General features: G+C 69.7%; 51 protein-coding genes (1 of these 51 only partly in view). 19 read left to right on the plus strand and 32 right to left on the minus strand.

All coding sequences use genetic code 11. From position 1 onward, the window contains the following. The first annotated feature begins 135 nt into the window (after positions 1-135). Together AVR91_RS26315 and AVR91_RS26320 are read left to right on the plus strand one after the other, a co-directional pair. Entirely contained in the window at positions 136-1,557 is a 1,422-nt protein-coding gene (locus tag AVR91_RS26315) for an acyl-CoA synthetase (protein WP_063275141.1), read from the plus strand. After that, the gene (locus tag AVR91_RS26320) at positions 1,554-2,885 is read left to right on the plus strand and encodes a carboxyl transferase domain-containing protein (protein ID WP_063275140.1); all 1,332 of its coding nucleotides are present in this window, start codon (positions 1,554-1,556) and stop codon (positions 2,883-2,885) included. Before AVR91_RS26315 ends, AVR91_RS26320 begins: the two co-directional genes overlap by 4 nt. Before the next feature lie 73 nt (positions 2,886-2,958). On the opposite strand, the gene tsaE is transcribed toward AVR91_RS26320, so the two are convergent. The 8 genes from tsaE to glmS form a co-directional block, all read right to left on the minus strand. Next, complete coding sequence (tsaE, locus tag AVR91_RS26325) at positions 2,959-3,423, minus strand: tRNA (adenosine(37)-N6)-threonylcarbamoyltransferase complex ATPase subunit type 1 TsaE (RefSeq protein WP_016331136.1); 465 nt, start codon at positions 3,421-3,423, stop codon at positions 2,959-2,961. Beyond that, positions 3,423-4,520 carry an alpha/beta fold hydrolase gene (locus tag AVR91_RS26330; protein WP_063275139.1) on the minus strand — a complete coding sequence of 366 codons (1,098 nt, stop codon included), beginning with the start codon at positions 4,518-4,520 and terminating at the stop codon, positions 3,423-3,425. Before AVR91_RS26330 ends, tsaE begins: the two co-directional genes overlap by 1 nt. Then, positions 4,517-5,656 carry an alanine racemase gene (alr, locus tag AVR91_RS26335; protein ID WP_063275138.1) on the minus strand — a complete coding sequence of 380 codons (1,140 nt, stop codon included), beginning with the start codon at positions 5,654-5,656 and terminating at the stop codon, positions 4,517-4,519. Before alr ends, AVR91_RS26330 begins: the two co-directional genes overlap by 4 nt. A 28-nt stretch (positions 5,657-5,684) precedes the next feature. Continuing rightward, the gene (locus AVR91_RS26340) at positions 5,685-6,776 is read right to left on the minus strand and encodes an ABC transporter ATP-binding protein (RefSeq protein ID WP_016331133.1); all 1,092 of its coding nucleotides are present in this window, start codon (positions 6,774-6,776) and stop codon (positions 5,685-5,687) included. Positions 6,777-6,780: 4 nt separating this feature from the next. Beyond that, positions 6,781-8,208, minus strand: a complete 1,428-nt coding sequence (gene xylB, locus AVR91_RS26345) for a xylulokinase (RefSeq protein WP_063275137.1) — start codon at positions 8,206-8,208, stop codon at positions 6,781-6,783. Beyond that, positions 8,198-9,013 carry a DeoR/GlpR family DNA-binding transcription regulator gene (locus AVR91_RS26350; RefSeq protein WP_063275136.1) on the minus strand — a complete coding sequence of 272 codons (816 nt, stop codon included), beginning with the start codon at positions 9,011-9,013 and terminating at the stop codon, positions 8,198-8,200. Before AVR91_RS26350 ends, xylB begins: the two co-directional genes overlap by 11 nt. 266 nt (positions 9,014-9,279) lie before the next feature. Further along, entirely contained in the window at positions 9,280-10,719 is a 1,440-nt protein-coding gene (locus AVR91_RS26355; RefSeq protein WP_063275135.1) for a bifunctional ADP-dependent NAD(P)H-hydrate dehydratase/NAD(P)H-hydrate epimerase, read from the minus strand. Between the two features lie 14 nt (positions 10,720-10,733). Beyond that, entirely contained in the window at positions 10,734-12,596 is a 1,863-nt protein-coding gene (glmS, locus tag AVR91_RS26360) for a glutamine--fructose-6-phosphate transaminase (isomerizing) (RefSeq protein ID WP_063275164.1), read from the minus strand. Positions 12,597-12,725: 129 nt separating this feature from the next. Here glmS and AVR91_RS26365 point away from each other — a divergent pair, with 129 nt between their 5' ends. Beyond that, positions 12,726-13,550 (plus strand): dienelactone hydrolase family protein, encoded by an 825-nt coding sequence (locus AVR91_RS26365; protein ID WP_063275134.1) that lies wholly within the window; start codon positions 12,726-12,728, stop codon positions 13,548-13,550. Positions 13,551-13,600: 50 nt separating this feature from the next. On the opposite strand, the gene AVR91_RS26370 is transcribed toward AVR91_RS26365, so the two are convergent. The 5 genes from AVR91_RS26370 to AVR91_RS26390 form a co-directional block, all read right to left on the minus strand. Beyond that, positions 13,601-14,137, minus strand: a complete 537-nt coding sequence (locus AVR91_RS26370) for a hypothetical protein (protein ID WP_063275133.1) — start codon at positions 14,135-14,137, stop codon at positions 13,601-13,603. A gap of 29 nt (positions 14,138-14,166) precedes the next feature. After that, positions 14,167-16,560: a collagen-like domain-containing protein gene (locus AVR91_RS26375; protein ID WP_063275132.1), complete on the minus strand. Its 2,394-nt coding sequence runs from the start codon at positions 16,558-16,560 to the stop codon at positions 14,167-14,169. After that, complete coding sequence (locus AVR91_RS26380; RefSeq protein ID WP_016331125.1) at positions 16,560-16,874, minus strand: hypothetical protein; 315 nt, start codon at positions 16,872-16,874, stop codon at positions 16,560-16,562. Before AVR91_RS26380 ends, AVR91_RS26375 begins: the two co-directional genes overlap by 1 nt. A 138-nt stretch (positions 16,875-17,012) precedes the next feature. Beyond that, positions 17,013-17,318 carry an acyl carrier protein gene (locus tag AVR91_RS26385; RefSeq protein ID WP_037332633.1) on the minus strand — a complete coding sequence of 102 codons (306 nt, stop codon included), beginning with the start codon at positions 17,316-17,318 and terminating at the stop codon, positions 17,013-17,015. Next, a complete protein-coding gene (locus tag AVR91_RS26390) occupies positions 17,308-19,035 on the minus strand; it encodes a fatty acyl-AMP ligase (RefSeq protein WP_063275163.1) in 1,728 nt (575 codons plus the stop codon). Before AVR91_RS26390 ends, AVR91_RS26385 begins: the two co-directional genes overlap by 11 nt. Before the next feature lie 15 nt (positions 19,036-19,050). On the opposite strand from AVR91_RS26390, the gene AVR91_RS26395 reads away from it, so the two are divergent. Continuing rightward, a complete protein-coding gene (locus AVR91_RS26395) occupies positions 19,051-19,983 on the plus strand; it encodes a cytochrome P450 family protein (RefSeq protein ID WP_063275131.1) in 933 nt (310 codons plus the stop codon). Positions 19,984-19,987: 4 nt separating this feature from the next. Here the strand turns inward: AVR91_RS26395 and AVR91_RS26400 are convergent, their stop codons facing one another. The 4 genes from AVR91_RS26400 to glmM form a co-directional block, all read right to left on the minus strand. Next, positions 19,988-20,467 carry a hypothetical protein gene (locus AVR91_RS26400; RefSeq protein ID WP_063275130.1) on the minus strand — a complete coding sequence of 160 codons (480 nt, stop codon included), beginning with the start codon at positions 20,465-20,467 and terminating at the stop codon, positions 19,988-19,990. 29 nt (positions 20,468-20,496) lie between these two features. Beyond that, entirely contained in the window at positions 20,497-22,995 is a 2,499-nt protein-coding gene (locus AVR91_RS26405; protein WP_063275129.1) for a WXG100 family type VII secretion target, read from the minus strand. Continuing rightward, on the minus strand, positions 22,992-23,303 hold the full coding sequence (locus AVR91_RS26410) for a hypothetical protein (protein ID WP_063275128.1): 312 nt from the start codon (positions 23,301-23,303) through the stop codon (positions 22,992-22,994). Before AVR91_RS26410 ends, AVR91_RS26405 begins: the two co-directional genes overlap by 4 nt. A gap of 137 nt (positions 23,304-23,440) precedes the next feature. After that, on the minus strand, positions 23,441-24,775 hold the full coding sequence (glmM, locus tag AVR91_RS26415; protein WP_063275127.1) for a phosphoglucosamine mutase: 1,335 nt from the start codon (positions 24,773-24,775) through the stop codon (positions 23,441-23,443). Between the two features lie 128 nt (positions 24,776-24,903). Between glmM and AVR91_RS26420 the strand changes: the two genes are divergently transcribed. After that, positions 24,904-25,680: a hypothetical protein gene (locus tag AVR91_RS26420; RefSeq protein WP_063271342.1), complete on the plus strand. Its 777-nt coding sequence runs from the start codon at positions 24,904-24,906 to the stop codon at positions 25,678-25,680. Here the strand turns inward: AVR91_RS26420 and AVR91_RS26425 are convergent. Next, positions 25,677-26,381 carry an SRPBCC family protein gene (locus tag AVR91_RS26425; protein ID WP_063271343.1) on the minus strand — a complete coding sequence of 235 codons (705 nt, stop codon included), beginning with the start codon at positions 26,379-26,381 and terminating at the stop codon, positions 25,677-25,679. The genes AVR91_RS26420 and AVR91_RS26425 overlap by 4 nt on opposite strands. Positions 26,382-26,560: 179 nt before the next feature. Between AVR91_RS26425 and AVR91_RS26430 the strand changes: the two genes are divergently transcribed. Genes AVR91_RS26430 through AVR91_RS26440 form a run of 3 tightly spaced genes read left to right on the plus strand, consistent with a single transcriptional unit; the run spans position 26,561 to position 28,912 of the window. Further along, positions 26,561-27,046, plus strand: a complete 486-nt coding sequence (locus AVR91_RS26430; protein ID WP_063271344.1) for a pyridoxamine 5'-phosphate oxidase family protein — start codon at positions 26,561-26,563, stop codon at positions 27,044-27,046. An 11-nt stretch (positions 27,047-27,057) separates the two neighbouring features. Beyond that, the gene (locus tag AVR91_RS26435; RefSeq protein ID WP_063271345.1) at positions 27,058-27,507 is read left to right on the plus strand and encodes a VOC family protein; all 450 of its coding nucleotides are present in this window, start codon (positions 27,058-27,060) and stop codon (positions 27,505-27,507) included. Between the two features lie 58 nt (positions 27,508-27,565). Further along, positions 27,566-28,912 (plus strand): hypothetical protein, encoded by a 1,347-nt coding sequence (locus tag AVR91_RS26440; RefSeq protein WP_063271346.1) that lies wholly within the window; start codon positions 27,566-27,568, stop codon positions 28,910-28,912. Here AVR91_RS26440 and AVR91_RS26445 read toward each other — a convergent pair. Together AVR91_RS26445 and AVR91_RS26450 are read right to left on the minus strand one after the other, a co-directional pair. After that, positions 28,882-29,505, minus strand: a complete 624-nt coding sequence (locus tag AVR91_RS26445; protein ID WP_063271347.1) for an HD domain-containing protein — start codon at positions 29,503-29,505, stop codon at positions 28,882-28,884. The two genes, AVR91_RS26440 and AVR91_RS26445, sit on opposite strands and share 31 nt — an antisense overlap. Positions 29,506-29,532: 27 nt before the next feature. Continuing rightward, positions 29,533-30,345, minus strand: coding sequence for a hypothetical protein (locus AVR91_RS26450; RefSeq protein ID WP_063271348.1), 813 nt, complete (start codon positions 30,343-30,345; stop codon positions 29,533-29,535). Between the two features lie 228 nt (positions 30,346-30,573). On the opposite strand from AVR91_RS26450, the gene AVR91_RS26455 reads away from it, so the two are divergent. The 8 genes from AVR91_RS26455 (at position 30,574) to AVR91_RS26485 (ending at position 39,349) form a co-directional block, all read left to right on the plus strand. Continuing rightward, a complete protein-coding gene (locus tag AVR91_RS26455) occupies positions 30,574-31,248 on the plus strand; it encodes a hypothetical protein (RefSeq protein WP_394329678.1) in 675 nt (224 codons plus the stop codon). After that, positions 31,245-32,855, plus strand: coding sequence for a DNA polymerase Y family protein (locus AVR91_RS26460; protein ID WP_228708028.1), 1,611 nt, complete (start codon positions 31,245-31,247; stop codon positions 32,853-32,855). The genes AVR91_RS26455 and AVR91_RS26460 overlap by 4 nt, the downstream gene beginning before the upstream one ends. A gap of 2 nt (positions 32,856-32,857) precedes the next feature. Then, complete coding sequence (locus AVR91_RS43420) at positions 32,858-33,010, plus strand: hypothetical protein (protein ID WP_162836879.1); 153 nt, start codon at positions 32,858-32,860, stop codon at positions 33,008-33,010. A 3-nt stretch (positions 33,011-33,013) separates the two neighbouring features. Continuing rightward, on the plus strand, positions 33,014-36,367 hold the full coding sequence (locus AVR91_RS26465) for an error-prone DNA polymerase (RefSeq protein ID WP_063271350.1): 3,354 nt from the start codon (positions 33,014-33,016) through the stop codon (positions 36,365-36,367). 106 nt (positions 36,368-36,473) lie between these two features. After that, a complete protein-coding gene (locus AVR91_RS26470) occupies positions 36,474-36,983 on the plus strand; it encodes a hemerythrin domain-containing protein (RefSeq protein WP_063271351.1) in 510 nt (169 codons plus the stop codon). A gap of 66 nt (positions 36,984-37,049) precedes the next feature. Beyond that, positions 37,050-37,532, plus strand: a complete 483-nt coding sequence (locus AVR91_RS26475; RefSeq protein ID WP_063271352.1) for a VOC family protein — start codon at positions 37,050-37,052, stop codon at positions 37,530-37,532. 139 nt (positions 37,533-37,671) lie between these two features. Further along, positions 37,672-38,739, plus strand: a complete 1,068-nt coding sequence (locus AVR91_RS26480; protein WP_228709351.1) for a reverse transcriptase family protein — start codon at positions 37,672-37,674, stop codon at positions 38,737-38,739. A 22-nt stretch (positions 38,740-38,761) separates the two neighbouring features. Then, positions 38,762-39,349: a pentapeptide repeat-containing protein gene (locus tag AVR91_RS26485; RefSeq protein WP_043847899.1), complete on the plus strand. Its 588-nt coding sequence runs from the start codon at positions 38,762-38,764 to the stop codon at positions 39,347-39,349. A gap of 76 nt (positions 39,350-39,425) precedes the next feature. On the opposite strand, the gene AVR91_RS26490 is transcribed toward AVR91_RS26485, so the two are convergent. Next, positions 39,426-42,059 (minus strand): glycohydrolase toxin TNT-related protein, encoded by a 2,634-nt coding sequence (locus tag AVR91_RS26490; protein WP_455577840.1) that lies wholly within the window; start codon positions 42,057-42,059, stop codon positions 39,426-39,428. A gap of 117 nt (positions 42,060-42,176) precedes the next feature. On the opposite strand from AVR91_RS26490, the gene AVR91_RS26495 reads away from it, so the two are divergent. Then, positions 42,177-42,476: a DUF3017 domain-containing protein gene (locus tag AVR91_RS26495; protein WP_007032100.1), complete on the plus strand. Its 300-nt coding sequence runs from the start codon at positions 42,177-42,179 to the stop codon at positions 42,474-42,476. A gap of 73 nt (positions 42,477-42,549) precedes the next feature. On the opposite strand, the gene AVR91_RS43200 is transcribed toward AVR91_RS26495, so the two are convergent. The 5 genes from AVR91_RS43200 to AVR91_RS26520 all read right to left on the minus strand — a co-directional run bounded on the left by AVR91_RS43200 (position 42,550) and on the right by AVR91_RS26520 (position 46,561). After that, the gene (locus AVR91_RS43200; protein ID WP_157376261.1) at positions 42,550-43,134 is read right to left on the minus strand and encodes a hypothetical protein; all 585 of its coding nucleotides are present in this window, start codon (positions 43,132-43,134) and stop codon (positions 42,550-42,552) included. Positions 43,135-43,303: 169 nt separating this feature from the next. Continuing rightward, a complete protein-coding gene (locus AVR91_RS26505; protein WP_063272396.1) occupies positions 43,304-43,816 on the minus strand; it encodes a hypothetical protein in 513 nt (170 codons plus the stop codon). A 5-nt stretch (positions 43,817-43,821) separates the two neighbouring features. Then, on the minus strand, positions 43,822-44,460 hold the full coding sequence (locus AVR91_RS26510) for a class F sortase (protein ID WP_063272372.1): 639 nt from the start codon (positions 44,458-44,460) through the stop codon (positions 43,822-43,824). Between the two features lie 152 nt (positions 44,461-44,612). Continuing rightward, the gene (locus AVR91_RS26515; RefSeq protein WP_394329970.1) at positions 44,613-45,077 is read right to left on the minus strand and encodes a hypothetical protein; all 465 of its coding nucleotides are present in this window, start codon (positions 45,075-45,077) and stop codon (positions 44,613-44,615) included. Positions 45,078-45,157: 80 nt separating this feature from the next. Further along, positions 45,158-46,561, minus strand: coding sequence for an NAD(P)H-quinone dehydrogenase (locus AVR91_RS26520; protein WP_063272373.1), 1,404 nt, complete (start codon positions 46,559-46,561; stop codon positions 45,158-45,160). 127 nt (positions 46,562-46,688) lie between these two features. Here AVR91_RS26520 and AVR91_RS26525 point away from each other — a divergent pair, with 127 nt between their 5' ends. Then, entirely contained in the window at positions 46,689-47,141 is a 453-nt protein-coding gene (locus AVR91_RS26525; protein ID WP_179948472.1) for a gamma-glutamylcyclotransferase, read from the plus strand. A gap of 61 nt (positions 47,142-47,202) precedes the next feature. On the opposite strand, the gene AVR91_RS26530 is transcribed toward AVR91_RS26525, so the two are convergent. The 6 genes from AVR91_RS26530 to AVR91_RS26555 all read right to left on the minus strand — a co-directional run bounded on the left by AVR91_RS26530 (position 47,203) and on the right by AVR91_RS26555 (position 55,218). Continuing rightward, positions 47,203-48,096: an endonuclease domain-containing protein gene (locus AVR91_RS26530; RefSeq protein ID WP_063272374.1), complete on the minus strand. Its 894-nt coding sequence runs from the start codon at positions 48,094-48,096 to the stop codon at positions 47,203-47,205. A 177-nt stretch (positions 48,097-48,273) separates the two neighbouring features. Then, positions 48,274-49,572, minus strand: coding sequence for an amidohydrolase (locus AVR91_RS26535; RefSeq protein ID WP_083715434.1), 1,299 nt, complete (start codon positions 49,570-49,572; stop codon positions 48,274-48,276). Between the two features lie 238 nt (positions 49,573-49,810). Continuing rightward, positions 49,811-50,110, minus strand: coding sequence for a hypothetical protein (locus AVR91_RS26540; RefSeq protein WP_063272375.1), 300 nt, complete (start codon positions 50,108-50,110; stop codon positions 49,811-49,813). Positions 50,111-50,167: 57 nt separating this feature from the next. Continuing rightward, positions 50,168-51,166: a methylmalonyl Co-A mutase-associated GTPase MeaB gene (gene meaB, locus AVR91_RS26545; RefSeq protein ID WP_063272376.1), complete on the minus strand. Its 999-nt coding sequence runs from the start codon at positions 51,164-51,166 to the stop codon at positions 50,168-50,170. A gap of 3 nt (positions 51,167-51,169) precedes the next feature. Then, positions 51,170-53,338 carry a methylmalonyl-CoA mutase gene (gene scpA, locus AVR91_RS26550; protein WP_063272377.1) on the minus strand — a complete coding sequence of 723 codons (2,169 nt, stop codon included), beginning with the start codon at positions 53,336-53,338 and terminating at the stop codon, positions 51,170-51,172. Further along, positions 53,338-55,218: a methylmalonyl-CoA mutase family protein gene (locus AVR91_RS26555; RefSeq protein ID WP_063272378.1), complete on the minus strand. Its 1,881-nt coding sequence runs from the start codon at positions 55,216-55,218 to the stop codon at positions 53,338-53,340. The genes scpA and AVR91_RS26555 overlap by 1 nt, the downstream gene beginning before the upstream one ends. Positions 55,219-55,587: 369 nt before the next feature. Between AVR91_RS26555 and AVR91_RS26560 the strand changes: the two genes are divergently transcribed. Beyond that, positions 55,588-57,226: the 5' portion of a serine/threonine-protein kinase gene (locus AVR91_RS26560; protein ID WP_083737743.1), read on the plus strand. Its footprint extends 128 nt past the window's final position; only the first 1,639 of its 1,767 coding nucleotides appear in the window; the start codon lies at positions 55,588-55,590; the stop codon falls past the right edge of the window.

The following is a 57,226-nucleotide window of genomic DNA, read 5'->3' on the forward strand; positions in this document are numbered from 1 at the left end:
GGGGCTAAACGCAGGTCGGCGGAGGGGTGTGAAGCAGGTCGCAGGGCACGGGCGGCTGGCGCGGGTACGGTTCCGAAAGCGGGGTTCCTTGGCTCCAAGCGCCCCGGCCGGCGGAGTCGAGCAGGAGGTCACACGGTGCCCGATCGGTTGTTCCCCACGCTGGCGAGCGGCTCCGGCAAGGAGGCGCTCCGCTTCGGCGACACCTCCCTCACCTACGCCGACGTCGCGGCCATCGCCGGCACCCTCGCCCGCGACCTGCCGAGTGGCCGCGTCGCCGTCTGGGCGACGCCCTCGGTCCATACCAGCGTCGCCGTGATCGCCGCCCTGCTCGCGGGCGTACCCGCCATCCCGCTCAACCCGAAGATCGGCGAGCGCGAGCTCGCGCACATCCTCGCCGACAGCGAGCCCGTCCTCGTCCTCTCCGAACCGGGCGCCGACCTGCCCGCCGGTCTCGACGGCCTGCCGCGACGCGACATCGTTCTCGAAGGCGCACCGGTCGACCTACTCTCGGAGCCAGGCGCCGAAGCCCCCGCGCTGATCGTCTACACCTCCGGCACCACCGGCCCGCCCAAGGGTGTCGTCCTCCCCCGGCGCGCGATCGCGACCACCCTCGACGCGCTCGAAGACGCCTGGGAATGGACCGCCGACGACGTCCTCGTCCACGGTCTCCCGCTGTTCCACGTGCACGGCCTGATCCTCGGCATCCTCGGGCCGCTCCGGCGCGGCGGCTCGGTCCGGCATCTCGGTCGCTTCTCCACCGAAGGCGTCGCACGCGAACTCGCCACCGGCGCGACGATGATGTTCGGCGTCCCGACGATGTACCACCGCATCGCGGGCGAAGTCGGCGAAGACCCGTCGCTCGCCGAGGCGCTGAGCAGCGCCCGACTGCTCGTCTCCGGATCGGCCGCGTTGCCCGTCCACGACCATCAGCGCATCACCGCGGCGACCGGCAGGCGCGTCATCGAGCGCTACGGGATGACCGAGACCCTCATGAACACCAGCATCCGCGCCGACGGCGAGCACGTTCCCGGGACCGTCGGTGTCCCGCTGCGCGGCGTCGAGGTACGCCTCGTCGACGAATCGGGCGTGCCTGTCGAGGAGGTCGAGACCGTCGGCGAGATCCAGGTCCGCGGGCCGAACCTGTTCACCGAGTACCTCAACCGCCCCGACGCCACCGAAGCCGCCTTCGACGACGGCTGGTTCCGGACCGGCGACATGGCGACCCGCGACGCGGCCGGCTACGTGAAGATCGTCGGCCGGAAGGCGACGGATCTGATCAAGAGCGGCGGCTACAAGATCGGCGCGGGCGAGATCGAGAACGCGCTCATGGAGCATCCCGGTGTCGCGGAGGTCGCGGTGACCGGCGAGCCCGACGACGACCTCGGCGAGCGCATCGTGGCCTGGGTGGTGCCCGAGGGAGAACGCCCGACGGAGTCGGAACTCGCCGACCATGTCTCACGCCTGTTGTCGCCGCACAAACGACCGCGGGTGGTCCGCTATCTGGAAGCGTTACCGCGCAACGACATGGGCAAGGTCATGAAGCGGGCGCTCGGGTGAGCAGGCCCTCGGCGCGGGCTGTCATCAAGGAGATCACCACCGGTTTCGAGGACCTGGACGTTCCGCGTTCCGAGGAGCCGGACGACGGGCCGATCGGCTGGCCGGGCTATCGCTCGGCGCGCGAAACCGCCGAGGAGCGGACCGGCGAGAGCGAGTCCGTGCTCTGCGGGACCGCCAAGATCGGTGACGTCGAGGCGGTGGTGATCGCTTTCGAGTTCGGCTTCCTGGGCGGTTCGATCGGCAGGCGGACCGGTGATCGCGTCGAGGCGGCGTTCGCGCGGGCCGTGGAGTCCCGGTTGCCGGTGGTGTCGCTGATCGCGACCGGCGGCAGCCGCATGCAGCACGGGATGCTGGCGCTCTCGCAGTTGCAGCGCATCGCGCGGGCGGCGGCCGGGGCCCGGTCGGTGCCGCAGATCTCGGTGTTGCGCGATCCGACCACGGGTGGCGGATGGGCGACGCTCGGTGCGAGCGCCGACGTCGTCCTCGCTCTTCCTGGGGCGCAGGTCGGCTTCGCCGGTTCTCGCGTGCGGCCCGCCGGCGCGTCCGCGGAGGCGTACACGGCCGAGGCGAAGCTCGCCTGGGGCCAGGTGGATCAGATCGTGACGCCGGCCGAACTTCCTTCGACGCTGGAACGGTGGCTGCGCTTACTGACTTCGCCGACGACAGAAGCCGCCGAACCGCCTGGAGCGCTTGGGTCCACGGACCTACCTGAAAACGGTTGGGATGCGGTCCAAGCGGCGCGCTCCGCTGAGCGACCGAGGGCTGCGGAGTATCTCGACGCGTACTTCGACTGGCGTGAGGAGGTCTCGGGCGACAGGTGCGGCGGAGTCGACTCCGGAGTCTCGTGCGGCTTCGGGTGGCGAAGCGGCCGGGCGATCGCGTACGCGGCGCAGGGCGGAACGGCGACGCTGCCCGCGGGGTTCCGGACCGCGGCGCGTCTGGTGTGGCTCGCGTCGAGGCTCGGGATCCCGGTACTCACCCTCGTCGACACTCCCGGAGCGGCGAACGACGAGGCAGCCGAGCGGGCCGGTGCGGGCGCGGCGATCGCGGAGTTGTTCGAGGCGGTCGCGAGCGCGGCCGTGCCGATCACCACGCTGGTGATCGGGGAAGGCGGTTCCGGGGGCGCGCTCGCGTTCGCGGCGCCGGGGTCGACCTGGGTGGCGCCCGACGCGTACTTCTCGGTGACGTCGCCCGAGGCGGCCGCGGCGATCCTCAAGCTGCCCGCCGACGAAATCCCCGCTCTCGCCGACCGGCTGCGGCTACGCCCCCAGGACCTGGTGGACCTGGGAATCGCGCGTTCCGTCGTGCGCCCCGCGGATCGCGTTTAGCCCGCGAAACGCAGGTCGCCCCGCGCAGATCGCGATTAGGGGGCTAAACGCACGTCGGGCGGCCAGATCGCGATTAGCCCGCTAAACGCAGGTCGGGCGTGCGGGTGGCCCAGGTGCCATGCGGCTCCAGGGTGACCAGGCGGACATCGTCTTCCCGGCGCTCCAGGCGTACGACGAGGTAGTCGTCCGACAGGCGCTCGGCCGCTCCCTCGCCCCACTCGACGACCAGGGCCGACCGCTCCAGTTCGGTGTCGAGGTCCAGGTCGTCCAGCTGCGAGAGATCCCCGCCGAGCCGGTACGCGTCGACGTGCACCAGCGCGACCCCGGCCGCACCCGCCGGATGCACGCGAGCCAGCACGAACGTCGGCGAGCTGACCCGCCCACCGACACCGAGACCGTCCGCGATCCCGCGGGTCAGCGTCGTCTTGCCCGCCCCGAGCGGCCCGGCGAGCAGCACCAGATCGCCCGCGCGCAGCGAACGCCCGAGCTCACGCCCGAAATCCATGGTCGCCTCGGGAGTCGGGAAAGCGAAATTCATCAGCGTTGCCACCACCAGGTCCGCCGTTCGGAAGTCTCACCATCGGTGCCCGTGCATCGTTGCACCAAGTCGATCAGGTGGCTGTTCACCAGTTCGGGTTGTTCCAGCTGCACCATGTGCCCCGCGCCCCGGACGCGCACCAGCTCCGCGTCGGGCAGCTCCGCCGCGATCCGCTCGGCGTGCGCGATCGGCGTGAACCGGTCGGAATCCCCGCCGACGACCAGCACGTGCGCGTGCTTCAGCCCGGCGAGCGCGGCGTACCGGTTGTGACTGCCGAGCGTGTCGACGAAGTTCACGAGCCCGCGCACCGGCGTCACTTCGAGCATTTCCAGCATGAAGTCGACCAGCCGCGGCGACACGTCCCGGCTGCCGAAAGCCAGCCTGCGCACGGCTTGCCGAGTCAGTTGCCCGCCCGCCGCGCGCACGAACTCGACCAACCCAGGCTGCCAACCGGCCAGCCCGCCGACGCCTCGCGTGAGCGGGTTGTACTTCGACAGCAGCGACCGCGGCAGCCCCCGGGCCCCGACCTCGCCCGCGGCGGTCGCGATGAACGCGACGCCGCAGACCCGGTCGTCGAACAGTTCGGGATGCTCCGCGGCGAGCTCCATGATCACCATGCCGCCCATCGAGTGCCCCATGAGCACGATGGGCCCCTTCGGCACGACCGAGCGCAGGACCATGTCGAGGTCGCGCGCCAGCTGCTCGATGGTGCTGGTCTCGGCGGTCGCGGCGCCGGATTGCCCGTGCCCGCGATGGTCGTAGTAGATCTGACGCACCCGCGGCAGCTTCAGCGACGCGAGGTCTCGCCGCTGAAAGTGCCAACAGCGCTTCGACAACGCGAAACCGTGCACGCCGACGACGGTCAGCTCCGGTTCTCCCCCATCGGCCGGATCGATCTCCTCGACCGCGAGCGGCGTGCCGTCCTCCGCCGCCACTGTCGACGTCCGATCCGGTGCGAGGTCCCCCAACGGCTCGTCCACGAACGGATCCTCACTCTGCCGCCGCTGCTGTGCGGCGACGGCGATCGCGGCGGCGGTGCCGGTGGCCACCGCCCCGACGCCGCCGACGATGGCCAGCAGTCTTCGTGAAGGTGTCACGAGCCTGCCTCCAGATACGTCCGGTGGACCCGCGGGCGGTACATCGAAGTCACGATCTCGTAGTCGATCGTGCCCAGCTTGTCGGCCCATTCCCGCGCGGTCGGCTCGCCGGATGTGCCTTGGCCGAAGAGGATCACTTCGCTGCCGACGGCCGGTTCTTCGTCTCCGCAGTCGACGATCAGCTGGTCCATGCAGACGCGGCCGACGACCGGCCGACGCTTCCCGGCGAGCCATACGTCCATGCGGCCGGACAGCGACCGCGGCACGCCGTCCGCGTAACCGACCGGGACCAGGGCGAGGGTGGTGTCGCGCTCGGCCGTCCAGCTGTGGCCGTACGAGACGGATTCGCCGGCCGGGATCCGCTTCGTGAGCACGACCGACGATTTGAAGGTCATCGCCGGGCGGAGATCGTCTTCGGTGGGCACCGGGTTCAGCCCGTAGATCGCGATCCCGGGGCGCACGAGGTCGAAATGCAGGTCGGGCCTGGTCAGCACGGCGGCGGAGTTCGCGATATGCCGCATCGGGTTCAGGCCGGCCGCGCGGGCGATGTCGTAGGCCTCGTCGAACCGCTTCGCCTGCGCGTTAATGGAGGGGTGGCCCGGCTCGTCGGCGCAGGCGAGGTGCGACCAGATGGCGACGACCTCGATGAGCGGTTTCGCGGCCGCCGCGGCCTTGACCAAGGCCGGCCATTCCGCAGGTGGGCAGCCGTTTCGGGACAACCCGGTGTCGATCTTGAGGTGAACCCGGCAGATCGCGTTTAGCCCGCTAAAGTCGCGTGCCCGGCGCGCGCCGTCGGCCACGCGGGCGAGCTCGTCAAGGGAGCTCACGGCGACGTCGATGTCTTCGGCGACAGCGGGCGCGAAGTCGGCTTCGGGGGTGTCGAGCCAGCTGAAGAGCCGGACCCCGATCCCTGCCCGGCGCAGCGCGAGCGCCTCGCCGAGGGAGCAGGTGCCCAGCCAGGTGGCGCCGCCCTCGACGGCGGCCCGGGCGACCTCGAGGGCGCCATGCCCGTAGCCGTCGGCCTTGACCACGGCCATCGTCTGGGCCGAGGGGGCGCGGGAAGCGAGCAGGGCGACGTTGTGCCGGATGGCGGACAGGTCGATGACGACCTCGGCACGCGGGAAACTGGCGGTCATAACGACCACCAGTTTCCCACGAACCGGCTCAGGACAGGCGCGCCCCGTCGGTGGCGGAGAACACGTGCAGCTCGTCGGGACGGATCCGCAGGTGCAGGGTGTCGCCCATGGTCGGCGGTGTGCGCGGGTCCACACGGGTGACGACGTTCGACTTCGAGCCCTCGGCGTCGGTCTCGGCCAGCTTGCCGTAGACGTATGCGTCCGAGCCGAGCTCTTCGACGAGGTCGACCTTGATCGGCAGAGTGCCGTCTTCGCTGGTGGTCACCTCGAGCGACTCGGGACGGAACCCGAGGGTGACCGTGTCGCCTTCGGCCTTGGCGAGGATCTCACGGGTCAGCGGCACTCGGGCGCCACCCAGCTCGGCACCGTCCTCGGTGAGCTTCGCGGTGACGAGGTTCATCGCGGGCGAGCCGATGAAACCGGCGACGAAAGCGTTTGCGGGCTTGTCGTACAGGGCGCGCGGGGTGTCGCACTGCTGCAGGAGACCGTCCGAGAGGACGGCGACCCGGTCGCCCATCGTCATGGCCTCGACCTGGTCGTGCGTGACGTACACGGTGGTGACGCCGAGGCGGCGCTGCAATGCGGCGATCTGCGTACGGGTGGAGACACGCAGCTTCGCGTCGAGGTTCGACAGCGGCTCGTCCATGAGGAAGACCTGCGGCTCACGCACGATGGCGCGGCCCATCGCGACACGCTGGCGCTGACCACCGGAGAGCGCCTTCGGCTTGCGGTCGAGGTACTGCTCGATGTCGAGCAGTTTGGCCGCGTCGAGCACCTTCTGCTTGATCTCCGACGCCGGGCGGCCCGCGATCTTCAGCGCGAAGCCCATGTTCTGGCCCACGGTCATATGCGGGTACAGCGCGTAGTTCTGGAACACCATCGCGATGTCGCGGGCGCGCGGCGGCAGCTGCGTGACGTCGCGGTCGCCGATCCACACGGCGCCTTCGTCGATGTCCTCAAGGCCGGCGAGCATCCGCAGGCTGGTGGACTTGCCGCAGCCGGACGGCCCGACCAGCACGAGGAACTCGCCGTCGGCGATCTCGAGGTCGAGTGCGTCCACGGCGGGCCGCTCGGAGCCCGCGTAGCGCCGGGTCGCCTTGTCGTAGGTGATCGTGGCCATCGGTTCAGTCCTCTTTCGGTTTCGCGGAAATGCCGTGCCCGAGTTCGCGGGCTTCGAGATGCCGTTGCTGGATCCGATGCCCTTCGGCGCGGTCCGCTTCGGTCGGCTCGAGTGGGGTGTAGCCGTGCTGTTCCTGCCAGCGGGGAGGTTCCGTGCTGGAAGCGAGGGCCCAGGCCGCCTGCCGCGCGGCACCGACCGCGACGTACTCGGCGACTTCGGGGATGACGACGGGCACGCCGAAGACGATCGGCGCGACCGCGCGGACGGCGGCCGACTGCGCGCCACCGCCGATCAGCAGGACGCGGCGGACGTCGAGCCCCTGCTCCCGCAGAGCGTCGAGCCCGGCGGCCAGACCGCACAGCATGCCTTCGACGGCGGCGCGCGCGAGGTTTTCGGGCGTCATGTTCGCGCGGGTCAAGCCGGAGAGCGTGCCCTTGGCGTCCGGGAGGTTCGGCGTCCGCTCACCGTCGAGATAAGGAAGGAAGGTGAGGCCGCCGGAACCGGGGGTGGCGGCGAGCGCCAGCTTGTCGAACTCCGCGAGTTCGACGCCGAGCATCGCGGACGTGGCCGTGAGCACGCGGGCCGCGTTGAGGGTGCAGGCCAGCGGGAGGAACCGGCCGGTGGCGTCGGCGAATCCCGCGACGATGCCGGACGGGTCGGCGCTCGACGTCTCGGAGACGCCGAAGACGGTGCCGCTGGTACCGAGTGAGACGACGACGTCGCCGGGGACGAGTTCGAGACCGAGCGCGGCGGCCATGTTGTCGCCGGTTCCCGCCGAGACCAGGATCCCGTCCGGGGTGTGACCCGCCGCTTCGGCCGGGCCGAGGACCTTGGGCAGCTCGGGAGTACGGCCGCCGAAGGCGTGCGCGAGGAGGTCTTGGCGGTATTCGCCGGTGGCGGGCGAGAAGTATCCGGTTCCGGAAGCGTCGCCGCGGTCGGTGACCGGCTCGGCGCCGTCGCTCAGCAGCCGCCAGGTCAGCCAGTCGTGCGGGAGCAGGACACGAGCGACGCGATCGGCCAGCTCGGGTTCGTTCTCCGCCATCCAGCGCAGCTTCGTGACGGTGAAGCTGGCGACCGGCAGGGAGCCGACGGACTTCGCCCAGTTCTCGGCACCGATTTCGGCGCCGAGGTCTTCGGCCGCCTTCGCGGACCGGGTGTCGTTCCACAGCAACGCGGGCCGGACGACCTCGCCGGCCTCGTCGAGGGTGACCATGCCGTGCTGCTGACCACCGATGCCGATGGCGCCGACGCCGTCGAGAAGGCCGTCCGTGGCCTCGCGGAACGCGTCCCACCACGCGGCGGGGGCGACCTCGGTGCCGTCGGGGTGCGAAGCGCGGCCGGTGCGGACGATCTCGCCGGTGTTCGCGTCGCAGACGACGACCTTCGTCGACTGGGTCGACGAGTCGATTCCGGCGACCAGGTCAGAACTCATATTCCGGCCCCTCCGGTGCGCATTCGACCTGCTCGATGGCGGTGCCCGCGGTCAGCGCCGCCTCGATCTCCTCGGTCGGCGTCTCTTCGTCGGTGATCAGGAGGTCGTAGTCGCCGATGTCGCCGTACGCGTAGGTAGCGGTGCGGCCGAACTTGGAGTTGTCGACGACCAGGACGTTGCGGTCGGCGGTGCGCAGCGCGGCCTTCTTGAGCTCGGCGTAGTCCTGGACCGGGTGGAACAGGCGGCCGACCGCGACCGCGGCGACCGAGACGAACGCGATGTCGGCGTGCGTGCGGTCGAGGAACGCGACGACGTCCGGGCCGGCGCACGAGTCGAACTCGTGGTGGTAACGCCCGCCTGCCAGGACGACCTCGACGCTCTTGGCGAGCCCGAGGATGCGGGCGGCTTCGAGCGAGTTGGTGAGGACGGTGAGGTCCTCGATCTCACCGAGGCGGCGGACGAGCGGGAAGAGCGTCGTCGAATCGTCGACGAAGACCGTTTGGCCGGAGTGGACGTGCGCCGCGGCGGCCTCGCCGAGCGCGTCCTTGGTGGCCTGGTTGAACGTGTCGCGGAAACGGGCGGCCGACTCCATGGTCGTCGCGGGGTAGGCCTCGACCTTGCCGCGGAGTTTGCGGAGGAGACGGCGGTCGGCGAGGTCGTCGAGGTCGCGGTGCATCGTCATCAGGCTGACGCCGAAGCGGGTGGTGAGGTCGTCGATGCGGACCTCGCCGGTGGCGATGACGTGGTCGAGGATCTCCTGGCGCCGGTGCTCGACGGCGGCGTCCGAAGGCCTGGTCTTAGACATGGGCGACACCGTTCACGACCCGGACCATCGCGGTCTCGGCGGGGTGGGTGTCGGCGCTCACACCTGCTTCTTACCAGATTATTCGCCCGGAGTTAACACGTAACTCGATAACTCCCGCATTTTTTCCCACTCGCGCCGTCTGCCCCGCCGACGTGCGTTTTGCGGGCTAACCGCGCTCTGAGGGCGCCCGCCTGCAGAATGCGGGCATCTGAGGGCGCCCGACCGCAGAGCGCAGTTAGGGGGCTAAACGCAGGTTGGGGCCCTGGTCAGGAGGTCAGGGAACGGACGGACCGGAGGGCATCGGGGATCGCGCCGAGGATGCCGGAGGCCGAGGTGGGGGCGCCGTCGGCGGCGAGCGAGCCGGCGAGCGAGTGGACGTGCGCGGCCGCCCCGGCCGCCAGCCACGGATCGAGCCCGGACGCGAGCAACGCGCCGAGCAGACCGGACAGCACGTCCCCCGAACCCGCCGTCGCGAGCCACGACCCCCGCGGCGTGTTCACCAGCGCGCGCCCGTCCGGCGCCGCGACCACCGTGCAGTGTCCCTTCAGGAGCACGACGGCTTCGTACTTCCGCGCCGCCGCCCGCGCCGCCGCGACCCGGTCCGCCCCCGGCGGCGAACCCATCAGCCGCTCGAACTCCCCCGCGTGCGGAGTCAGCACGAGCGGCGTGTCCGGATCGCGCGCGTCCAGCACGTCGGGCGAACGCGCGATGATCGTCGTCGCGTCGGCGTCCGCGCACACCGGCACGCCGCGGCCGAGCACGAACCTCAGCACGTCCCGGCCCTCGTGCCCGGTACCGATCCCCGGCCCGACGACCCACGCCTGCACCCGGCCCGCGTCGGTCACCGAACCCGTCGCGATCACCTCGGGCCAGTGCCCGCGCACGACATCCGCGGCATGACCGGCGTACCGCACCAGCCCGGACGTCGCCCGCACCGCCGCACCGGCCGCGAGCACGGCCGCGCCCGGATACGTCGCCGACCCGGCGGCCACCCCGACCACGCCCTGGCTGTACTTGTCGTCGTCCGGCCCCGGCACCGGCCACGCCGCGGCGACATCCGCCGTATCGAGCCGCCGCAGATCGGGCTCGCTGAGCCGCAGCCCGATGTCCACCAGGGAGACCTCGCCACAGGACGCGGGCGCGAGGGCGTGCACCGGCTTGAGCGCGCCGAATGTGACCGTCCGATCGGCCACGACCGCCGGACCGTCGACGGCGCCGGTGTCCGGATCCACCCCACTCGGCAGATCGACGGCCAGCACCGGCGCGCTGACGTGCTCCAGCAGCGCGGCGGCGTCCGGCCGCAACGGTCCGCGCGCCGAGATACCGACGATCCCGTCGACGACGAGGTCGGCTCGCTGAATCCACTGTGGACCGTCCTCGATGGACACGACCTTGCCGCCGGATCGCTTCAACGCCGCCAAACCCGGGCCGTGCGCGCGTTCGGGCTTCAGCAGGATCGCGGAAACGGTCACGTTGCGGCGGCGCAGGAACGCGCCGGCCCACAACGCGTCACCGCCGTTGTTCCCCGACCCGACGAGCAGCGTCACCCGCCGCCCGGACACCGAGCCCGTGTGTTCGGCCAGCATCTCGGCGGCGTGCACCGAAAGACCGAAAGCCGCGCGCCGCATGAGCTCGCCGTCGGGAGTGACGGCGAGCAACCGGTCTTCCGCCGCGCGAATCCGTTCCGTGGTCCAGATTCCCTGCACGACGCCTCCGGTCTCTACTCGACGGTGACCGACTTCGCCAGGTTACGCGGCTTGTCGACGTCGTACCCGCGCGTGCGGGCGATCTCGGCGGCCAGCACCTGCAGCGGCACCGTGGAGACCAGCGGCTGCAGCAGGGTCGGGACGGCCGGGATCTCGATCAGCTCGTCGGCGAACGGGCGGACGGTCTCGTCGCCCTCCTCCGCGATCACGATCGTGCGGGCACCGCGCGCCTGGATCTCGCTGATGTTCGACACCAGCTTCGAGTGCAGCACCGCGCGCCCCTTCGGCGACGGCATCACCACGACGACGGGCAGGCCTTCTTCGATCAGCGCGATCGGGCCGTGCTTGAGCTCGCCCGCGGCGAAGCCCTCGGCGTGCATGTACGCCAGTTCCTTGAGCTTCAGCGCGCCTTCGAGGGCGACCGGGAAACCGACGTGACGGCCGAGGAACAGCACGGCCTTCGAGTCGGCGATCCGGCGGCCGAGGTCGCGGACCTGGTCCACAGTGGACAGGACCTTCTGCACCGCGGCGGGCATCGCTTCGAGTTCGGCGAACTCGCGGGCGACCTCGTCCGGGTACTTGGTGCCGCGCGCCTGCGCCAGCGCCAGGCCGACCAGGTAGTTGGCCGCGATCTGCGCGAGGAACGCTTTGGTCGACGCGACACCGATCTCCGGGCCGGCGTGCGTGTAGAGGACGGCGTCGGACTCGCGCGGGATCTGCGCGCCGTTGGTGTTGCAGACCGCCAGGACGCGGGCCTTCTGCTCGCGCGCGTGGCGGACGGCTTCGAGGGTGTCCGCGGTCTCGCCCGACTGGGAGACGGCGACGACCAGCGTCGCGCGGTCCAGCACCGGGTCGCGGTAACGGAACTCACTGGCGAGCTCGACCTCGACCGGGAGGCGGCACCAGTGCTCGATCGCGTACTTGGCGACGAGACCCGAGTGGTACGCGGAACCGCAGGCGACGACGAAGACCTTGTCGACGTCACGCAGGTCCTGGTCGGAGATGCGCTGCTCGTCGAGGATGATCCGGCCGCCGTCGAAGTGGCCGCGCAGCGTGTTCGCCAGCGCCTCCGGCTGCTCCTCGATCTCCTTGAGCATGAAGTACTCGTGGCCGCCCTTTTCCGCGGCCGAGAGGTCCCAGTCGACGGTGAACGGCTTGGCCTGGGCGGCGTCGCCGTGGAAGTCGGTGACCTCGTAGCCGTCGCGGGTGATCACGACGAGCTGGTCCTGGCCGAGCTCGACGGCCTCGCGGGTGTGCTCGATGAACGCGGCGACGTCTGAGGCGACGAAGTGCTCCCCCTCGCCGACACCGACGACCAGCGGTGAAGAACGGCGGGCGGCGACGACCGTGTCCGGCTGGTCGGCGATGGTCACGACAAGGGTGAACGCGCCCTCGAGACGACGGCAGACGGCGGCGACGCTGGCCGCGAAGTCGCCCTTCGTGTCGCCCTCGGTGTACGCGCGGGCGATGAGGTGCGCGGCGGTCTCGGAGTCGGTGTCGCTCGCCATCTCGACGCCTTCGGCCTCGAGCTCGGCGCGCAGGGCGGCGAAGTTCTCGATGATGCCGTTGTGCACGACGGCGACGCGCTGGGAGGCGTCGCGGTGCGGGTGCGAGTTGCGGTCGACCGGGGCACCGTGGGTGGCCCAGCGGGTGTGGCCCATCCCGGCGGTGCCGGTGAAGGTGTCCCTGCCGACGGTGTCGAGCTGGGTCTCCAGGTTGGCCAGGCGGCCCGCCTTGCGTTCGACGTTCAGCGCGCCGGCGCCGTCGAGGACCGCGACGCCTGCCGAGTCATAGCCGCGGTACTCCATCCTGCGCAGGCCGCCGATGACGACGTCCAGGGCCGGGCGGTGTCCGACGTATCCCACGATTCCACACACGGCCACCAGCCTAACGACGGGAATCCGGCCCCCTCGCCCGGGCGCCCACGCGTCGCGTTTAGCGGGCTAAACGCGACGCGCAGGGCGGCGCGCGGGCCGGGCGGGGGTGCGGGCAGTAAGGTCACGACCATGGCCAGCAAGCCCAAGCAGCTGCTCGCGGAGCTGTCCCACCCAGGTCCGCACGACGTTCTGCGCGGCAACCTCGCCCTGGTCGGACTGCCCGGTGTCGTGTTCACGCCCCGGTCCGGGCTCGGTCTGCCCGCGATCGCCTTCGGGCACGGCTGGCTCCAGCCGACCGGGAGCTACCGGCACCTGCTGCGGCACCTCGCGAGCTGGGGCATCGTCGCGGCGGCTCCGGCCACTCAGCGCGGGCCGCTGCCTTCGCACCGGCTGCTGGCCGGCGACCTGCTCACCACGCTCGAGCTGATCACGACGGTCCGCCTCGGACCGGACGGCATCAGCGTCGACCCGGCGAAGCTCGGCCTGGCCGGGCACTCGACCGGCGGTGGTTCGGCGGTGCTGGCCGCCGCGCAGGCGGCCGAGAACGACGAGCGGCCCGAGATCCGCGCCGTCGCTACCATCACCCCGGCCCAGACGCTGCCGCCGGCGACGGTGTCGGCCCGGTCGGTGACCGTGCCCGGCCTGCACCTCGCGGCGAGCGAAGACCTGGTCGCGCCGCCGGTCGGCCATGCCGAGGCCATCGCGGACGCGTGGGGCGGGCCGGTGCAGCTGCGGAAGCTCGGGAAGTCATCGCACCTCGGCGTCACCGAAGGCAGGCACTGGAGCCAGCTGCTGCTGCACGGCAAGCCGCACCGCGGGACTCAGCAACTGGCGCGGGCGCTGTTCACCGCGTTCTTCCTCACGCACCTGACGGGGACGACGAAGTACCAGCCCCTGCTGGACGCCGACGTCAAACGCGCCCCCATCGAGGTCCAGGACGAACCCGCCGCCTGACCGCCCGGATCGCGTTTAGCCCGCTAAACGCGATCCGGTGCCGAAGCAGGTCAGTCGACCATCCAAGAGTTGTTCGAGAAGTCGTCGTCGTCGAAGCCCTTGTCATCACGGGCGTGACGACCACGACGACGCGCGGGCGTGCCGGGTGCCTCAGGCGCCGCGGCACCCGGAGCGGGCGTCGGCGCCGCAGGCGGGACGTCCACCGTCGTCGGCATCCCGGGCACCCCGGGGGCGACCGGAGGAGGCGGCGGAGGCGGAGCCGGCCGCGACGCGTCAGGACGCGCACCGAACTCGGCGAACCGGGCGTCCGGTTTCTCGTCGTCCTCGATGTCGAAGCCGATGGTGTGGCTGCGGTCGGCGGTCGTCTTGCCGGTCAGCCAGCCACCCGCCTCCTTGCTCCGCTTCCCCAGCTCCTGCATGTGAGCTGCGTACTTGTCGTGGATGGCGGCGTCCTTCTGCATGGTCTCCACCGCCTGGGCCTTGGCGTCGGCGAGATGCCGCTCCCGCAGCCCGCGCTGCTCCAACTGCTCCGTGATGGCGGCGTCCTGCCTGGACATGGCGGCCGCCAGCCGGTCGACAGCGCTCATCGGTCCTCCCTCGTTCCCCGGTCAGGCGATCATCGCTCGTAACTGATCGAACGGTCGCCACCCTCGTCGTCGAGCGATCCGCTGATCCGGCCGCCCGCACCACTGGTCTCGAAAATGCCACCCTCGACGCGGTACTGGCTCGACCCGCGCTGCGTGTCACCCCCGCCACCGCCTGCCGCGCCGCCCATGGCGCCCATGCCACCCATCATGCCGCCCATTCCGGCGGGCGAGCTTCCGGCACCGCCGGCACCCGCGGGCGCCGGGTCCATCCCGCCGGGAGCCATCCCGAGACCGCCTTCGGCCCCGGCCGGCTGCGCGCCGCCTCCGGACTGCATTCCTGCTTCCAGCGAGCCGGCTTCGTTCAGCGCCCCCGAAGAAGCACCCTCGATGGGGCTTCCGAGCGCACCTTCGAAGCTGCCACCGCCTCCGCCGCCGCTCGCGGCCGGCGCGGTGCCATCGGCTCCGACACCCGAAGCACCACCGCCACCAGCGGCTTCGGCTCCCGCGGACACTCCAGCGGTCCCTTCGGCACCGACACCGACCTCGACGCCGCCAGGAGCACTGAAGCCACTGCCGCCGCCTCCGGCGGGCGCCATCCCGCCCTCGGCCGGGGCGGGCATCGTGCGAATGTCGTCGGTCTTGCCGGGCTGCGGGTTGCCGGGATTCCGGTCGTCGAGACCGTTCTTGAGGTCTTCGCCGGGCTTGAGCTCCTTCTTCTCACCCTTTTCGTCGAGGGTGTAGGTGGTCGGCTCGCCCTTGCCGTCGTCGACGGTCACCACGGTCGGGCCGTTCGGGCCGTCCGGCTGCTCGGCGGTGATCTTGAGGTTGCCGTCCTGGATGTGGATCTTGCCGTCCGGGCCGGGCCGGTAGACGCCGTCGGGGCCGGGCTCGCCTTCCTTGACGGTGCCCTTCGGCCCGAACTCGCCTTCCTTGAGGTCCTTGCCCTCTTCGCCGGGCTTGCCGTCCTCGCCCTTCGGGTCGTCGAAGTCGAGCTTGTAGTCCTTCTCGTTGCCCTTACCGTCGTCGACCTTGATGTCCATTTTGCCGTCTTTGTCCGGCTCGGTCATCTCGATCTTGTTGTCGCCCTTTTGGACGGTCATGGTGTCCTGACCGTCGATGCCGTCCTTGATCGCCTCACCCGTCGAGGGATCGATCGGGTACGGCTTGCCGGTCTCGGGGTCGATCTCCAGCGGCTTGCCGGTGACCGGGTTCGTGCCCTCGGCGGGCTTCTCCTCCGGCTTCGGCGTCTCGGGGACCGTGGCGGCAGGCGGGGTGCTGGCACCGCCGCCGCTCCCGCTTCCACCGCCGCTCCCGGTGCCACTTCCGCCGCCGGTGCCCCCACCGGTGTCACCGCCGCCACCCTTGTCCTTGCCCTTGCCGTCGTCGGCGGGCGGCTTCTCGGAGCCGGGCGCGGGGAACGGGTTCGTGTAGTCCTCCATGAACCGCGAGAGCTCGTGGTACTGCGTGTTGATCGTCTCGGTCGCGTTCTTGCAGAGCTTCTTGAAGTTCTCGTACCGCTCACCGAACTCGGTGGCGAACGAACCCTTCAGCCACTGCTTCGCGGCCCCGATCGCGTAGTCCTTGTTCTCGTCGTTCAGCTTGCAGTCGTCGTGACGCAGCCGTTCGGCGAGGTTGTTGCCCGGACACGCGGAGTCGAGCCAGTACGCGACGTCCATGAGCTTTTCTTTGGAGTCGACCTTGCCGTTCGCGATGTCGACGACCTGCTTCGCGATGTACAGGGGCGCCGTCGCGACCTTGTCGACCCGCAGCTTCAGCGTCTCGTCGACCTTCAGCTTGAGCGCGCTGTAGATCTTGTCGATGGTCGAAGGCACCAGCTTGATGGCGCCGTCCATCTGCGCGATGAGTTCCTTCGCGTCAGGCTGGATCCGCTGCTCGTACTTGACCTTCGCGGCCGTCGCGCCCTCGCCCTTCCAATCGTGGAAGAGCGTGGTCAGCGCCGAAGACGCGTCCTTCTGGGTCTGCTCGACGATCTTCTTGGCGTCGGCGAGATCCTCGACCTCGTCGAACATCTTCTGGAAATTGATCTCACGGTTCTCGTGGAACCGGTCCCAGATGTCGGTCTTGTAGCTGATTTCGCCCGACTTCTCCGGCATCTTGTTCCAGACCTGCTCGGCCCAGTCGGAGAAGAAGTCCAGCGCCGGCTTTCCGAGGTCGAGCACCTGGTCGGATTTGGTGGTCGAACCCCCGGCGGCGGGCCGGGACATGGCGTCGAGGTCCTTGTCGGCCTGCTTCGTTTCGGCCGCCTGCTTCTTGTCCCCGGCCGCGTTCGCGTCACGTTCGGCGACGGCCTTCTTGTAGGCCTCTTCCCTGTTCCACGGCAGCATCAAGGCGTCTTTGGTGCCCTGAGTGACGTAGGGGTCGTTCAGCATCTCATTGATCTGTGCCTGCGTCGGTTGACTCATTACTGGGCTCCCGCCTTGTTGGCAGCCGCGGCGTTCGCCTGGTCGGACGAGGTGTAGCGGGTCGACGCGGTGCTGACTCCGCCGGCGAGCTGGGTGAGCTGGCCCGCGTACCCCTTCATCGCGTCGGAAATGGCGAGAATCCCGGTGGCGTAGCCCTTTTGGTAGTCCTTGTGGACCCGGCCGAAGTTCTCGGGCCCGACCTGGGTCGGCCCCACCTTCCCCGCCTCGGACGTCGTTTTCTCAGCCGCGCGCTCCAACGACGTCGACGCCGTGAGCATCGCCTCTGAATCGGCTTTGTAGCCCCCGTCCGGCATGACCGGTGCCCCCTTCGTCCCGCTGTATCCGCCTCGTTGTCCTACCTACGACGCACGCCGGCGGCATCAGGTGCCGTCGCATATGCACACAGAATGTACCCACCGGTCATCCGGACCGCAGGGACATTCACACCTTTGCTAACTCAAACGATTTCGGCGCAAGAAGCCTGGTAGACCGCGTTTTCGCGGTTTCGCGCCCGCCTCGACGGCTTCGGCGAGCACGGTCGCCGCGCCCCGGATGTCGACAAGGCGGTCCAGCTCGTCGAGGTCGAGGTCGACACCGAACTCCACCTCGACGGTCGCCAGGAGCCGGACGCGGCGCCGGGAGTCGACACCCATCTCGGCGAAGGGCGTGTTCTCGTCGATGGTCTCCGGATCGACGTCGAAGGTCTCGCAGACGAGGGCCTTGATCTCGTCGACGTACTCGCTCCCGTCAGCTGCCATGGGGGGATTCTGTCCCATCCGCCGTCCAGTACCGCGTTCTGGCCGCGGAACGCGCGACCTTGCCGCTGGAGGTCCGCGGCAGGCCGCCGGGTTTCACCAGGAAGAAGGCGCGGAGGCGCACGTCGTGCCGCTCGGCGACGGCACGGGTGGCGGCCCGCTCGATCTCGGATTCGTCGAAGTCGGGGGCCTTCCGGGCGCGCTCGGCGACCACGACGACACCCTCGCCTTCGTCACCGTCGACCGAGAACGCGGCGACCCGTTCGGGACCGAGGAGCGGATGCGCGGCGGCGACTGTCTCCTCGATGTCGTGGGGGCTGTGGTTACGGCCGTCGATGATGATCAGATCCTTGATGCGGCCGGTCACCGACAGCCTGCCGTCGCGGATCGCGCCAAGGTCGCCGGTGCGGAGCCAGCCGCCCTCGCCGTCGAGTTCGGCGTCGAACACCTCGGCGGTCAGGTCCGGACGCCGCCAGTACCCGGCCGCCACGTTGGGCCCCTTGACCCAGATCTCGCCCACTTCGCCTTTAGCGGGCAAAACGCGATCCGCGTCGCCTTTAGCGGGCAAAACGCGATCCGGCGTGGGGACGACGCGGACCCGCTGCCCCCTGGGCCGGCCGATCTCGACGACCTCCCGGCCGTCCACTTCGGCCACCACGGGGCCGTCGGAATCGCCGCTGGCGACGTACACCGTGGCCTCGGCCAGACCGTAGGACGGCCGGAACGCGCCACGCGGGAAGCCGTGGGGTTCGTATGCGGCGAGGAACTCCCGGACGGTCGCCGCCCGGACCGGTTCACTGCCGCTGAGCGCGATCGACACCGTCGAGAGGTCGTACTCGGCGCGCTTCGCCTCCGGCACGGCCTCGGTCACCAGGTCGTACGCGAAGTTCGGGGCCGCCGTGAGCGTGTTCGGATACGACGACATCAGCAGCAGCCAGCGCTCCGGCCGCCGGATGAACTCCAGCGGCGCGATGAACACCGTCCGGCCGCCGGAATGCATCGTCCCCGCGAGCAGTTGCGCCAGCCCCATGTCGTGGAAGAAGGGGATCCAGCCGACGCACGTGGTGCGCTCGTCGACGTCGTAGGCGTCGCAGATCTGCCAGCAAGCGGCCGACAAGGCCCGATGCGTGACGATCACGCCGGCCGGTGATCGCGTCGTGCCGGAGGTGTACTGCAGGTAGGCCGGGTCTTCGGGGGAAACCGGCGACGGCAGCGACCGGTCCGCCGGATCCGCCGGCAGGGTGTCGACGGCGATGATCTCGCGGGGCGCCGGAACCGGCTCGGCTTCGGCGAACTCCGTCAGCCGCCCGACCAACGCTTCCGACGTGAGCCAGATGTCGGCGTCGCAGTCGTTGAGGACCCCGACCAGCCGCTCGCGGTGAGCGCGGACGTCCGGAGCGGACAGTGGCACCGCGACGGCCCCGGCGTACAACGCGCCGAAGAAAGCGACGACGTAAGAGAGGTCCTGCCGCGCCGTGATCGCCACGCGGTCTCCCGGCCGGATGACCTCACGCAGCTTCGCCGCGACCGCTCGGACGTGGACGAGCAGCTCCGCCCAGGTCAGCGTGTTCTCGACGGGCTCATGCCGGTTCGAGCAATCGAGGTGCGTGTACGCCGGGCGCTCGACGTCGGCGCGTTCGAGCAGCCGCCGCACGAGCGGGGTCCGCAGAACTTCTTCGGGCACTTCTGAGCGCACTGGCACATCCTCCGGACGCGGCATGGGCATCATACGAATGTGGACGACTTCTTCGTGCTGGACGATCCCGCGGATCGCATCAAGGCCCTGCGCGACCGCGAACTCAGCTCGAACCCGGGCGGCGCCGCGGCCGAGACCCCGAATCTCCTGCTGATGGACGGCGCGGACCACCGGCGGCTGCGCGCGGTCGTCAAGGAGGTCATCGCCCTGGTGGAGCCGCTTCCGGACGCCGTGCTCGCCGACCTCCGGATCGCGTTTAGCCCGCTAAAGTCGCTCCGGCGGTTCGATCTGGTGGCCGATTTCGCCAGGCCCGCGGCGGCCAGGGTGACGGAGGCCGTGCTCGGCACGGTCGAGCCACTCGGCGAGAAGCTCCTGACGAACCTTTCGGAGACCGCCGCGAACCTCGACGTCTGGTCGGGCGGGCCCGCCAGAGCCGACACCGCCGCGCTGAGGGTCGCGATGTTCTTCCTCAAGGCGACGGCCGTCGAAGGCGGCGGGCTGGCGCTGCTCCGCGAAGCGCATGAAGCGGGCCGGATCACCGAAGACGAGCTGATGATCACGCCGGTCATGCTCGCCCACGCGGCGTACGAGAACTCCATGAACTTCCTCGCCCTCGCCGGCCTCGAACTCCTACGCCGCCCCGACGTTCTCGACGACGTACGCGGCCTGATCCACGAAATCGCCCCGACCCGCTTCGCCGCCCGCCGCGTGACCACACCGTTCTCCTTGGCGGGCAAGGACTTCACGACCGGGGACAAACTGGCCATCCCGCTGGGTCCCGACGCCGAACTCGCCTTCGGCCTCGGCCGGCACACCTGTCCCGGCTCGCGGGTCGCGGTCGCCGAGGGTGAAGTCGCGCTTCGCGCCCTCGCCGAGATCCTGACTCCCGACCACGTCGCCGAAGACGTGCGATACAAGACGCACGCCGTCTTCCACGGCGTCGAGCGGGCCGTCGTGGCGCTGCGAACCTGACCGCTCAGGTCGCCAGCCAGTCGGTGTTGGCGAAATCGTCGTCGTCACCCCGCGCGGCCGCCGCCCGCCGGTGCCGCCCGGCCGGACGCTCCTCCGGCGCGGGTGCCGGTGGCGGCGGAGGAGGTGCCGGCGCCGGAGGAGCAGGCGGCCGGTACGCGACCGGCGGCTCCTCGGCCGTCCGATACCCGGCCCGACGCTCGTTCTCGGCCTCGTCCTCCTCGAACCCGAAGTCGCCGTCGTCCTCGACCTTCTCGCTCAGCGTCGACTCGGTCGCCCAGCCACCCGCGGCCTTGGCCTTACGGTTGCGCTCCTGCAGCCGGACGATGACGCCGCCCTGGATCTTCGACTGCTTGTCGAACTTCTCCTTGGCCTCGGCGAGTGCCTCCTCACGACGTTTGTCGAGCAGGGCCATCCTGGCGGAGTTCTCACTCTCCAGATTCGCCAATCTGCTCTTCATCGCGGCAAGCGCGTCCTCGGAACCCACGGTCAGTCCTCCCTCGCTGATACCGGCCGCTAGCGGAACCCGATGACACCGTCGTCGTCGAGGGAACCGCTGATCCGGCTGCTCGACGTCGCAGTGTCGAAGAGGCCGCCGTCGACGCGGTAACCACTCGAGGAACGCTGCTGGTCCTCGCCACCGCTGCCGCCCGCGCCGGCACCACCCATCATGCCGCCGCCCATCATGCCCATTCCACCGCTCATGGCGGCGGCCTGGTCGCCACCTCCGCCGGGCGCTGAGCCGAGCCCCGACGTCGAGGAGGTGGACGCGCCGCCGCCGGCACCCGCCGGATCGGAGATCTCGCCGAGTCCACCGTCGTCACCCAAGGGGTTACTCAGAGACTGCGGCGACGTCGACTCCGAGGCCGGTGTGGTCTGCTCGGTGGCGGCCGCTGGGACTTCGACCGCGCCGGAAGCCGGAACGTCGTGTGTTCGCGCGGGCTGGGCGTCCCCCTGCGACGCAGGTTCCGGAGCGGCCTGTGCCGTCGCGTGATCCCTCGCCGCCGATTCCACGGGCTGGCCGGAAACGGGCTCGGCGGCGTGCCTGCCGCCCGGCACAGCGGCGTCCGGACGAGCCTCGGCGGCGCCACCACCGGCTCCTGCGGCCGTCTTGGCCGCTGGATTCTCTTCACCAAGGGTGTACGTCGTCGGCTTGCCGCTGCCGTCGTCGACCGTCACCCGGGTGGGCCCGTCCGGACCGTCCGGCCGCTCCGCGGTGATCTTGAGGGCACCGTCCTCGATGTGGATCTTGCCGTCCGGGCCGGGCTTGAACGCCTGGTCTTCCACACGCGGAGCGTCCGGTCGCTGTGCGGTGTCACGATGGATCGCGCCGCCCGCCGCCGGGTCGCCGCCGGGTCCGCGGTTCGGAGTGTCGTCCGCCAAGGGCCGCGGGTCGCCGAAGTCGAGCTTGTACTCCTTCTGCTGCCCCGAACCGTCGTCGACCGAGATCCCCATCTTGCCGTCCTTGCCGGGCTCGGCCATGGAGATCTTGTGATCGCCCTGCTCGACGGTGACGGATTCCGGGCCGTCCGGTTTGACCGCCTCTCCGGTGCGCGGATCGATCGGGTACGCCTCGCCGGTCTCCGGATCGACTTCGAGCGGCTTCTCCGTGACGGGGTTGATGTTCGGGTCCGGAGGGCTCGGCGGCGCCGGCGGGGCGGGAGGTTTCGCGTCGCCGATCGGCGTGGTGTTGCCGCCGCCACCGCTTCCGGGTCCTGAGCCAGGGCCGCCGGTGTGCCCGCCGCCGTTCTCCTGGCCGCCACCGGTCTTGAACCCATCGCCTGAGGTCCCGGCGGCCGCGTCGAGATTGACGAACGGGTTCTCCTCGAGCTGGCTGAAGAAATCGGTCAGCCCTTGCCAAGCCCCGGCCACCGCGGTGTGCGTGTTGGCACACATGGTCCGGAAGTCGTTCAGGTACTTCGAGTAGAACGGATTGAAGGTTCCCGACAGGTAGTTTTTGACCTGTCCGATGATGTGCTGGATCGTGTCGTCGTCGAGGTCGCAGTCTTCGTCGTTGATCATGTCGCGCGACTGCTGGTCGAGGAACTTCGAGCAGTGCTTGAAGTCGTCCTGGCTGGCGTTGTCGCCGAGCTCCGCGATGCGGATGATCCGATCCAGATCCTGCGCGGTCACCTCACCGAGCCGGTCGCACGACGCCTTGATCATCCAGTCGGCTTTGTCGCGGCAGAACTTCGCGACCGATCCGGCCGCCGTCATCATCGCGACGGCCGCGTGCTCCGCGCCGTCGGCGACGACCTTCGTCTTGGCCTCGTAGTTCTGCTGATAGGTCCGCGCCTGGTCGGCGGCGGCCCCCTCCCAGCCTCCGAGGTTCTTGTTCATCTCCCCGGACACGTCAGCGGACGAGGTGGCGACCGCTTCCTTCAGCTTCGTGAACTCGTCGGCACCGGCCGCGAATTTCCCGAACGGGATCTTCCGTTGTTGGTCGTACAACTCACGCAGCTGGTTGATGTCGGCAGGCGCGCCGGAATGCACCGCCGCGACCGAACGGTTGTAGAGCGGGACGAAGATCTCGATGTTCCGGAACGACGCTTTGCCGAAGTCCAGGATCTGATCCGAGGTCTCCGCGGCGGGATTGGTGGCGGTCGCCTTGGAGGCCATCTGATCGAGGCCCGCCCTGGCGTCGGCGTTGGCCTTTTGGTTCGCCTGGCGTTCTTCTTCGGCGAACTTGTCGACATAGCCCTTGGCGTTGCCGTACGCGACCTGAACGCTTTCTTCCAGGCTGTTGATCACCTGGACGTCGGACAGCATCCCGCCCCAGAAGTTGTTCCCGTTGAGATCGCCTTCGCTGATCTTCATCTGCGCCTTTACGGCGTCACGGAAACCGTTCTTGTCCTCGTCGCTGGCGAAGCCGACCTCATCGGGGTCTTCGTCTTCGATGTAGTCGATGTACTGGAGAGCGAGATCACGCCGGACGTCCCACGGGATCCGCTCGTCGTTGATGATCTGCTCGACCTCTGCCCGGGTCGGGAGGTCGTCCTCTTCCTTGGCGGTCACCGGCCGCTCGCTTTCACGGCCTGGCTCGTGTCGGCCTCGTTGGTCTCGTACTTGCCACCCGAGGCGGTCAGCTTCTGCGCGAACAGGTCAGCGGCCTTGAGATAGCTGTCGGCCATGTTCGCCAGCCGCGTGACGGCGGGCCGGTACGGACCGTAGCTGTCCTGGTGTCCCTGTCCGAAGTCCATCGCGATCAGCTGGATGTCCTTGACCGCGGCCAATGGCTGTTCCAAAGCGTGCTTCGGAATGTCGCTCAGTGCCTTGGCCGCCTGCGTCAACGCCTGCGGATCGACCTTGTGGCCGCCGGCCATGTCTCCCCCCTCACCCTGGGCAACGATCTGCGTCGGAGATCAGACGTGGCCCAAGCCCTCCCGGTGCCGTTCCTTGCACACGGAATGTACCGGGCCGGTAACCGCAGCGCAGCGACTTGGGGAGAACGTGAGAGGGCTTACGAGGCTGAGGAGACGACTCCCGCGAGCCTGTCCGCGGCCGCCTGCGCGGTGTCGTGTGCCGGGGCCTCGACCATGACGCGGACCAGCTGCTCGGTGCCCGAGGGGCGCAGCAGGACCCGGCCTTCTTCGCCGAGCTCGGCTTCGACGGCGCCGACGGCGTCACGGACCGCGGCCGAGACGGCGACCGCCGCCTTGTCCGCGACCGGGACGTTCACCAGCACCTGCGGCAGGCGGTTCATGACGGCGGCGAGGTCGGCGAGCGACTTGCCGGTGGACGCCATGCGGCTCATCACCCGCAACGCGGTGAGGAGGCCGTCGCCGGTGGTCGCGTAGGCGGGAAGGACGACGTGGCCCGACTGCTCGCCGCCGAGCGCGAACCCGCTCGCGCGGAGCTCTTCGAGGACGTAGCGGTCGCCGACGGCGGTGGTGACGAGGTCGATGCCGTGGGCACGCATCGCCAGGTGCAGGCCGAGGTTGCTCATCACGGTCGCGACCAGGGTGTTCTTGGTCAGCTCGCCGGTCTCGGCGAGCGCGAGCGCGAGGACGGCCATGATCTGGTCGCCGTCGACGAGTTCACCCGAGGCGTCGACCGCGACGCAGCGGTCGGCGTCACCGTCGTGCGCGATCCCGAGGTCGGCGCCGTGCTCGACGACGGCCGCGCGCAACGCGTCCGGGTGATTCGACCCACAGTGTTCGTTGATGTTCACGCCGTCCGGGTCTGCGTGGATCGCGATGACCTCGGCGCCGGCCTTGCGGTAGACGTCGGGGGCGGCGAACGAGGACGCGCCGTTGGCGCAGTCGACGACGACGCGCAGGCCTTCGAGCGAGTGCGGGGTGGCCGACAGCAGGTGCTGGACGTAGCGGTCACCCGCGTCGGGGACGTCCTTCACCCGGCCGACGCCGATGCCGGTCGGACGGGTGACGGGGGCGGCGAGACCGGCTTCGATCTCGTCTTCGATCCCGTCGGGAAGTTTGTGGCCGCCCGCCGCGAAGAGCTTGATGCCGTTGTCGGGCATGGGGTTGTGGGAGGCGGAGATCATCACGCCGAGGTCCGCTTCGAGCGCGCCGACCAGATACGCGACGGCGGGCGTCGGGAGGACGCCGAGGCGGAGCACGTCGGCGCCGGCGGACGTGAGGCCCGCCACGACGGCGGCCTCGAGCATCTCGCCGCTGGCGCGCGGGTCACGGCCGACGACCGCGACCGGGCGGTGCGAACGGTCGTGGGCGGCGAGGACGCGGGCGGCGCTGGCGGCGAGAGAGAGCGCCAGCTCCGGGGTCAGCTCCTCGTTGGCGAGGCCACGTACGCCGTCGGTACCGAATAGACGAGCCATCTGTCGACCTCCTTGAAAAACCACCACGACAACCTAGCCAGTGCCCCTGCGCCCCCTCCCGCACCCCCGGTTCGCCTTTAGCGGGCTAAACGCGACGCGGACGTACGTGAGTCGCCAGGGGAGGATCGGTGCACCAGCCGCCGCAGGGGTACGGCCAGGGGCCGGGTTACGGCCCGCCACCTGGGCAGGGAGGCCCGCCGGGCTACGGGCAGCAGCCGGGTTACGGCCCGCCCGCCGGTCCCGGATACGGTCCGCCGCCCGGCTACGGCCCGCCCGGCTACGGGCAACCGCCCAAGAAGAAAAAGACCGGGCTGATCGTCGGCGTGATCGTGGGTGTCGTGGTCCTTCTCGGGCTGGGCATCCCCGGCGCCATCTTCGGGTCGGAGTACTACGCCTCGGTCGGCAAGGCGCCGGTCTCGCAGCAGCCGCCCGCCGAGTGCGCCATCTCCCCGGAGCTGCTGAACAAGACGTTCACCACCAGCTTCCAGGGCGTTCGCGACAACGAGATCAAAGCGGGCGAGATCGTCACCAAACAGCAGGGCTGTTCCTGGCTGCCGCCGGAGAGCGACAACGTCCACGACCGCGCCCTCCAGGTCATGGTGTACCGCCACGAGGGTCCGGACGCCGAGAAGCGCGCGGCCGAGTCGTCCACCGGATCGGCCGCGCCGTCCGAGCGCCAGCAGCAGGTGCAGGGCATCGGGGAGAAGGCGGTCCTCGTCTCCCTCGACACCGACAGCGCCTTCAGCGGCGCCGAGCTGCGGGTCATCCAGGGCGTGTACGTCGTCCTCGTCACCTACAAAGGCTGGGACAAGGGGTTCTTCACGAACTCGCCGATCCCGCCCGCGGAGTCCGCCGAAGTGGCGAAATCCGTGGGCGCCGAACTCGTGAAGAACCTGCCCCGCTAGGCGTACAGGCCGTTCAGCCAGGCTGTCCACGCCTTCTCGGCCTTGTCCGCGTCGGCGTCTTCGGCGAACAGATGGTGCCCGATGCCCACAGGCCAGCCCCAGACGTTCCGGCCGTAGAAGCGGTACAGCGCGTCTTCGGTCCGGATACCGATGAAGGCCGGCGTCAGGTAGTCGACGACGCCTTCGACGCCGGCGACTTCGAGATGCACCCGGTCGCCCACGGCCTTCGCGCCTAGCGCCGCTCTCACGGTCTCGAACGCCTCCGGGGCCTTCGACGCTTCGGGGGCGTCGGCCTTGAAGTACTTCGCCTGACGCCGGTTGAAGTGCGTCAGGTACTCGCCCAGCGAGTGGCAGTAGAACGCCGTGTGCTGCTCGCACGCGTCGTACTCGACGTCCCAGTCGTCGAGGACGGTGGTGTGCTCGTAGCGCAGGTACGTGCCCCCGTCCTTGGGTTCGAGGACGTATTCGAGCGTGTTGAACCAGCCACTCTCGTCTTCCGCGTACGTGACGAAGCGCCGCGACGGCTTCCAGACGGTCACCATGCCGCCGTTGGGGGTGAGGCCCGACTCGGCGCCGCCGTCACGGGGTTCGTACTGGATCGGCCAGAGCCACCCACCGCTGGCGGTGGTGATCGCGGCCCAGGTGTCGGCGGGGGTGGTGGGCAGGAAGCCCTCGAAGCGGACCTCGGATTCCTTCGCCATGACTGTCCTCTCTCTTGTGTCTTATGAGAGCGACGCCTGGCCAGGGGCGCTTTCGACAAACAGATCGCGTTTAGCCCGCTAAAGGCGAAGTGATGCAGGTCACAGTTCGGGATGTCGAAGTGCGGCGGACAGCGGCGTCCCCGGGGTGTCCGCGAAGACGACGACCCGAGGAGAGAGACATGCAGCAGAGCGCGATCGACGAGATCCTGAACCGCCCGCTGAGCCAGGAGCTCCTGGCGCGTGACCTGGGCCGGCTGGCCTACACCGCGTCCGACGGCACACCGAGGGCGATCCCGATCGGCATCCACTGGAACGGCAAGGAGATCGTCATGTGCACCTCGACGAACGCGCCGAAGCTGCACTCGCTGCGCCGCAATCCCGCCGTCGCGCTGACGATCGACACCGAATCGCATCCGCCGAAGATCCTGCTCCTGCGCGGCACCGTCGAGCTGGACCACGTCGACGGCATCCCCGACGAGTACCTGCGGTGGAACGGCACCTACGAGATGACGCCGGAGCAGCGAGCCGAGTGGGAAGAGAACGTGAAGTCGCTCTACGAGAGCATGGTCCGCATCGTGATGACCCCGACGTGGGTCAAGCTCATCGACTTCGAGGAAACGCTGCCCACCGCCGTCGAAGAGCTCATCCGCCGTCAGAGCGCCTGAAAGGAACCGCCATGACGCTCAAGAAGCTGGAACAGGTCGCTGTCGTCGTCCACGATCTCGAAGCGGCCAAAGCGTTCTTCACCGAGCTGGGGCTCGAATTGGAAGGCGAGGCGTCGCTCGAAGGGGACACGGTCGATCGCATCACCGGGCTGAGCGGGGTCCGGACGGATATCGCGATGCTGCGGCCGCCGGACGGCCACGGTGGGCTGGAGCTGATCAAGTACCACACGCCGGAGGGGCCGGAAGCCGATCCGCACACGCCGGTGAACACGCCCGGCATCCGTCATCTGGTGTTCTCGGTGGAAGGCATCGACGAAGTCCTCGAGCGGTTGCTGCGGCATGGCGGCACCCTCGTCGGCGAGCTGGTGCGGTACGAGGACAGTTACCGGCTCTGCTACGTCCGCGGCCCGGAGGGGATCGTCGTCGAGCTGGCGGAAGAGCTCGTACGCCGGGAAGCGTAGGCGAGAAGCCGCGTCTCGACGGATTCCCGCGAAGCCTCGCGCTGCCAGCATTTCCGCCATGACATTGACAGGAATCCTGGCCGCCGCGCTGATCGTCACCGGTGCGCCCGCGATCGGCGTGGACGACGTCCGTGTGCACACCGGAGCGATCGACGGTGCCCGCTACCGGGTCGAGGTGCCGTCGAACTGGAACGGCAAGTTGTTGCTGTACAACCACGGGATCTATCCGCCGGGCCACGTTCCCGAGGAAATCGAACTCGCCAACCGGGCGGAGGCGAAACCCGTTCTCCTCGGCGAGGGGTACGCGTTGGCCGCGTCGCTCTACAGCAAGCCGAACGGCTTCTCGGCCCGTGAAGCCGTTCACGATCAGACGGCGCTGCTGTCCTGGTTCGACCGCAACGTCGGGCGTCCGGAGCAGGTGCTCACCTGGGGAGCTTCGGGCGGCGGGCTCAACGCGGTCCTGCTGTCCGAGCGGCTCCCGCACCGGATCGACGGCGCGCTGGCGATGTGCGGTCCCGTCGCGGGTGGTTCCGCGTTGTTCGGCCAGGCGCTCGATCTGGGGTTCACGGTCCGGACGCTGCTGGCGCCCGAACTGGAGGTCGTCCGCATCGCCGACCCCGGGGTGAATCTCGCGAAAGCCCATCAGGTGATCGTGAAGGCGCTGGAATCACCCGATGGACGGGCGCGGCTCGCTCTCGCCAACGCGTTCGCCGACGTCCCCGGCTGGTCGACGGCACATCATCCCCGTTCCACCGATGTCGCCGAGCAGATCCGTCAGCAGACGAAGTTCGTCCAGGCGGTTTACGACCAGCTGGCCTGGGGTGCGCACCGGGCCGATCTGGAGAGGCAGGCCGGCGGGAATCCGACCGGGAACACCGGTGTGGATTACCGCGGCCTGCTCGCCCGGTCCAGTGAACGCGGCCTCGTGCACCAGGCCTACCGTGACGCGGGCCTGGACCTCGGCGCCGACTTGGCACGGCTCGCGGCCGCACCCGGGATCGAGGCCGACAAGGCCGCCGAACGATGGCTCGGCCGTGTCGGGACCCCGACCGGGCGCGGCCGTCAGCCCGTCGTCACGCTGCATCCGATCGGCGACGGCGTCGCCCCCGAACACGAGCGGACGTACGGCGACCGCGTCGATCCCGGCCGGATCCGGCAACTGTTCGTCAACCGGGGCGGGCACTGCCAGCACACCGCCGCGGAAGAACTGATGGCGTTGCGTGTGCTGCGGGACCGCGTCGAAACCGGTCGCTGGCCCTCGACGTCACCGGAAAGCTTGAACGCCGAGGCGAACCGGTTCGGCCCGGAGTTCCGCTTCCTCTACGACTGGCTGCACGGCGAGCCGGGTACCGCCGCACCCGCTTTCCGGCGATATCACCCGGATCCGCTTCCCCGTGCCGTCTGAGGCCGGTCGCCGACGGGATGGCTCGCTTGGAAGGCCAGCCGCCCGTCGGCGCCGGCCGCGATCCGGTCGAGGACGTCGTCCAGCCCCGAGAAGATCTGCCACGGCGGCTGTCCGGTCGCGACGGCAAGACGCTCGATGAGGGCCTGTTCGAGATCGGTGACCCGCTTCGCTTTCCACACCTTGTCCGCGACGCTCACCAAGAGATCTTCGACACCGACGTCCGCCCTCCAAACGGCGTGTGTCCGCGCGAATCGCGCGCGGCTCTCGGCGATTCCTCGGGAGACGAGGAGTTCGTAACCGGCCTGCTCGTGAGCGGAGCCGGGCCCGGACAACTCTTCACGGTGGATCGTCTTGCCGATGTCGTGGACGGCCGCGCCGAAGAGGGTCTCTTCACGGTCGAAGACCACTTCCGGGTGTTGCTTCTCCAGCCAGTCGGCCAGTGAACACGTCACGTCGTGAACCGCGCGCAGATGCGCGGCCAGCCGCGGAGGTGCGGCCAGCTCTTCCAGCAGTCCGCTCACCTCGTCCGGCAACGGGCGAAGCGGTGGCTCACCGGGCTCGGTCAGGGCGCGGCGCAAGGCTGACGAGGGCATGGCGTCCAGAATGACAGAAACCGCCGTTCATTCCCCCTGGTAGCGCAGGCCGGTGCGCTTCAGGACCACCCAGCGCTCACCGGGCCGGTCCGCCACCACCGGATACCACCGCGGCGCGACCGCGTCGGTCAGCTCGCCACCTCGTTCGATGAGGGAGCTCACGGCCGGTTCACCCACCACGATGAGCGCGGACCAGTCGACGTGCGCCAGCAGGCTGTCTTCGGTGACGCCGAACCGTTCCTCCAGAACGGTGACCAGGTCGTGCCCGGTGTCCGGACCGGACCGGACTTCGCTGACGTCGGGCACTTCTTCGACCACATCGGGTTCGTCGTAGTCCTCGTATTCGTCTTCGTCGTCTTCGCGTTCTTCGGACCAGACGTGGTGATCCAGCCGAGAGATGCTGTTGCTCAGGTCGAAGGCCTGCTCGTCGGTCATGCACAGCGTCACGGTCTGCCCGTCGGTCAACGTGAACGTCAGTTCGGCCTCCGGGTAGCCGCTCGTGCCGGGCTCCGCCTCGACCATGCCTGCCACGGTCCCGGCCAGCGCCGTGGGCGCCGGGCTCGTGTGCCAGTCCAGCGACGGCAGGTTCGCGGCCATCTCCAGCACGCACGTCGCGGCGGTCCAGAACGCGTCCTTGTCCCGGAAGTCCTTGCGGCTGCTGGTCAGCGTCCGGCCACCGCCCAGCGGCTCGGTGCGGGCGTCCACCTGGCCCCGCCCGGTCCCGTTCTCCCAGATCGCGGTGACCGTGACCCGGTTGGCCAGGCGTTTGCGGTAGTTCTCGATATGGCCTTCCCTGGCGAGTTCCCAGCCGTTCACCGTCTCGGGCCAAGCGTCGTCCACTGCGGTTTTCCTTTCCTGACGGGAAGACCCCCGGTCTCGGACGTGACAGGGCCGGTGATCGTTCCGGCTCGCTTGACAACCGCTGCGCCACCCGGTCTACTGGAGTCATCGAACAAGCGTTCGAAGTGCCGCCTTCCCCGTGGCACGCCGGTGCCGTCCACAAAGGACGGTCTAGGTGTCGTGGGGAGGCGAGGTCCGGTGACAGCGGAGGTGGTCGAGGCGCGGGCCTTGCCGTTGGCGAGGCTGGCGGCTTTGCCAGGAGTGAGCACGGCCAGTGGCGTGGCTTCCGCGGCCGAACACGCGAGGACGACGGGAAGGGTGCTCCCGGTGTCCCCGGCGTTGTCCGGTCTGCTGCCCGCCGCGGGGCTCCGGCGCGGGAGCACCGTTTCGGTGCTGGGGTCCACGTCACTGATGCTCACCCTGCTGGCCGCCGCGACCGCCGGCGGTGCGTGGGCGGTCGCGGTCGGCCTGCCCACGCTCGGGGTGGTCGCCGCCGCGGAACTCGGGGTCGAGGTGGGCAGGCTGGCGCTGGTCCCCCGCCCCGGTGCCGAGTTCCCGGCGGTGACCGCGGCCTTGCTCGACGGCTTCGATCTCGTGGTCGTCGGTCCGGGCCTCGCCCGGCCCGAGGTGGCGAGAAGGCTGTCCGCCCGCGCGCGCAATCGTGGTTCGGTGCTGCTTTCGCTGGGTTCCTGGCCCGGCGCGGAGGTCGAGCTGAGCTGTCGTCGTTCGCGCTGGACGGGTTTCACCGGCGGTGGCGCGGGCTATCTGCGCGCTCGTGAAGTTGAGGTACGGGCGGGTGGCCGGGGTGCGGCCGCCCGGCCGATGTCGGCCTTGCTGCGCTTTCCCGGCCAGGGCGAGGTCGAGCGGGCCGAGTTCCCCACGACCAAATGGGGGACGGCATGAACCCGCCGGTGCGCATGCTGGTGCTGTGGTGCCCGGACTGGCCCGCGGTCGCCGCCGCGGCCGTCGCGGGCGAACCCGTCGGCCGTCCGGCCGCGGTCTTCTCGGCGAACCGTGTGGTCGCCTGCACCGCGGTGGCCAGGGGATACGGCGTCCGTCGCGGGATGCGGCGGCGCGAGGCCCAGTCCTGTTGTCCGGAGCTGGCGGTCTTCGGCGAGGACGAAGGTCGCGACGCCCGGCTCTTCGAGTCCGTCGCACGGGCGGTGGAAGAGCTGGCCGTCGGTGTCGAGGTGGTACGCCCGGGGATCGTCGCCGTCCCGGTCGACGGCGCGGCCGGTTACTTCGGCGGTGAGCACGGCCTCCTCGAAAGACTGGTGGACGAGGTGTCGGTGGCGGCGGGCGTGGAGAGCCAGGTCGGCGTGGCCGACGGCCTGTTCGCCGCGACGCTCGCCGCCCGCCGGTCGACGCTGGTCGAACCCGGTGGGACGGCGGAATTCCTTGCCCCGCTGCCCATCCGTGAACTCGACCAGCCCGAGGCGGGCCGCGCCGAGCTGGTCACCTTGCTCAAACAGCTCGGCCTGCACACGTTGGGTGCCTTCGCGGCGCTCGGCGAAAGCGATGTCTCCGCGCGTTTCGGCATGGAGGGGGTGCTCGCGCATCGGTTGGCCCGAGGACGGTCCGAACGTCCGCCGTCGCGTCGCCGTCCGCCGCCGGAGCTCTCGCTCGCGAAGGCGTTCGACCCGCCGATCGACCGGGTCGACGCCGCCGCGTTCGTGGCGAAAGGGCTCGGCGAGCGTTTCCATGCCGGGCTCGCCGCGTACGGGCTGGCCTGCACCCGGCTCGGCATCTACGCCACCACCGAGACCGGCGAACAGCTCGGCCGGGTGTGGCGTTGCGCCGAACCGCTGACCCCGCTCGGCGTCGCGGACAGGGTGCGCTGGCAGTTCGAAGGCTGGCTGAAAGCCAAGGATCGCCCGCACTCCGGGGTCGTACGGCTGCGGCTGGAGCCGGAGGAGACGGTCGAAGGCCGGTCGCTCCAGCTCGGGCTGTGGCAGGCGGGTGCGGCGGGTGCGCTGCGGCCGTCCACCGAGGACGAGGACCTGTCCGGCGAGCGCGCCGCTCGCACCCTGGTGCGGGTGCAGGGGCTGCTCGGTCCGGAGAGCGTCTTCACCGCGGTGCTCGACGGCGGCCACGGTCCCGCCGAACGCGTCCGGCTGGTGCCGTGGGGCGACAGACGGGAGAAGACGGCGCAGGCGGACGCGAACTGGGCCGGGAGGCTTCCGTCGCCTTCCCCGGCGACGGTGTTCGCCCGGCCGGTGCCCGCACAGGTGCTGGACGAGAACGGGCGCGTCGTGGAGATCACCGCGCGGCGCCGGGTCACCGCCGCGCCGTACCTCGTGAGCTTCGAGGGTGGTGAGCCGCGCGAGGTGATCGCCTGGGCGGGGCCGTGGTTCGTCGGTGTCCGGGCCGGCGCGGGGCACGCCCGGTCGGCGACCCGGATGCGGCTGCAGGTGTTGCTGGCCGACGGGCAGGACGCCGAGGAAGCGGTGCTGCTCCGCTTCGAGCACCACAAGAATCCGATGTGGACACTGGAAGGGAAGTACGACTGAACATGGACGAGGAGTACACGCGGCTGGTGCGGCGATGGCTGGAGGAGCCTGCCATCCCGGTGCAACGTGCCGAGCTGGATTCGGCCTGGGCGGCGTGCGTCCCGCGCGCGGAAGTGTTCGTCCCCGCGCCGAGAAGCTCGACCGAGAACCGGTGACCGATGGGCTGGAACAACCCTCCGCGGCCATGGAAGGACCTCGCCCGCGAGCTCGCGGGCGAGGTACCGCCCGGGGACGGCGGTGACAGCCCCGCGTGGAGTGCCAAGCGGCAGGGATACCAGCGGCCCGCGGACCTGACCGGGCTGATCGGCGACGACGACGGCGCCACCGCGCGCCGGGTGCCGTACGCCGAACTGCACTGCCATTCCAACTTCAGCTTCCTCGACGGCGCGAGCCATCCCGAGGAACTGGTGGAGGAAGCCGCGCGGCTGGGCCTGGACGCGATCGCGCTCACCGATCACGACGGCATGTACGGCGTGGTGCGCTTCGCCGAAGCGGCGAGGGAGCTGGGCGTGCACACCGTCTTCGGCACGGAGCTCAGTTTCGGCCTGTCCGGCCCGCAGAACGGGTTCACCGATCCCGAGGGTGAGCACCTGCTCCTGCTGGCCAAGCAGAAGGACGGCTATCTGAGCCTGAACCGGGCGATCACCGCCGGGCAGCTGCACGGCTTCGACCGGCGGTCGTTGTCCCCCAAGGAAAGGGCGGAGAAGGGCAGGCCGGTCTACGATCTGCGCGCGGTCGCCGAAGAGGTACGCGGGAAATGCGTCGTGCTCACCGGCTGCCGCAAGGGCGCGGTGCGCAAGGCACTCGTCACCGAAGGCCCCGCGGCGGCCGTCGTGCGGCTGAAGGAACTCATCGACTGCTTCGGCCGGGAAAACGTGTACGTCGAACTCATCGACCACAGCCTTCCCTTGGACAGCACGCACAACGACCTGTTGAGCGAGATGGCCGCGGAATTCGGGCTGCCGACGGTGGCGACCACGGCCGCGCACTACGCCCGGCCGGAGCGGGCTCCGCTCGCCGACGCGCTCAGCGCCATCCGCGCCCGGCGGGGCCTGGAGGACATGGAGGGCTGGCTGCCCGCCGCGGGGACGGCGTTCCTGCGATCGGGGGAGGAGATGGCCGAGATCTTCGCGCGGTATCCCGGCGCGGTGCAACGAGCGGCGCTGCTCGGGCGGGAGTGCGCGTTCGAACTCCACCACATCGAGCCGAAACTGCCGCCGTTCGCTGTTCCGGAAGGCCACACCGAAGCGTCCTACCTCCGGGAGCTCACCTACGAGGGCGCGAAGGAGCACGAGAAGAACAAAGACGCCGAATACCGTGAGAAAGCGCGGAAGCTGATCGAGCACGAACTGGAGATCATCGAAGAACTGGGGTTCCCCGGCTACTTCCTGATCGTCTGGGACATCGTGCGGTTCTGCCGGGACAACAAGATCCTCTGCCAGGGCCGGGGATCGGCCGCGAACTCGGCGGTCTGTTACGCGCTCGGCATCACCAAGGTCGACGCCGTGCGCTACGGCCTGCTCTTCGAACGATTCCTCGCCCCGGAACGCGACGGTTACCCGGACATCGATCTCGACATCGAATCCGATCGCCGAGAGGAGGCGATCCAGTACGTCTACCGGAAATACGGGCGGCTGAACACCGCGCAGGTGGCGAACGTGATCACCTACCGGGCGCGGTCCGCGGTCCGGGACGCGGCGCGGGCGCTGGGGTACTCGCCCGGCCAGCAGGACGCGTGGAGCAAGCAGATCGACCGGTGGGGTGCGTTGCGGGCCACGGAAAAGGACCACGATCACGACATCCCGGAAGAAGTCGTGGAGCTGGCTTGCGCGCTCGAAGACTTCCCCCGGCATCTGGGCATCCATTCCGGTGGCATGGTGATCTGCGAACAGCCGGTGAGCGAGGTGGTCCCGATCGAATGGGCCCGCATGGAGAATCGCAGTGTCGTGCAATGGGAGAAGGACGACTGCGCCGCCGCCGGGCTGGTCAAATTCGACCTGCTCGGGCTCGGAATGTTGTCGGCCCTGCACTATATGATCGATCTGGTTCGTGACCACAAAGGGGAAGAGGTCGACATCTCCGAATTGGATCTCAAGGATCAGAACATCTACGAAATGCTCTGCCGTGCCGACGCGATCGGTGTCTTCCAGGTGGAGAGCCGCGCGCAGCTGGCCACACTGCCCCGCTTGCGCCCCAAGACGTTCTACGACCTGGCGGTCGAGGTCGCGCTCATCCGGCCCGGCCCGATCCAGGGTGGATCGGTGCATCCCTACATCCGGCGCAAGAACGGCAAGGAGAAATGGGATTTCGACCATCCGAAACTGGCCAACGCGCTGGGGAAGACACTCGGTGTCCCGTTGTTCCAGGAACAGATGATGCAGATCGCCCTCGATATCGCCGATTTCACCCCGGCGGAGGCGGATCAGCTGCGGCACGCCATGGGCGCCAAACGTTCCGAACACAGGATGGAAAGGCTCAAACGGCGTTTCCTTGAAGGCGCCGCGAAGAACGACGTCGACGGGGAGCTGGCGGAGAAGATCTTCGGCAAGCTCAAGGCCTTCGCGAATTTCGGCTTCCCGGAGAGTCACGCGCTGAGCTTCGCCCTGCTGGTGTTCGCGAGCTCGTACTTCAAGTACTACCACCCGGACGCGTTCCTGGCGGGTTTGCTGCGGGCGCAACCGATGGGGTTCTACTCGCCGCAGTCGCTGGTCGCCGACGCGCGGCGGCACGGGGTGCGCGTGCTCGGCCCGGACATCAACGCGAGCCTCCCGCACGCGACGCTGGAACCCTTGCCGGGCGGGGAAGAACTGCTCGCCGTGCGGGGCGGTCTGTCCACCGTGCGGATGATCGGCGAGAACCTGGCGCGGAAGATCGTCGAGGAGCGGGAACGCGATGGCCCGTTCGCGGATCTGGCGGAGGTCGCCCGGCGGGTGCGGCTGACCAAACCGCAGGTCGAGGCGCTGGCCGCGGCCGGCGCGTTCGGTTGTTTCGGCGAGAGCAGGCGAAGCGCGCTCTGGGCGGCGGGCGCGGTCGCCGGTGAAAGCCTGGAGAAACTGCCGGGGCTCGTCACCGGGGTCAAAGCGCCGATGTTGCCGGGAATGGAGGAAATCGACATCGCGGCCGCGGACGTCTGGGCCACCGGGGTGTCGCCGGACAGCTTCCCGACCCAGTTCATCCGGGAACACCTCGACGAACTCGGCGTCGTCACCGCCGCGGGCCTGCGCGAGATCCCGCACGGCGCCCAGGTGCTGACCGGGGGAGCCGTGACCCATCGCCAGCGGCCGGCGACCGCGGGCGGCGTCACCTTCATGAACCTCGAAGACGAGACGGGGATGATCAACGTCATTTGCACGATGGGTGTGTGGCAGCGTTATCACCGGGTCGCCCGCGGCAGTCCGGCCTTGCTGATCCGAGGCGTGGTCGAGCGCACCGGTGAGGTGGTGAACGTCCTTGCCGAACAGATCCGGCATCTGCCGTTGCGGATCACCGCCAAGTCCCGTGACTTCCACTGAACCCTCTTGACGATCACTCGGGGGCTGTGCTGAAGTTGCGCCAGCGTCGCAGTGCACCCGGCAAAGAGACCGTCGCGGGCATGGAGGCGCCGGACCATGGGAAATCATGGAAACCCCTTCTCGGACGAACGGCCGGTTGACGGCGTTCGGAAATCAACTCGTTCAGGTTCACAACTGGCTGCGTAAAGAGCTGGCCCTGCTGCACGACGACCTCGGGTCGGTCGCGGAGGGGCGTGCCGAGCGGCTGCGCGATCTCCGCGCCCATTGCCTCACCTTCTGCTCGGCGCTCACGAGGCATCACACCGGCGAGGACGGTGGCGCTTTCCTTGTACTGGCGGACAAATTCCCCGAATTGCGGCCGTCGCTCGAAGAGCTCGCGCACGACCACGGGGTGATGACCGGGATCATCGAACGGCTCGAAGAGCTGGTCGGCGGCATCGGTCCTGGGTCGAGTGAGGACGAGATCCTCGACGTCCAACGGGAACTGGATGGCCTCACGGCGATCATGGAGACGCATTTCCGGTACGAGGAGAAGCGGATCGTCGAGGTGCTCGACTCGCTGGACATGCCGGAGTGGCAGGAGTCGCAGCCGGCTTTCCTGCTGAAGACGCATTAGGACACGATCTGTCCTATACGGGTTCTAGCGTTCTTCTCATCGCACACGACGACTGAGGAGAACCCGATGACCAACCCGATCCCCGACGGCTACCACTCGGTCACCCCGTGGATCATCTCGCGCGACACCGCGGGCGTGATCGACTTCCTGAAGCGCGTTTTCGAGGCCGAGCCGCTCGGTGAACCGGTGTACGTCGAAGGAGGGAAGATCGGGCACGCCGAGGTCCGCATCGGCGATTCGGTCGTCATGTTGTTCGACGCGAAGGACGACTGGGTCGACACTCCGGCATATCTGCGGCTCTACGTCGAGGACAGCATCGAGACGCAGCGCCGGGCGATCGAGGCGGGGGCCGAGGAGGTCACGAAGCAGACCGAACTCTTCTTCGGCGACCGTGTCGGGCGGGTCCTCGACCCGTTCGGCAACCTGTGGTGGATCCAGACCCGGCTGGTCGATCTCGATTATCCGGAGATGGAGCGACGGATGAACGACCCGAAGTTCATCGAGGCCATGAACTACGTGGCGAGCTCGAAGATCATCCCGAGCCGCTGAAATCGGTAGGGTGGTGGCAGCGACGCGGAGGTGAGCCGGTGGATCGCCACCCACTCCGGGGCAACCCCGGGGAGTACGAAGTCAGCCAGGCAAGGCGCCCCGCGCGAGCGCGGCATGCTTCGCGTACGAGTCCGCGCGGATGACAGGAGAAAGAGTCACCCCCGCGTCGCTGCTCGGCCCCATGCCGGTCTGGCGATTCCAAGTGGCCCGCTGGACGACGTTCGACGAGTGCGCCGCCGCGCTCGATCTGACACCCGGCGAACTCTCGTGGTTCGCCGACGCGAAGAGCTGGAACAGGCGTGCGGCCGAGCCGGTCCGGCATTACACCTACCGCTGGATCCCGACCGCCTCGGGCGGCGTGCGGCTCATCGAGCGGCCGAAACCGCGGCTCGCCGAATTGCAGCGCCGGATCGTGCGGCACGTCGTCGACGCGCTACCGGTGCACGAGGCCGCGCACGGGTTCCGGCGCGGGCGTTCGCCGCTGTCGTGCGCCGCGCCGCACGCCGGCCGGGAGACCGTGGTCAGAATGGACCTCGAAGGGTTCTTCCCGACGGTGTCCGCGCGCCGGATCTCGGCGTTGCTCGCCCTCGCCGGCTATCCGCCCGCGGTGGCGGAGGCGCTGGCGGGTGTGCTCACCACCGCCGTTCCGCCCGATGTCCTCGCCACCGTGCCCGGCAGTCGGCGGGATCCGGCGCGCACGCGGCTGCTGAGCAACCTGGCGGCCACGCATCTGCCGCAGGGCGCGCCGTCCTCGCCCTCGGTCGCGAACGCGGTCACGCACCATCTGGACCGCCGGCTCGACGGGCTCGCGCGAGCACTGGGCGCGACGTACACGCGGTACGCCGACGATCTGGCGTTCTCCGGGGATTCCCTGCCACTGCACCGGTTGCTGCCCGGTGTCCGGCGGATCGTGACCGGCGAGGGTTTCCGGCTGCGGGACGACAAGACGTCGATCGCCGGCGCGCACCAGCGGCAACGGGTCGCGGGCCTGGTGGTCAACAGCGCGCCCGCCGCGACGCGTGCCGACTACGACGCCCTGCGCGCCCTGCTCCACAACTGTGCCCGAACCGGCCCGGAAGCACAGAACCGGGGCGGGCATCCGGACTTCCGTGCCCATCTGCTCGGCCGGATCGGCTGGATCGCCGCGTCCTCGGAGCGCCGAGCCGCGAAGCTGCGCGACTTGTTCGGCGGGATCACCTGGCCGTGACCGGGTATGCGATCCTGGAGGGGTGATGGAGACTGCGGAGGATTACCGAGAAGCCGTCCTTTCCCAGCAATGGTGGGAAAAACGCAGTTTCGTCGGCTGTGATTTCACCGAAGCCGATCTGCGCGGGCTGCGCACTCAAGGCTGCACCTTCGACCAGTGCGACTTCACCAAGACGGACTTCGAGGGCTCGCGCCACGAGGCGTCGGCGTTCCGCTCGTGCACCTTCGACCGCAGTGTACTGGCGGGCACGCGGTGGAGCTCCTGTTCGATGCTCGGATCGTCCTTTGTGGACTGCCGGTTCCAGAAGATCGCCTTCACCGAATGCGATCTTTCGCTGGTCTCGCTCAGCAAGGCTCGTCTGTCCAAAGTAGATCTCGGTGGACTGCGGCTGCGTGAGGCGAACCTGCTGGACGCGGACCTGACCGGCGCCGACCTGCGCGGTGCCGATCTCACCGGTGCCCGGCTGGCGGGTGCGAAACTCGAAGGCGCGGACCTGCGCGGCGCGCGGCTCGACGCGAACGGCCTGGTGCAGGCGAACCTCTCCGGTGTCCACGTGGACACCGAGACCGCGATCGCCTACGCCGCCGCGCACGGCCTCGTCATCCACTGACCCCGACCCCGGATGTCATGAAAGGGTCGTTCCTGACGAAAAACGTCAGGAACGACCCTTTCATGACATTTGAGCGCTAGTCGATCGGCGGTTCGCCCGGGTCCAGCTCGATGAGGTCGCCCTCGGCGAGCAATTCCTCGATGGACGCGGGCAGCAGGTACGCCGACCCGCCACCCGGCTGGTTGAACCAGGGGATCGCGACACCGGCGAGGGCTTCGAGCGGACGCTGCACGCGGTACACGTGGTACGGCCGGTTCACCCACTCCGGCACGAGCGAGCGCTCCTCGAACGGCGTCCCGGCCGCGTAGGTCAGGTTGCCGTTCGGGCCGCCGAAGCGGTCCAGTTCGCTGCCGGCGGGCAGCTCACGCAGCTCCTTGCCGCGGAACAGCGTCAGCGGCGGCTCGCCGTTGAGCGGCGAGATCGGCCAGTTCTGCTTGGCGTCGGGCGCCCCGGCGTTCGCCGCGGCCGGCGGACGGGCCGGTTCCTCGCGCCGCATCGGCGGCGGCGGGGGAGGCGGCGTCACCGGCGGCTCACGCCGCGGCGGCGCGGGCGGCGGGCTCGCCAGCACCGGGTTCGGCCGCGACGGGGGCGCGGGCGGGACCGGAGCGGGGGCGGGCTCGTCGTCCGGATCGTCCCCGAGCAGCTCCTCGGCCGTCGTGAACGCGGTCTGCTCCTGTGCCGGGATCGACTCCCGCGGCTGCACCGGATGCGAACCGGTCGCGATCTCGGGGGACAGCGTCGCCAGCACGGGAGGCGCCGGAGCGGGCTCCTCGACAGGCGGTTCTTCGACGGCGGGCTCCTCCTCGGGAGGCGGGGCGCCGTTCGGGTTCAGCAGGACCTTGCCGAGCATGAACGCGGCCGCGTCCTCGGCGTCGCCGAACACCGCCGGGTTGGTCAGCTTCCCGTCGTACCAGCCGACCCGCCAGCCGCCACCGTCGACCTGCTCGACGCTCCAGCCGTGCTCGGCGGGGGCGCCGATGCGGTAGACGTCTTCGGGCACGTCGAGGTCGTCGAACTTCGCCTGGAGCTCGTTCAGCACCGGCACGGGGTGCTCGGCGCGGCGTCGCGGCGCTTCCTCGCGTCGCGGCTCGGGCTCCGGCTGGGGCGCGGGAGTGGTAGCAAAGGTCCCCCGCTCCTGCGGTGGGGCGTCGACCTGCGTGACCTCGGAATCCGACGGCGGCGGGGCCACGTTCGGCTCCGCGTCGTGCGTCAGGAGAGGCAGCTCAGGACCGGCGTCGGCCTGCTCGACCGGCGTGTAGCCGGTGGTCGCCTCCTCCTCCGGAGGCGCGTACGGCTGCTCTTCTTCCTGCCGCGCGTACGCTTCCTGCTCCTCCACGTGAGGAGGCTGCTCGTAGGCGTCGGCCTGCGGAGCCCGCGCGTACGTGGTCGCCTCCGGGTCGGCGATTCGCGGTTCCGGCTCGGTGTCCTGCCGGGCCTCGTCGGTGTAGGCGTCCTGTTCGGACGTGTACGGGTCTTCGTAACCCTCTTCGTACTGCTGCTCGGCGGCGGCCTCGTGGAAGTCCTGCGCCTGGTAGTCCTGGGTGTCGTAGTCGTCTTCGTACCGCTGGGCCTGCTCGGCCTGGTCCGGCACGGTGGATTCGGCGGCGGGAACGGCCGCCGCCGCGGCGACCGGTGCCGCGGCCGCGGCGGCCACCGCGGCCGGATCCGGGCCCTGCTGGTGCGGCGGCGGGACGGGCGGTTGGGCGGGGGGCTGGTTCGGGCCAGGACCACCGGGACCGGGCTGTCCAGGACCGGCCTGCGGAGACGGCGCCGGACCGTTCTGCGGCGGCGGGCCCGCGGGCACGCCGTTGGGGCCACCCGGGCCGGGGCGCTGCTGCGGGGGCTGATTCCCCCGGGTGAGGTACCCCGCCGCGGCCTGCAGCGTCGGGGCGTCGACCTCGGGCAGCGTGAAGTCGTTCTGCCGGACGTGGTCGATCAGGTCGAGCTCCGGCGAGACGCCGTACTCGCGCAGATAGAAGTTGACGGCGGCGGGCCAGATCCACTGCCCGTCGCTGTGGAAGGCGACCGGGACGGTGGCCTCGGGCGTCTGGGCGAGCCGGTCGATGTCGTAGCCGCGTTCGGTGACCACCAGCGGCGCGCGGTCGAGGTATTCGAGCAGCCTGTCCTGCTCCTCGATCTCCAGGTCGGGCCGGTTGATCACCGGACGCCCGGCCGGGCCGATGGTGTCGAAGATGCGGGCGATGCGGAAATGCGGTCCGGGCTGCTCGGGGCCGAGGCCGGACATGCGCCGGATCAGCCATTCGGGCACGTTCTCCTCGGAGCGGGGGAACATGCGCAGCTCGTCGGAGAGCGCCTGCGGAGGCGGCGCGAGGCGCCACTGCGGCTCGTCGCGGTTGTACTCGAGGTTGTAGCTGGACGGGTGGTCGAGCTGGTAACGGGCGTTGAACCAGGTGCCGCGGCCGTCGCGGTACATCCCGGCACGGAGCCTGCCGAACAGCGTCGCGATGTCGTGCGTCGCGACCCACTCGTGCGAGGTGCCGTCCTCGGTGATGATCTCGCCGGTCATCTCGTGGTACCTGCCGACGGCTCGGTACTCGGCGGTCACCTTCCGCCAATCACGCGGAGCGGCCCGCAGCAGGGCGAGGCCGATCTGTTTGACCAGGGTGTCCTGCTCGGTCGCGTTCAACTGAGTCGTCGGTTGTGCCACGGTCACATTTTGACCGTATCCGCGCTCCTGTGCACCCCGCATGTGGGTTTTGCCGCTATTGACAGCTCGGAAGACGCCCTGACCTGCTGCCGGATCACTCACCCGGGATACTGACCGCGTGAACCGATTTGCCGGCGAGACCCCGAAGGACGAGGACTGATGGCGGTGGCCGGACAGCGGCGTGACCGTGGGGCACTGCTCCATCACCTGCCGTTTCTGCTGGTGATGCTGGTGGTGGCCGTCGCCGCCCTGCGGATCGGCCAGTACCACTGGCGGCAGGGCGCCGCGCTGATCGGCGGCGCGTTGCTGCTCGCAGGCCTGCTCCGGGCGGCGCTGCCCGAAGCGAAGGCCGGGTTGCTGGCGATCCGGGGCAAGCCGGTCGACGTCCTGACCTACGGCGCGCTGTCGGTGCTGATCCTGTTCATCGCGTTCACGATCACCGGCGGGCCCCTGTCCTGATGCGCGTGAAGGCCCCCTTCCCTCGGCTCAGCCGAGGGAAGGGGGCCTTCACGCGCTTGGCGCATTCAGAGGACTAAACGCCGCCGCCGGTTTGCGGGGCACCGGCGGGCTTGACCTTCACCTGCGGCGTCTTGCCCGGCATACCGCACGGCTTCGTCACCGCGGCCGGGACGACCCCCGCCGAGCTCGACGACGGCGCGCTGCTGCTCGACGGCGGTTCACTGCTCGACGGCGGCCGGCTGCTGGACGGGGGCTTGCTGCTCGACGGCGGTTTGCTGGGCGTGGTGGTCGCCGGCGGCGGGCAGACGATCTCGAACTCGACGGTCGCCGTCCCACTCGCGGCGGGCAGGTTCGGCCCGCCGTCACACCGGAAACTCGCCTTGAACTTGCCGGTTTTCCCCACGGCCTTCCCGTGCCCGTTGTACGTCGCGCCGGACCGGGCCGAGAGCGTGACCGGACCGGTCAGTCCCGGCGACGTCACGGCGGTGGGCGTGCCGTGGCAACCGGCGGTGAAGTGCAGTGCCTGCCCCGGTGCGACCTTCGCGGGGCTGACCGACAGTTTCGGCGGCGGCGCGGTGGCCGACGCCTGAGGAGCGAGGAGCACTCCCGCCGTCATCGCGAGCAGACCGGCGCCCGCGACGATTCCCTTCATTCCCATGATCTTTCTCCCTCAATGCGAGCCCTCGCAGTGAGAACACCATCGGGAAGAGGAATCGGTTGCCCTCGGCGACGTAGCGAATCGGCCACTCACGTTTCACGCCTCAGCAGACGTTGCGAAAGCCACTTTCGCAACCTGCCACCCTGCCTTATCTCTCAGGCCTTACCACTTACGAGAAAAGTGCCCCGCCGCCGGTCTGCGGCGCCCCCACCGGAATCTTCGAAACCTGACGGCCCGAAGCCGGTTTCCCCGGCGGAGCAGGCTTCGGCAGCACAGTCGGCTTCGGCGACGGCGGCTTACTCGACGAGGTCGGCGTCTTGTCCGGCACGACCTCGAGATTGGCCGTGATCGTCGTGGTCTTGCAGATCGCCGTGATCGTGTAGAAGGCGGGCCGCGCCCCGGCGTCGATATGCGCGACGGCCCCTTGGATCACCGGAACCTCGTTGGTCACCGTGAATTCGCCGATGCGGTCGAGCACCTTCGACTTCACCTCACCCAGTTCGCCGACCGGGCAGCCGACCGAGACCAGGATCTCCTCCCCCGCGACCGACTGCCGCGGCGAGAGCCCGAGGAACGGGTACGGATCCGCCTTCCGGCTCGTGGTCGGGGCGTCCTGCGCGTACGCGACGGCCGGGGCGACCAGCGCGACCCCGAACGCCAGCACCAAGGCGGACCTGATCATGGAACTCACCTCGCGATCAACCGGGCGAAAACGATGATGTTGTCGAGATAGTTGCGCGACGCCTTGTCGAAGACCCCGCCGCAGGTGATGAGCCGCAGTTCCGGTTCCGTGGTGTCGCCGTAGACGGCGTCGGTCGGGAACTTGTCCTTCGCCACCCGCTCGACCTTCGTGACCGCGAACTCGGCCGTCGTGCCGTCCTTGCGGGCGACCGAGACCTTGTCACCGGGCGCGAGTTCCTTCAGGCGGAAGAAGATGCCCTTCTGCTTGTTCCCGTCCACGTGCCCGAGGACCACCGACGGCCCGATCTCCCCCGGCGTCGGACCGTGCACGTACCAGCCCGCCTGCAACGGCTGGGTCACCGGCGGCACCTCGATGGTGTTGTCCGCGTTGAGCCCGAGCGGGATCAGGCTGGACTTCGCGTCGATCTTCGGCAGGTCGATCGACACCGGATCGGCCTTCGGCATCCCGGCGGCCGGTTCGGCCTGCGGCTCGTCGCTCGGCGCCACCGGCACGTCCGTCCGCTCCACGCTCGCCGGGGGCGCGGCCTGGCCGGTCTCCCCCGGCCCGGACAGGACGACCGCCAGCGTCGCCAGGACGGCCAGCAGGGCGGCCGCGAGCACCAGCGGCACCTGTCTCGCTTTCATGTCCACCTCCCGAGGCGCGCCGAGCCGGCCCCGGCCCCCCGACCGGGACCGGCTCGTCGTTCACCCCCACGCCTGGCAAACGCAGCACACGGCCGGTCGGTTGCCCTCCCTGGTCACGAAATGATCGCGATCGCCGGTGCGGGCGGAAGGAATCAGGACGCCAGGCTGCCGTCACCGGCGCGAGCGCCACCGGAAGGCACCGCGCTCACCTGCCGAGGCGGAACGGAAAACGTTGCCGTATAAGACTTTCCGTTGCAGTTGACGGTCAGCGGATAGCTGCCGGGCGCCGTGCCCGCCTTGAGTTCGACGTCGGCGCTGACGTTCGCCGGGACCCCGATGAGCGGGCCGTAGTCGTACTTCCCGACGGTCAGCACCGGCGAAGAGAACGTCGTCGACGTCGGCGCCTTCATACCGTCTCCGCCGGGGCACTGCGCCAGCGCCACGTTGGCTTCGCCGTGCACGTACTTGTTGACGAGCCCGAGTTCGTAGGCCGTGTCGTCGTTGAGCTGGACGGTGACACCGGGATCCGGCTGGGGTTGCTGAGCGAAGCCGGTCGCCGGCCCCGCCGGCACCGCCGCACCGATCGCCACCACTCCGGCGAGCACCCTGCGAATCACGAAAAACCCCTAGCTGTCAACGAAACACCGACACGCGCTAGACGCGGGCACCCCCGCGAAGGTTGCTCGGCCGACGGAGATCAGTCCAGGTCGTCGTGCCGCATCAGCTGGCGGCCCGCCTCGGTGATCGACCCCGACAGCGACGGGTACACCGAAAATGTCAGTGCCAGATGTTCCACTGTGAGCTGGTTCTGGACGGCGAGCGCGATGGGAAGGATGAGTTCGCTCGCCGTCGGCGCCACGACCACCCCACCGACGACCACGCCGGTGGCGGGGCGGCAGAACAGCTTCACGAAACCGCGTCGCAGGCCTTCCATCTTCGCGCGGGCGTTCGTCGCGAGCGGGAGCATGATGGTGCGGGCGGGCACCTCACCCGAGTCGATCGCCTGCTGGCTGATGCCGACGGTCGCGATCTCGGGGTGGGTGAACACGTTGGCGGCGACGGTCTTGAGCTTGATCGGCGCGACACCCTCACCGAGCGCGTGCCACATCGCGATACGGCCCTGCATGCTGGCCACGGAGGCGAGCATGAGCACCCCGGTGCAGTCGCCGGCGGCGTAGATACCGGGCGCGCTGGTACGGGAAACGCGGTCGACGCCGATGAAGCCGCCGGGGCCTGGCTCGATGCCGACCTTCTCCAGGCCGATGTCGGTGGTGTTGGGCACCGAACCGACGGTCATCAGCGCGTGGCTGGCTTCGATCACGCGGCCGTCGGAGAGGTGGATCTCGACGCCCTTTTCGGTGCGCTCGACCTTGTCGGCGCGGGCCTGCTTGACGACCGTGGTGCCGCGCTGGGAGAAGACCTCTTCGAGCACGGCGGCGGCGTCGGCGTCCTCGTGCGGGAGCACGCGGTCGCGGCTGGACACGACGGTGACCTTGACGCCCATCTCGGTGTAGGCCGAGGCGAACTCGGCACCGGTGACACCCGAACCGATGACGGCCAGGTGCTCGGGCAGTTCGCGCAGGTCGTAGAGCTGACGCCAGTCGAGGATGCGCTCGCCGTCGGGCACGGCGCCGGGCAGCACCCGCGGCGTGGCGCCGGTCGAGATGAGGACGACGTCGGCGTCGAGCACCTCGGTCGAGCCGTCGGGGGCGGTGACGGCGACCTTGTGCGTGGCGAGCCCGGTCTCTTCGTCGTCGAAGCGGGCCTGGCCGATCACGACGCGGACGCCCTCGCGCTGGACGCGGGCGCGGATGTCGGCGGACTGCGCGAGCGCGAGGCCTTTCACGCGGCCGTGGACGGTCGGCAGGTCGACGCTGGTGTCGGCCATGTCGGTGTTGATGCCGAGCTCACGCAGGTCGTGCATGTTCGCGAGCGCGCCGGAAGAGGCGATGAACGTCTTCGACGGGACGCAGTCGTAGAGCACGCACGCGCCGCCGAGGCCGTCCCGTTCGACGATGGTGACGTCGGCTCCGTGCTGGGCCGCGACCAGTGCCGCTTCGTAACCGGCGGGGCCTCCGCCCATGATCACGATCTTGGTCACTGGTCTCCTCCTCGCACCGGTGTCTGTGACTGCGTTTACCGTACGCGGGCGACCGTTGGGCGGATTGAGTGGCCGGACACGGCATGTGCGTCCAGCCGGGTGACCGGTAGGTCGCTAGGCTGTGGCCGTGCCGTTGTATGCCGCGTATGGATCCAATATGGAGCCCGCCCAGATGCTGGAGCGCGCTCCGCACTCGCCCATGGCCGGCACCGGCTGGCTGGAGGGCTGGAGGCTGACCTTCGGCGGCGAGGACCTCGGCTGGGAAGGCGCGCTGGCGACCATCGTCGAAGACCCGGGCTCCCGGGTCTTCGTGGTGTTGTACGACGTCACCTCGCTGGACGAGCCCAATCTCGACCGCTGGGAAGGCGGCGAGCTGGGCATCCACTCCAAGATCCGGCTCCGCGTACAGACCATGGACGGCTCCGTGCTGGCGTGGCTGTACGTCCTGGACGCCTACGAGGGCGGCCTCCCGTCCGCGCGCTACCTCGGCGTACTGGCCGACGCGGCCGAGGCCGCCGGCGCCCCCGCCGACTACGTCGACGCCCTCCGCACCCGCCCCTGCCAAGGCATCTCCGGCTGACCCCCGTGTCGTCCGTCCAATCACGCGAGTCGTCCCCCAATCACGCGTGTCGTCCATCTGATCACGCGACCGCGCGCCTTCCGAACGCCTTGGTCAGCTCGGACAGGACACGTCGGGGATCACGAAGGTCCTCCGCTGACGCCCGGATCGTGATCCAACCCCGCCCAGCCATCCGTGCGTCTCGCTCGGAGTCATATTCGCGACGCCCCTCGTGAGCGGCGAACCCGTCGTACTCCAGGGCGATCCTCCGCGACGGCCAGGCCATGTCGAGCACGTACAACGTCCGACCGTCGATCGTGGTGATCTCGTACTGCACCTCCGGTATCGGAAACCCCGCCTCGACGACGACCAACCGGAGGATGCTTTCCGGCGGGGAATCCGCCTTGCCGGTCGCCAGGTCGAGCAACATGAGGGCCCTGTGGATACCTCGCCGGTCTCGGCGGTCCACGACTCTGTCCCGAACGTTCGTACGCAGGACTCGGACGTGGTCCGGCTCGAGCCTATGCATCGCCTCGTCCAGCGCGGCGAACGCGGTTCGCTTGTCGCCGTCACAGAGGAAACCGGCCAGGGCCAAGTCCAAGGAAAACGTGGCCAGCTCCTCAAGCTCGACGACATCCGAGGACTGGAAATCGGCTTGATGGATGATCAACCCCGGCTTCGACTTGATCCGCCGCGAGTAGGGCACCGTCACGTGGATGCTCGTGTCGTCCACCGCCGAAATCCCATGTAGCGCAAGGGCTGTGGCTCCCGACAGCGCCGCAGGCTGCCCCACCACGAGCAAGGCCGCCTGTGCCCGAGTCGCCAGTTCGAGCGAATCCGCGGCATGGACGACCACGCCCCGCCACGGCTGGACGAGGGCGCCTGTGGCCAATCCTTCAAGGACCAGTCGACGCCCCAGAACCTTGTCGGCCTCACTACGCGAGACCGCCCCATGCCGTCCTCCCCAATCGATCATGCCTTCGAGAATCGTTGGGTTTGGCGGCCTCGGAAAGGGCACTCATCCACATCTGTGGATAACTTCACATCTGTGGATAACCTGTGGACAGGTGTTCGGCACCGGCTGTGGCGAACACCTGTGACCAGGTGGACGACACGCGTGATCAGACGGACGACACGCGTGACTGAATGGACATCAGGCCAGGGTGGCCAGGGCGGTGTGCACCAGCGTGCGGACACCGCACAGGAGCGAACGCTCGTCGAGGGTGAAGGTCGGGCGGTGGATGTCGGCCATCGGGCCCTCACCGGACCACACGCCGAGGCGAGCGAAGGCGCCCTGGACGTGCTCCAGGTACCACCCGAAGTCCTCGCCGCCGGACGACTGCTCGGTCCCGGCCACGGCGGTCTCGCCCAGCGCGGCCTCGACGCCGGCCCGCATCAGCGCGTGCGACTCCGGATCGGACACGACCGGCGGCACGCCGCGGCGGTAGTCGAGGGAGAACCCGACCCCGGTCGGCGCGAGCAGCGACTCCACCGAAGCCGCGACGAGCGGCTCCAGCATCGTCCAGACCTCGTGGTCCGCCGTACGCAGCGTGCCGCGCAGCACCCCGTCCTGCGGGACGGCGTTGGCGGCCTGCCCGGCGTGCACCGCGCCCCAGACCAGCACGGTCCCGGATCGCGGGTCGACGCGCCGCGAAAGGACCGCGGGCAGCGACGTGATCACGGTGCCGAGCGCGTGCACCAGGTCCGCGGTCAGATGCGGGCGCGAGGTGTGCCCACCCGGCGACGTGAGCCGCAGCTCGATGAGGTCGGCGGCGGAGGTCAGCGCGCCGACGCGCAGCCCGACCTTGCCGACTTCGAGCCGCGGGTCGCAGTGCAGCCCGTAGATCCGCTCGACGCCTTCCATCGCGCCGGCGGCGATCATGTCCAGCGCGCCGCCGGGCATGACCTCCTCGGCGGGCTGGAAGATCAGCCGTACGCGGCCCGGGAGCTCCGGCGCGCCCGCCAGCGCCCGGGCGGCGCCCAGGAGGATCGCCGTGTGTGCGTCGTGCCCGCACATGTGCGCGGCGCCCTCGGTCTTGGAGGCGTACGGGAGCCCGGTGGCCTCGGTCAGCGGCAGGGCGTCCATGTCGGCGCGCAGCGCGACGCAGCGGTCGCCGCTGCCGATGTCGCAGACCACGCCGGTGCCCGACGGGAGCACCCACGGCTTGAGCCCCACCGAGCGGAGCAGGGACATGACCAGTTCGGTCGTGGCGAACTCGTGGCGGGAGAGCTCCGGGTGCGCGTGGATGCGACGACGCCACGCGACGACGTCGGTGGCGTTCGCGCGGAGCCAGTCGTCGAGCCAGAAGGGGCCACGCCCGGCACCCAGATCATGCACAGGTGCCATGCTGACGCCGGCCTCGGAGATCAGCGCGGTGGGCGCCTCTATAGGGGCAACGACGCGACCCTCGGGGTCGCCTGGAATGTCCGGACGTGAATCGAGCACCGTCACGCCGCACCTCCTCCCGCAACACAGTCACCTTCGTCTACCACCGTACGAGTGGTCGCTGAAGGCACGCTGGGTGCCGTTCGATCTGTGATACGCATTTGCGATAGATCGTGCACCATGCAGATGACAAGCCGCTCGTCGAGTGATCGAGCCGGAGATGGCCGGTAGTGGATCTGCGATGAACGGCTGCGAGAGTTCGGCCCGGGCTAAGCGGAGAGTCCTTCTACTTACGGGTAGCGGTTCAGGACTTCTTCTTCTTGGAACGGGAGCGACGCCCGAGGATCACCAAGCCGAGCAGGATGGCCGCGGCGATACCCGCGATGACCTTGTTCTTGGTCTCCTGGCTGTTGGCCTTGTCGGTCTCGGCGGGGTCGAGCACCGGCCCCGGAGGCGCCTGCTCGAGCACCTCGTGCACCGCCGCTGCCTGCATGATCACCGGCGCGGGTGCCTGGATCTCCGCGGCCTGCGCGACGGGCGCGCAGACGACCAGCCCGGCGGCGACGAGTCCGGCAAGCTGCCCGAGACGAGACCTTTTCGGCATGATTCCCTTTCGACGGCGTGGCGCGAACCCGATTCTGCACTCTGCCGGGTTCCCGCGTCAGCCGCCACGCGGAGGACCGGAGAACGCCTCCAGAATCCGTTGCGCGGCCAGCGTCGGGGTCAGCTCACCGTCCCGGACCGCCCGTTCGACGTCCGGAACGACCGCTCGCACGTCCGGATGCGCCGCCAGCCGTCCGAGCAGCTGTTCGCGGACCATCGCCCAGGTCCACTCCACCTGCTGCCGCCGTCGCCGCTCGTCCAGTTCACCCGAAGCGGTCAGCACGTCACGGTGACGGCCGATTTCGGCCCAGACCTCGTCGAGCCCGACGTCGGTGAGCGCGCTGCAGGTCAGCACCGGGGGCGTCCATTCGGCGTCCCGGCCGTAGATCATCCGCAGCGCCCCGGCCAGTTCGCGCGCCGCGCGTTTCGCATCGCGTTCGTGGTCGCCGTCGGCCTTGTTGACCGCGATGACGTCCGCCAGTTCGAGGACGCCCTTCTTGATCCCCTGTAGCTGGTCGCCGGTCCTGGCCAGGGTGAGGAACAGGAAGCAGTCGACCATGTTCGCCACGGTCACCTCGGACTGCCCGACGCCCACGGTCTCGACCAGCACGATGTCGTACCCGGCCGCTTCCATCAGCACGATCGTCTCGCGGGTCGCCCGCGCGACACCGCCGAGCGTGCCCGAAGTCGGCGAAGGGCGGATGAACGCCTTCGGGTCCACCGCGAGCCGAGCCATCCGGGTCTTGTCGCCCAGGATCGAGCCGCCGGTCCGCGTCGACGACGGGTCGACGGCCAGCACGGCGACCTTGTGCCCGGCCTCGGTCAGATCCGTGCCGAGCTGGTCGATGAAAGTCGATTTGCCGACACCGGGGACGCCGGTGATGCCGACGCGCCCCGCCCCGCCCGCGTGCGGGAGCAGCTCGACCAGCAGCTCCTGCGCCTGCGCCCGGTGATCGTCCCGATTGGACTCGACGAGCGTGATCGCCCGCGACAGCAGGCCGCGGTCACCCGCGAGGACACCTTTGGCCAGCGCCCCGACGTCGATCTTGCGAGGCAAGGTTCAGGACTCCTGGGCGGTCAGCTGTCCGATGAGGTCGATCGCCGCTTCGGCGATCACCGTGCCGGGGCCGAAGATCGCCGCCGCGCCCGCCGCGCGCAGCTCCTCGTAGTCCTGCGGCGGGATCACGCCGCCGACCACGACGATGATGTCCTCGCGGCCCTGCTCGGCGAGCTCGGCGCGCAGCGCGGGCACGAGCGAGAGGTGCCCGGCGGCCAGCGACGAAACGCCGATCACGTGCACGTCCGCCTCGATCGCCTGCCGCGCGACCTCACCGGGCGTGGAGAACAGCGGGCCGACGTCGACGTCGAAACCGATGTCGGCGAAGCCGGTCGCGATCACCTTCTGGCCGCGGTCGTGGCCGTCCTGGCCCATCTTCGCGACCAGGATCCGGGGACGACGGCCCTCTTCCTGGGCGAAACTTTCGACCAGTTCACGGGCCCTCTCGACGTTCTCGGTCTTGCCGACCTCCTCGCGGTACACACCGGAGATGGTACGAATCTGTCCGGAGTGGCGCCCCCAGATCTTCTCCAGCGAGTCGGAGATCTCGCCGACGGTGGCCTTCGCCCGCGCGGCGTCGATGGCGAGCGCGAGCAGGTTGCCGTCGGACTCGGCGCCCGCGGTGAGCCTCCGTAACGCGTCCTGCGTGGCGTCCTCGTCGCGTTCTTCGCGCAGCCGCCGCAGTTTCTCCAGCTGCTGCGCGCGCACGCCCGCGTTGTCGACCTTGAGCACGTCGATCTGCTCGTCGTCGGTGACCTGGTACTTGTTGACGCCGATCACCGGCTGGCGGCCGGAGTCGATCCGCGCCTGGGTCCGCGCCGCGGCCTCTTCGATGCGCAGCTTGGGGATGCCGGCGTCGATCGCCTTCGCCATCCCGCCCGCCTGCTCGACCTCGGTGATGTGCCCCCACGCCTTGCGCGCGAGGTCGTAGGTCAGCTTCTCGACGAACGCGCTGCCGCCCCACGGGTCGATCACGCGCGTGGTGCCGGATTCCTGCTGCAGCAACAGCTGCGTGTTCCGCGCGATACGGGCGGAGAAGTCGGTCGGCAGCGCCAGCGCCTCGTCGAGGGCGTTGGTGTGCAACGACTGCGTGTGGCCCTGGGTCGCCGCCATCGCCTCGACGCAGGTGCGGACGACGTTGTTGTAGACGTCCTGCGCGGTCAGCGACCAGCCGGAGGTCTGCGAATGCGTCCTCAACGACAGGGATTTCGACGACTTGGGTTCGAAACCCTTCACCAGCTTCGCCCACAGGAGGCGCGCCGCGCGGAGTTTCGCGACCTCCATGAAGAAGTTCATCCCGATCGCCCAGAAGAACGACAGGCGGGGCGCGAACTTGTCGACGTCCAGCCCGGCCTCGACCCCGGCGCGGATGTACTCGACGCCGTCCGCGAGCGTGTACGCCAGCTCCAGGTCGGCGGTCGCCCCGGCTTCCTGCATGTGGTAGCCGGAAATGGAGATCGAGTTGTACTTCGGCATGTTCCGCGAGGTGAACGAGAAGATGTCCGAAATGATCCGCATCGACGGCTGCGGCGGGTAGATGTAGGTGTTGCGGACCATGAACTCCTTGAGGATGTCGTTCTGGATGGTCCCGGCCAGTTTGTCCGGCGTGACACCCTGTTCCTCGGCCGCGACGACGTACAGCGCGAGCACCGGCAGGACGGCGCCGTTCATGGTCATCGAAACGCTCATCTTGTCGAGCGGGATGCCGTCGAAGAGCTGGCGCATGTCGTAGATCGAGTCGATCGCGACGCCCGCCATGCCGACGTCACCGGCGACGCGCGGGTGGTCGGAGTCGTAGCCGCGGTGCGTCGCGAGGTCGAAGGCGACCGAAAGGCCCTTCTGCCCGGCGGCGAGGTTGCGGCGATAGAAGGCGTTCGACTCCTCGGCGGTGGAGAAACCCGCGTACTGGCGGATGGTCCACGGCTGGTTGACGTACATCGTCGGGTACGGGCCGCGAAGATACGGCGCGACACCGGGATACGTCGAGAGGAAGTCCACTCCGGACAGATCGTCGGCGGTGTACACCGGTTTGACGCCGATACCCTCCGGCGTCTCCCACGCGAGCGCGTCGGGCCCCTTGCCGGTGGCGGCGTGCAGTGCTTCGGTCCACTGAGGACGGTCGACCGGTTCGGGAGAGCCGAGGTCGATTCCGGCGAAGTTCGGGATGGTCATCACTGCACTCCGAGCTCGTTCAACGTGCCGGTCAGGATTTCCAGGGCGTCGCAGCCCGTGAAGAGGTAGCCCGTGACGTCCGGGTGGTCACCGGGTTTCCCGGCGAGGAGCACCGACGTCGCGCCCGCTTCCTTCAACGCCTTCGCGACGCTGTCCGCTTCTTCGGCGTAGGAAGTGTTGCTCCCGCATATGCAGGCGATCTTCGTTCCACTGGCCCGGAATTCCGCGACGACGTCGTCCGGCGCGCCGGGGTTCACCGCCTCGATCCCGCCTGCCTGGAACAAGTTCGCCGCGAAACTCGCCCGCGCGGTGTGCGCCGCGACCGGGCCGAGGGTGGCGAGGAAAACGCGAGGACGGCTGGGATGCGCGTCCGCCCGGTCTCGCAGCGCTTCGAAGGCCTCGGCGTACCGGTAGCGCGGGAGGCCGCCGCCCGCCACGTCGTCCATGGCGTCGCGGACGACCGCTTTCTCCGTCAGGTTGGGGAATTCGCTGACTCCGGTGATCGGATCGCGACGGGTCCCGATCCGCTTCGACCGCTTCTCCCAGGTCTCGGCGAGCCGTCCGGCGAGAGCGCCGGAGGCCAGTTCCGCCTCGATCCCGCCCGCCGCTTCGATGGCGGTGAACTCGCGCCACGCGGCCTTGGCCAACTCGTCGGTGAGGTTCTCGACGTACCAGGAGCCGCCCGCCGGGTCGATGACACCGGCCAGTTTCGACTCCTCCAGCAGCACGGCGTGCGTGTTGCGCGCGATCCGCGCGGAGAACGCGTCCGGCTGGCCGATCGCGGCGTCGAAGGGGAGCACGGTGATCGCGTCCGCGCCGCCGACCCCGGCGCCGAAACAGGCGAGCGTGGTCCGCAGCATGTTCACCCACGGGTCTCGCTGGGTCAGCATCGCGGGCGAGGTGACCGCGTGCTGCCGCATGCCCGCCCCCCGGCCGGCTGAGACCCCCGCGACCTCGGTGACCCGGGCCCACAGACGCCGCGCGGCGCGGAACTTGGCGATCGTGAGGAACTGGTCGGCGGTGGCGGCGAGCCGGAATTCAATCTGGCCGGCGGCGGTGTCGACGTCCAGCCCCGCTTCGGTGAGCGCCCGCAGATACGCGACGCCCGCGGCGATGGCCGCGCCGAGCTCCTGCGCGTCCGAGCCGCCCGCCTCGTGGAACGGGAGGCCGTCGGCGACGATCGTCCGCACCTTCGGGTGACCGGTGGCGACGCGCGCGGCCAATTCCGCGGCAGCAGCGAGCGGATGCGCCGTGCCGGTGCGCGCGGTCAAGCCGATCGGGTCGGCGCCCAAGGTCGCGGTGACCGCGCTCGCCGGGATCTCGCGCTCGGCGAAGATCGTGAACAACTCGTTCGCGGCGGCTTCGTACTCTTCGCCCGCGTCGAGCGTGACGGGCGCGAGGTCGACGTACACCTCGTTCAGCGCGTCGCCCAGATCGGCGACGGGAACCCCGGTCACGCCGGCGCGCAGCCAGATCGAGCTGACGCCGCCTTCGAGGTCGGCGAGGATCGCGGCGTTCGTGGCCTTGGCGTCGCGGCGCGCGTACCGGGCCCGGACGTCCCAGCCCGTCGTCACCGCGCCTTCGGGCCGGGCGCTTCGCACGAACGGCGGAAGGCCGGGGAAACCAGTCCCCTCGACCGTGTCTTCGGCGGTGTAGAGCGGCTGGATCTCCAGGCCGTCGTACGTCCGCGTGACCAGCTTGCTTTCCGGCAGGCCGTCGAAGGACTCGTCGATGGCGCCGCTCTTGCGCAGCACGCCGGCGACCAGCTCACGCCACTGTTCCCGGCTCGCTTCCGGGAACTCCGCCGCGAGTTCCAGCTCTCCGGGCGCGTCGGGCTCGCCGGGGGTCGGCACTGACTCCGTTTCGGCCACTTCCGTCATAGCCAACGATGCTAACGGGCCTCATGTCACACCACTTGTGACGCTAGTCGCGCCTAGGGGGTGCTTAGGGGGCGCGGCGAGGTGGGGGCCGCTGGTCGCGAATGGCGGTTTCGCGTGACTGGCCGGACGGTGCGTGTGATCAGACGGACGACACGCGTGACGGAATGGACGACACGCTCGGAGCCGGGCTTCCGCCTCGAGTCGTCTGTCTGATCACGCGTGTCGTCCGGCCAGTCACGTGTGTCGTCCGTCTGATCACACGAACGGCCCGGCAGTGCACCGCGCGGGCGCCGCTGTCCGGGCGGCCCGTTCACTCCGACAGGGCACGGCGCATAGGTCCGTCACACGGGCATACGACACAATTGGGCCGTGCCGTCCGACACCACCGAGTCCAGCGAGAGTCCCGGCGACGAGAAGCGTGTGGTCGCGGGGCGATATCGGTTGCGCTCGGTCATCGGATCAGGGTCGATGGGCACGGTCTGGTCGGCCTACGACGAGTTCCTGCACCGCCCCGTCGCGGTCAAAGAGGTCCGCCTCCCGCCCGGCGTCCCGGCGTCGCAGGCCGACGAACTGCGCGAGCGGACCCTGCGCGAAGCCCGCGCGATCGCCGTCCTGAGCCACCCGAACGTGATCATCCTGCACGACGTCGCGCGCGAGAACGACGAACCGTTCGTGGTCATGGAGCTGCTGCCGTCGCGCAGCCTCGCGCATATCCTGCGCGACCACGGGCCGCTGACGGTCGAGCAGGCCGCGGCGGTCGGTATCGCGGTGGCGTCCGCGCTCGAAGCCGCGCACGCCGCCGGGATCACCCACCGTGACGTCAAACCGGGGAACGTCCTCGTCGCGGGCGACGGCCGGATCAAGCTCACGGATTTCGGCATCGCGCGCAACGTCTCCGAAGCCACCATGACCCGCACCGGGATGATGCTGGGCTCGCCCGCCTACATCGCGCCCGAAGTCGCTTCCGGCGGCGCCGTCGTCCCCGCCGCCGATCTGTGGGGTCTCGGCGCGACGCTGTTCGCCGCCATCGAGGGCTCACCGCCGTACGACGCCGACGGCGACCCGCTCGAAACGGTCGGCAAGGTCGTCAACGGGAAGGTGCCGAAGCCCGGCCCCGGTCCGCTGGCCGACGTGATCGGCGCGCTCATGAAGAAGGAGCCGTCGAAGCGGATCACCCTGCGCGAGGTCCGGCGCCGGCTGTACCCGTTGCAGGCCAAGACACTCATCGACCTCTTCCCCGCCGAGCTGTTCCACACGCCCGACGGCAAGAAGACGACCGCGCATCTGGACGCCACCGACACCCAGGTGATCAAGCCGGTCGCGCCGGAGAAACCGGGCGAGGGCACGAGTTCCGAACTCGCCGCCGACCCCGGTCCGCTGCCGTTCCTGAACCAGCCCGCGCCCGCGCCTCCCGTCGAGCTCGCGCCGATGCCGACCGTCACGCCACCGCCGCCTCGGCGGCCCGGCCGGTCGACGGTGGGCACCGTCGTGCTGGCGCTCGCGTCGGTCGTCCTCTTCCTGCTGGCCGCGGGCGGCGGTTTCGTGCTGGCCAGGGCCGTCGGCGGGCAGGATCTGCGGCCGCCGGAGAAGCTGCAGCAAGGCGACACGATCGTCACCCAGCCGCCGCCGAAACTGATCACGCAGCAGGGTGACGCCAGCACGGTGAACGGCCTCAAGGGCGGCCGGTTCAGCCTCGGTGTCCCGGAGGGCTGGCAGAAGTTCGTCGCCCCGCACGTCACCAGGGGTGGGCCGAGCACGGTGGTCCAGTACGTCTCACCCGACGGCCGCCAGACGATCCGGGTCGAGCGGCTGAGCGGTTTCCTGGCGGAAAGCCCGGCGCCCGCCTACTTCAGCTGGCTGAGGAGCCAGCATCCGGAGATCGCCCCGATCGGCGGGCCCACCACCGTGCCCGGCCGGGGTGAGGACAGCCTGCGGTACACGTACCGGACGACGGAGCGCGCCACCGGCAACCGGGAAACCGCGAACGAGAGCATCACGCGGACGACGT

The organism is Amycolatopsis keratiniphila subsp. keratiniphila, from assembly GCF_001620365.2.
GTDB lineage: Bacteria > Actinomycetota > Actinomycetes > Mycobacteriales > Pseudonocardiaceae > Amycolatopsis > Amycolatopsis keratiniphila.

Bases quoted from the DNA above. Each gene is read 5' to 3' on its own strand.
- AVR91_RS26380 (WP_016331125.1), bottom strand. From the start codon at position 16,874: ATGCCGGACGGGGGCTACAAAGCCGATTCAGAGGCGATGCTCACGGCG.
- scpA (WP_063272377.1), bottom strand. From the start codon at position 53,338: ATGACCATCCCGAACTTCGCCGGAATCGACCTCGGCTCTCCCGAACCG.
- AVR91_RS26425 (WP_063271343.1), bottom strand. From the start codon at position 26,381: ATGGCGAAGGAATCCGAGGTCCGCTTCGAGGGCTTCCTGCCCACCACC.
- AVR91_RS26350 (WP_063275136.1), bottom strand. From the start codon at position 9,013: ATGTCTAAGACCAGGCCTTCGGACGCCGCCGTCGAGCACCGGCGCCAG.
- AVR91_RS26375 (WP_063275132.1), bottom strand. From the start codon at position 16,560: ATGAGTCAACCGACGCAGGCACAGATCAATGAGATGCTGAACGACCCC.
- AVR91_RS43420 (WP_162836879.1), top strand. From the start codon at position 32,858: ATGGACGAGGAGTACACGCGGCTGGTGCGGCGATGGCTGGAGGAGCCT.
- AVR91_RS26555 (WP_063272378.1), bottom strand. From the start codon at position 55,218: ATGACGGAAGTGGCCGAAACGGAGTCAGTGCCGACCCCCGGCGAGCCC.
- tsaE (WP_016331136.1), bottom strand. From the start codon at position 3,423: ATGAATTTCGCTTTCCCGACTCCCGAGGCGACCATGGATTTCGGGCGT.
- AVR91_RS26530 (WP_063272374.1), bottom strand. From the start codon at position 48,096: ATGATCGATTGGGGAGGACGGCATGGGGCGGTCTCGCGTAGTGAGGCC.
- AVR91_RS26475 (WP_063271352.1), top strand. From the start codon at position 37,050: ATGACCAACCCGATCCCCGACGGCTACCACTCGGTCACCCCGTGGATC.
- AVR91_RS26460 (WP_228708028.1), top strand. From the start codon at position 31,245: ATGAACCCGCCGGTGCGCATGCTGGTGCTGTGGTGCCCGGACTGGCCC.
- AVR91_RS26540 (WP_063272375.1), bottom strand. From the start codon at position 50,110: ATGCCGAAAAGGTCTCGTCTCGGGCAGCTTGCCGGACTCGTCGCCGCC.
- xylB (WP_063275137.1), bottom strand. From the start codon at position 8,208: ATGAGTTCTGACCTGGTCGCCGGAATCGACTCGTCGACCCAGTCGACG.
- AVR91_RS26340 (WP_016331133.1), bottom strand. From the start codon at position 6,776: ATGGCCACGATCACCTACGACAAGGCGACCCGGCGCTACGCGGGCTCC.
- AVR91_RS26440 (WP_063271346.1), top strand. From the start codon at position 27,566: ATGACATTGACAGGAATCCTGGCCGCCGCGCTGATCGTCACCGGTGCG.
- AVR91_RS26505 (WP_063272396.1), bottom strand. From the start codon at position 43,816: ATGATCAGGTCCGCCTTGGTGCTGGCGTTCGGGGTCGCGCTGGTCGCC.
- AVR91_RS26430 (WP_063271344.1), top strand. From the start codon at position 26,561: ATGCAGCAGAGCGCGATCGACGAGATCCTGAACCGCCCGCTGAGCCAG.
- AVR91_RS26510 (WP_063272372.1), bottom strand. From the start codon at position 44,460: ATGAAAGCGAGACAGGTGCCGCTGGTGCTCGCGGCCGCCCTGCTGGCC.
- AVR91_RS26390 (WP_063275163.1), bottom strand. From the start codon at position 19,035: ATGCCGCGTCCGGAGGATGTGCCAGTGCGCTCAGAAGTGCCCGAAGAA.
- AVR91_RS26370 (WP_063275133.1), bottom strand. From the start codon at position 14,137: ATGAGCGCTGTCGACCGGCTGGCGGCCGCCATGTCCAGGCAGGACGCC.
- AVR91_RS26385 (WP_037332633.1), bottom strand. From the start codon at position 17,318: ATGGCAGCTGACGGGAGCGAGTACGTCGACGAGATCAAGGCCCTCGTC.
- AVR91_RS26365 (WP_063275134.1), top strand. From the start codon at position 12,726: ATGGCCAGCAAGCCCAAGCAGCTGCTCGCGGAGCTGTCCCACCCAGGT.
- AVR91_RS26445 (WP_063271347.1), bottom strand. From the start codon at position 29,505: ATGCCCTCGTCAGCCTTGCGCCGCGCCCTGACCGAGCCCGGTGAGCCA.
- AVR91_RS43200 (WP_157376261.1), bottom strand. From the start codon at position 43,134: ATGGGAATGAAGGGAATCGTCGCGGGCGCCGGTCTGCTCGCGATGACG.
- AVR91_RS26435 (WP_063271345.1), top strand. From the start codon at position 27,058: ATGACGCTCAAGAAGCTGGAACAGGTCGCTGTCGTCGTCCACGATCTC.
- AVR91_RS26480 (WP_228709351.1), top strand. From the start codon at position 37,672: ATGACAGGAGAAAGAGTCACCCCCGCGTCGCTGCTCGGCCCCATGCCG.
- alr (WP_063275138.1), bottom strand. From the start codon at position 5,656: ATGACCGCCAGTTTCCCGCGTGCCGAGGTCGTCATCGACCTGTCCGCC.
- AVR91_RS26490 (WP_455577840.1), bottom strand. From the start codon at position 42,059: ATGCGGGGTGCACAGGAGCGCGGATACGGTCAAAATGTGACCGTGGCA.
- AVR91_RS26465 (WP_063271350.1), top strand. From the start codon at position 33,014: ATGGGCTGGAACAACCCTCCGCGGCCATGGAAGGACCTCGCCCGCGAG.
- glmM (WP_063275127.1), bottom strand. From the start codon at position 24,775: ATGGCTCGTCTATTCGGTACCGACGGCGTACGTGGCCTCGCCAACGAG.
- AVR91_RS26410 (WP_063275128.1), bottom strand. From the start codon at position 23,303: ATGGCCGGCGGCCACAAGGTCGATCCGCAGGCGTTGACGCAGGCGGCC.
- AVR91_RS26495 (WP_007032100.1), top strand. From the start codon at position 42,177: ATGGCGGTGGCCGGACAGCGGCGTGACCGTGGGGCACTGCTCCATCAC.
- AVR91_RS26470 (WP_063271351.1), top strand. From the start codon at position 36,474: ATGGAAACCCCTTCTCGGACGAACGGCCGGTTGACGGCGTTCGGAAAT.